This is a genomic window from Virgibacillus necropolis, assembly GCF_044793635.1.
GTDB lineage: Bacteria > Bacillota > Bacilli > Bacillales > Amphibacillaceae > Virgibacillus_F > Virgibacillus_F necropolis_A.
In genome coordinates, this window is the sequence record NZ_CP084992.1 from 3341419 (window position 1) to 3399089 (window position 57671).

The 57671-nt window shown below is 37.1% G+C and carries 48 protein-coding genes and 1 pseudogene (1 of these 49 running past the window's edge); 42 read left to right on the top strand and 7 right to left on the bottom strand.

What is annotated here, in order from left to right:
* From LG329_RS16535 to LG329_RS16565, 7 genes are all read left to right on the top strand, one after another.
* Positions 1–701, top strand: partial view of an amidohydrolase family protein gene (locus tag LG329_RS16535; protein WP_404451930.1) — the 3' portion only. 316 nt of this gene lie to the left of the window's left edge; only the last 701 of its 1017 coding nucleotides appear in the window; its start codon lies beyond the left edge, outside the window; the stop codon is at positions 699–701.
* Between the two features lie 50 nt (positions 702–751).
* A complete protein-coding gene (locus LG329_RS16540; RefSeq protein ID WP_404451931.1) occupies positions 752–985 on the top strand; it encodes an indolepyruvate ferredoxin oxidoreductase subunit alpha in 234 nt (77 codons plus the stop codon).
* Positions 986–1326: 341 nt separating this feature from the next.
* Positions 1327–1755 carry a heme-binding protein gene (locus LG329_RS16545; protein WP_404451932.1) on the top strand — a complete coding sequence of 143 codons (429 nt, stop codon included), beginning with the start codon at positions 1327–1329 and terminating at the stop codon, positions 1753–1755.
* 288 nt (positions 1756–2043) lie between these two features.
* Positions 2044–2709, top strand: coding sequence for a 7-cyano-7-deazaguanine synthase QueC (queC, locus tag LG329_RS16550; protein WP_404456728.1), 666 nt, complete (start codon positions 2044–2046; stop codon positions 2707–2709).
* 82 nt (positions 2710–2791) lie between these two features.
* Complete coding sequence (locus tag LG329_RS16555) at positions 2792–3325, top strand: VUT family protein (RefSeq protein ID WP_404451933.1); 534 nt, start codon at positions 2792–2794, stop codon at positions 3323–3325.
* 414 nt (positions 3326–3739) lie between these two features.
* Positions 3740–4645, top strand: coding sequence for a DUF1186 domain-containing protein (locus LG329_RS16560; protein WP_404451934.1), 906 nt, complete (start codon positions 3740–3742; stop codon positions 4643–4645).
* An 82-nt stretch (positions 4646–4727) separates the two neighbouring features.
* Positions 4728–5837, top strand: a complete 1110-nt coding sequence (locus tag LG329_RS16565) for an AbrB family transcriptional regulator (protein ID WP_404451935.1) — start codon at positions 4728–4730, stop codon at positions 5835–5837.
* 323 nt (positions 5838–6160) lie between these two features.
* Here the strand turns inward: LG329_RS16565 and LG329_RS16570 are convergent, their stop codons facing one another.
* Positions 6161–6403 carry a hypothetical protein gene (locus tag LG329_RS16570; RefSeq protein WP_404451936.1) on the bottom strand — a complete coding sequence of 81 codons (243 nt, stop codon included), beginning with the start codon at positions 6401–6403 and terminating at the stop codon, positions 6161–6163.
* Between the two features lie 178 nt (positions 6404–6581).
* On the opposite strand from LG329_RS16570, the gene LG329_RS16575 reads away from it, so the two are divergent.
* From LG329_RS16575 to LG329_RS16615, 9 genes are all read left to right on the top strand, one after another.
* Complete coding sequence (locus LG329_RS16575; RefSeq protein WP_404451937.1) at positions 6582–7229, top strand: SDR family oxidoreductase; 648 nt, start codon at positions 6582–6584, stop codon at positions 7227–7229.
* Positions 7230–7657: 428 nt separating this feature from the next.
* Entirely contained in the window at positions 7658–9196 is a 1539-nt protein-coding gene (locus tag LG329_RS16580; RefSeq protein WP_404451938.1) for a response regulator, read from the top strand.
* Entirely contained in the window at positions 9193–10956 is a 1764-nt protein-coding gene (locus LG329_RS16585; protein WP_404451939.1) for a sensor histidine kinase, read from the top strand. The genes LG329_RS16580 and LG329_RS16585 overlap by 4 nt, the downstream gene beginning before the upstream one ends.
* A gap of 194 nt (positions 10957–11150) precedes the next feature.
* A complete protein-coding gene (locus tag LG329_RS16590; RefSeq protein WP_404451940.1) occupies positions 11151–12452 on the top strand; it encodes an ABC transporter substrate-binding protein in 1302 nt (433 codons plus the stop codon).
* A 248-nt stretch (positions 12453–12700) separates the two neighbouring features.
* Positions 12701–13570: a carbohydrate ABC transporter permease gene (locus LG329_RS16595; protein WP_404456731.1), complete on the top strand. Its 870-nt coding sequence runs from the start codon at positions 12701–12703 to the stop codon at positions 13568–13570.
* Positions 13567–14394, top strand: coding sequence for a carbohydrate ABC transporter permease (locus LG329_RS16600; RefSeq protein WP_404451941.1), 828 nt, complete (start codon positions 13567–13569; stop codon positions 14392–14394). Before LG329_RS16595 ends, LG329_RS16600 begins: the two co-directional genes overlap by 4 nt.
* Before the next feature lie 51 nt (positions 14395–14445).
* Positions 14446–16662: an alpha-galactosidase gene (locus LG329_RS16605; RefSeq protein WP_404451942.1), complete on the top strand. Its 2217-nt coding sequence runs from the start codon at positions 14446–14448 to the stop codon at positions 16660–16662.
* A gap of 104 nt (positions 16663–16766) precedes the next feature.
* Entirely contained in the window at positions 16767–18497 is a 1731-nt protein-coding gene (locus LG329_RS16610) for a glycoside hydrolase family 35 protein (RefSeq protein ID WP_404451943.1), read from the top strand.
* Between the two features lie 39 nt (positions 18498–18536).
* The gene (locus tag LG329_RS16615; protein WP_404451944.1) at positions 18537–20570 is read left to right on the top strand and encodes a beta-galactosidase; all 2034 of its coding nucleotides are present in this window, start codon (positions 18537–18539) and stop codon (positions 20568–20570) included.
* Between the two features lie 304 nt (positions 20571–20874).
* Here the strand turns inward: LG329_RS16615 and LG329_RS16620 are convergent, their stop codons facing one another.
* Positions 20875–23184: an ATP-dependent DNA helicase gene (locus tag LG329_RS16620; protein WP_404451945.1), complete on the bottom strand. Its 2310-nt coding sequence runs from the start codon at positions 23182–23184 to the stop codon at positions 20875–20877.
* A gap of 515 nt (positions 23185–23699) precedes the next feature.
* Between LG329_RS16620 and LG329_RS16625 the strand changes: the two genes are divergently transcribed.
* The 5 genes from LG329_RS16625 to LG329_RS16645 all read left to right on the top strand — a co-directional run bounded on the left by LG329_RS16625 (position 23700) and on the right by LG329_RS16645 (position 29017).
* Positions 23700–24743 carry an NAD(P)/FAD-dependent oxidoreductase gene (locus tag LG329_RS16625; RefSeq protein ID WP_404451946.1) on the top strand — a complete coding sequence of 348 codons (1044 nt, stop codon included), beginning with the start codon at positions 23700–23702 and terminating at the stop codon, positions 24741–24743.
* A 276-nt stretch (positions 24744–25019) separates the two neighbouring features.
* The gene (locus LG329_RS16630) at positions 25020–26102 is read left to right on the top strand and encodes an iron-siderophore ABC transporter substrate-binding protein (RefSeq protein ID WP_404451947.1); all 1083 of its coding nucleotides are present in this window, start codon (positions 25020–25022) and stop codon (positions 26100–26102) included.
* On the top strand, positions 26095–27135 hold the full coding sequence (locus LG329_RS16635) for a FecCD family ABC transporter permease (protein WP_404451948.1): 1041 nt from the start codon (positions 26095–26097) through the stop codon (positions 27133–27135). The genes LG329_RS16630 and LG329_RS16635 overlap by 8 nt, the downstream gene beginning before the upstream one ends.
* Positions 27132–28163, top strand: coding sequence for a FecCD family ABC transporter permease (locus LG329_RS16640; protein ID WP_404451950.1), 1032 nt, complete (start codon positions 27132–27134; stop codon positions 28161–28163). Before LG329_RS16635 ends, LG329_RS16640 begins: the two co-directional genes overlap by 4 nt.
* A complete protein-coding gene (locus LG329_RS16645; protein WP_404451951.1) occupies positions 28163–29017 on the top strand; it encodes an ABC transporter ATP-binding protein in 855 nt (284 codons plus the stop codon). Before LG329_RS16640 ends, LG329_RS16645 begins: the two co-directional genes overlap by 1 nt.
* Positions 29018–29128: 111 nt before the next feature.
* Here the strand turns inward: LG329_RS16645 and LG329_RS16650 are convergent, their stop codons facing one another.
* Positions 29129–30685, bottom strand: coding sequence for an ABC-F family ATP-binding cassette domain-containing protein (locus LG329_RS16650; protein WP_404451952.1), 1557 nt, complete (start codon positions 30683–30685; stop codon positions 29129–29131).
* Between the two features lie 428 nt (positions 30686–31113).
* On the opposite strand from LG329_RS16650, the gene LG329_RS16655 reads away from it, so the two are divergent.
* From LG329_RS16655 to LG329_RS16665, 3 genes and pseudogenes are all read left to right on the top strand, one after another.
* A complete protein-coding gene (locus LG329_RS16655) occupies positions 31114–32751 on the top strand; it encodes a GIY-YIG nuclease family protein (protein WP_404451953.1) in 1638 nt (545 codons plus the stop codon).
* Positions 32752–32916: 165 nt separating this feature from the next.
* A complete protein-coding gene (locus tag LG329_RS16660) occupies positions 32917–33243 on the top strand; it encodes a phosphoribosyl-ATP pyrophosphohydrolase (protein ID WP_404451954.1) in 327 nt (108 codons plus the stop codon).
* A pseudogene (locus tag LG329_RS16665) lies at positions 33236–35671 on the top strand (DEAD/DEAH box helicase family protein). Before LG329_RS16660 ends, LG329_RS16665 begins: the two are co-directional and overlap by 8 nt.
* 81 nt (positions 35672–35752) lie before the next feature.
* Here the strand turns inward: LG329_RS16665 and LG329_RS16670 are convergent.
* On the bottom strand, positions 35753–36922 hold the full coding sequence (locus LG329_RS16670; protein ID WP_404451955.1) for a hypothetical protein: 1170 nt from the start codon (positions 36920–36922) through the stop codon (positions 35753–35755).
* A gap of 162 nt (positions 36923–37084) precedes the next feature.
* Between LG329_RS16670 and LG329_RS16675 the strand changes: the two genes are divergently transcribed.
* Positions 37085–39028, top strand: coding sequence for a DNA/RNA helicase domain-containing protein (locus tag LG329_RS16675; RefSeq protein WP_404451956.1), 1944 nt, complete (start codon positions 37085–37087; stop codon positions 39026–39028).
* A 146-nt stretch (positions 39029–39174) separates the two neighbouring features.
* Here LG329_RS16675 and LG329_RS16680 read toward each other — a convergent pair whose 3' ends face one another.
* The gene (locus tag LG329_RS16680) at positions 39175–39711 is read right to left on the bottom strand and encodes a sigma-70 family RNA polymerase sigma factor (RefSeq protein ID WP_404451957.1); all 537 of its coding nucleotides are present in this window, start codon (positions 39709–39711) and stop codon (positions 39175–39177) included.
* Between the two features lie 72 nt (positions 39712–39783).
* Entirely contained in the window at positions 39784–40026 is a 243-nt protein-coding gene (locus LG329_RS16685; RefSeq protein ID WP_404451958.1) for a helix-turn-helix domain-containing protein, read from the bottom strand.
* A gap of 443 nt (positions 40027–40469) precedes the next feature.
* Between LG329_RS16685 and LG329_RS16690 the strand changes: the two genes are divergently transcribed.
* The 4 genes from LG329_RS16690 to LG329_RS16705 all read left to right on the top strand — a co-directional run bounded on the left by LG329_RS16690 (position 40470) and on the right by LG329_RS16705 (position 45427).
* Positions 40470–41849 carry a hypothetical protein gene (locus LG329_RS16690; RefSeq protein WP_404451959.1) on the top strand — a complete coding sequence of 460 codons (1380 nt, stop codon included), beginning with the start codon at positions 40470–40472 and terminating at the stop codon, positions 41847–41849.
* A 78-nt stretch (positions 41850–41927) separates the two neighbouring features.
* On the top strand, positions 41928–42725 hold the full coding sequence (locus tag LG329_RS16695; protein WP_404451960.1) for an McrB family protein: 798 nt from the start codon (positions 41928–41930) through the stop codon (positions 42723–42725).
* A gap of 7 nt (positions 42726–42732) precedes the next feature.
* On the top strand, positions 42733–44190 hold the full coding sequence (locus tag LG329_RS16700; RefSeq protein ID WP_404451961.1) for a DUF2357 domain-containing protein: 1458 nt from the start codon (positions 42733–42735) through the stop codon (positions 44188–44190).
* A 244-nt stretch (positions 44191–44434) separates the two neighbouring features.
* Positions 44435–45427: a hypothetical protein gene (locus LG329_RS16705; protein WP_404451962.1), complete on the top strand. Its 993-nt coding sequence runs from the start codon at positions 44435–44437 to the stop codon at positions 45425–45427.
* A gap of 504 nt (positions 45428–45931) precedes the next feature.
* On the opposite strand, the gene LG329_RS16710 is transcribed toward LG329_RS16705, so the two are convergent.
* Positions 45932–46345, bottom strand: coding sequence for a CHRD domain-containing protein (locus LG329_RS16710; protein ID WP_404451963.1), 414 nt, complete (start codon positions 46343–46345; stop codon positions 45932–45934).
* A gap of 262 nt (positions 46346–46607) precedes the next feature.
* Here LG329_RS16710 and LG329_RS16715 point away from each other — a divergent pair, with 262 nt between their 5' ends.
* The 13 genes from LG329_RS16715 (at position 46608) to LG329_RS16775 (ending at position 57297) form a co-directional block, all read left to right on the top strand.
* Positions 46608–46793 (top strand): helix-turn-helix domain-containing protein, encoded by a 186-nt coding sequence (locus tag LG329_RS16715; protein ID WP_404451964.1) that lies wholly within the window; start codon positions 46608–46610, stop codon positions 46791–46793.
* Between the two features lie 61 nt (positions 46794–46854).
* Entirely contained in the window at positions 46855–47568 is a 714-nt protein-coding gene (locus LG329_RS16720; protein WP_404451965.1) for a DnaD domain-containing protein, read from the top strand.
* Positions 47565–47900, top strand: a complete 336-nt coding sequence (locus LG329_RS16725) for a hypothetical protein (RefSeq protein WP_404451967.1) — start codon at positions 47565–47567, stop codon at positions 47898–47900. Before LG329_RS16720 ends, LG329_RS16725 begins: the two co-directional genes overlap by 4 nt.
* Positions 47884–49146, top strand: a complete 1263-nt coding sequence (gene dnaB, locus LG329_RS16730) for a replicative DNA helicase (protein ID WP_404451968.1) — start codon at positions 47884–47886, stop codon at positions 49144–49146. Before LG329_RS16725 ends, dnaB begins: the two co-directional genes overlap by 17 nt.
* A gap of 15 nt (positions 49147–49161) precedes the next feature.
* Entirely contained in the window at positions 49162–49338 is a 177-nt protein-coding gene (locus LG329_RS16735) for a hypothetical protein (protein WP_404451969.1), read from the top strand.
* 351 nt (positions 49339–49689) lie between these two features.
* On the top strand, positions 49690–49851 hold the full coding sequence (locus LG329_RS16740) for a hypothetical protein (protein ID WP_404451970.1): 162 nt from the start codon (positions 49690–49692) through the stop codon (positions 49849–49851).
* An 84-nt stretch (positions 49852–49935) separates the two neighbouring features.
* Entirely contained in the window at positions 49936–51612 is a 1677-nt protein-coding gene (betA, locus tag LG329_RS16745) for a choline dehydrogenase (protein ID WP_404451971.1), read from the top strand.
* A gap of 429 nt (positions 51613–52041) precedes the next feature.
* Positions 52042–53520: a betaine-aldehyde dehydrogenase gene (gene betB / locus LG329_RS16750; RefSeq protein WP_404451972.1), complete on the top strand. Its 1479-nt coding sequence runs from the start codon at positions 52042–52044 to the stop codon at positions 53518–53520.
* Between the two features lie 118 nt (positions 53521–53638).
* Entirely contained in the window at positions 53639–54577 is a 939-nt protein-coding gene (locus tag LG329_RS16755; RefSeq protein ID WP_404451973.1) for a glycine betaine ABC transporter substrate-binding protein, read from the top strand.
* Positions 54578–54856: 279 nt separating this feature from the next.
* The gene (cudC, locus tag LG329_RS16760) at positions 54857–55423 is read left to right on the top strand and encodes a choline uptake/conversion transcriptional regulator CudC (RefSeq protein WP_404451974.1); all 567 of its coding nucleotides are present in this window, start codon (positions 54857–54859) and stop codon (positions 55421–55423) included.
* Between the two features lie 254 nt (positions 55424–55677).
* Positions 55678–56226 (top strand): DUF420 domain-containing protein, encoded by a 549-nt coding sequence (locus tag LG329_RS16765; protein ID WP_404451975.1) that lies wholly within the window; start codon positions 55678–55680, stop codon positions 56224–56226.
* A 225-nt stretch (positions 56227–56451) separates the two neighbouring features.
* On the top strand, positions 56452–56661 hold the full coding sequence (locus LG329_RS16770) for a hypothetical protein (RefSeq protein ID WP_404451976.1): 210 nt from the start codon (positions 56452–56454) through the stop codon (positions 56659–56661).
* A gap of 177 nt (positions 56662–56838) precedes the next feature.
* Positions 56839–57297: a GNAT family N-acetyltransferase gene (locus tag LG329_RS16775; protein ID WP_404451977.1), complete on the top strand. Its 459-nt coding sequence runs from the start codon at positions 56839–56841 to the stop codon at positions 57295–57297.
* Positions 57298–57671: the final 374 nt, after the last annotated feature.

The window sequence follows — 57671 nt, forward strand, 5'->3', positions numbered from 1 at the left end:
CTATCACAAAAGAACATCCGAAAAGGTTTGTAGGTATAGGGACGGTTCCTTTACAAGATGTTGATTTAGCAATAAAAGAAATGGAAAGAGCAGTCAATGAATTAGGATTAAAAGGTATTCAAATCGGAAGCAACATTAATGGTAAGAATTTAGATGATCCAGCATTAGAACGCTTTTTTCAAGCTGCAAACGAACAGGGAGTTTCCTTGTTTGTTCATCCTTGGGAAACATTAGGACGTGAACGTATGCTACGTCATAACTTCATGTACATGGTTGGAATGCCTTCCGAAACAGCTCTAGCAGCCGGAAGTATCATTATGAGCGGGATGCTGGATAGATATTCTAATTTAAAAATATGTTTTGCGCATGGTGGTGGTTCCTTGCCATACCTTTTACCAAGAATGGATAAAGGCTGGAACGTGTGGCCGCAAATAAGAAAGACCGAGAAACCACCAAGTCATTACGCGAAATTACTCTATTATGATTCGCTCGTCTACGATGAAAATAACCTACAGTTTATGATTGACCGGTTCGGCGTTAATCAGATCATAGCTGGTTCAGACTATCCATTTTTATTACGTGAAGCTCCTTCTGGAAAAGTTGTTGATCGATTAACAACATTGAGTGACAAAGAAAAAGAGAAAATCCATGGTCTGAATGCGTTAGACTTTTTAAATTTAAATATAGCAGACTATAAGTAGTTGTTGAATAGATTCATAGAAGTAATAAGAAATAAAAGGAGAGGATAACTTTGGCTTTTGTCATAATGGATCCGTGTAGTAATGAAAAGGCAGGGGAATGTGTTAGTATTTGCCCTGTCGATTGCATTGAAGAGGGCCCAGAACAATTTTTCATTGACCCAAATGTATGTATTGATTGTGGTGCCTGTGTTGCTGCTTGTCCAATCAGTGCAATAGTTGATGAACATGATTTGAAACCTGATGAAGAAGAACAATTGGAAAAAGCAGAGAGCTTTTTTGGATAAGAGGTGGGGTGAGGTTAGTTACCTCCTCCTGTTGAATTGGAATTAACCAAGACTGAGAGTAAGGTGGTGTTTACTGTAAGTGATAATTTAAAAGTGATTAAGCCCAAGACTTTTTATGGTTTGGGTTTATTTATTTTTTCATATTATTTCCTTAGTGTAAGTGAGACATGAAAAAACATACATTGATCTAGGATCTCGTCAGCAGACGCAGTACAGTTCCAGTTTATTTTAAATACAAGTAAACCAATGAGATTTGTGATATTGTATATTTATGGAAGATTAATATTAGAATGGTTTTCTAATATCACAAAATTAATTTTACGGAGAGGGAGGAAAAAATTATGAGTACAATGAATCTAGAAATTGCAAAAAATATAATTGAGGGTGCAGAGTCTGAAGCTTCAAAGGTTGGGGTCCAAATGGTTATTTCCGTTCTGGATGAAGGTGGAAATCTCATTGCTACGCACCGTATGGATGATGCATGGCTGGCAAGTATCGATATCGCACAAAATAAAGCATGGACCTCAGTAGCCTTAAAAATGCCTACCCATAAACTTGCAGATGCAACTGTACCTAATGCGGAGCTCTATGGCCTAAACACAACAAATCAAGGACGTCTTGTCGTTTTTGGAGGCGGATTTCCTCTTGAAGTAGACGGAAAGGTAGTAGGTGCAGTTGGTGTGAGTGGAAGCAGTGTACCTAATGATATGCAAGTAGCAGAAGCAGCTGTTAAAGCATTCAATGAACTTGATTTAGCAAAAATTAAATAATCATGATAAGTTAGTGCCTGTCACTCGAAACAATTCAGAACAGTTTCAGGTGACAGGCACTTGGCTTTACACAATGGCTTAGGTATACAAAAAGGTTTAATTATTTTTGAAATAAGTTGAATTTAAGATATGATCTATTGTATCCTTTTATATGAGCAGTATAATTAGTTAACATTGGTAGGGAAAAGTTAATAAGAGGTTCTAGCACCCCTCTTTAAAAAAACTAAGAAGAAGCAGTACTTCATCTTGGGGTACTGTTTTTTTGTTTTGAAAGGAGTTTATTTCATGTTGAAAGATGAAAAAGCCGTTGTAGTTTTTAGTGGTGGTCAAGATAGTACGACCTGTTTATTTTGGGCTTTAGAAACATTCAAGGAAGTAGAGTGTGTCACGTTTAATTATAATCAAAGGCATAAACAAGAAATCGATTGTGCCAAAGCAATAACGTCTGAGGTTGGCGTAAACCATCATGTTCTAGATATGCAGCTTTTAAATCAATTGGCACCAAATGCACTAACTAGAAATGATATAGAGATTAAAGAAGGAGAAAATGGTGAATTACCATCAACTTTTGTTCCAGGTCGTAATTTACTCTTTTTATCATTTGCTGCCGTTTTAGCAAGCCAAATTAATGCCAAGCATATCATTACAGGGGTTTGCGAGACGGATTTCAGTGGATACCCAGACTGCAAGGATGCTTTCGTTAAATCTCTTAACGTAACTATTAATCTTTCAATGGATCAAGAATTTGTCATCCACACACCATTGATGTGGTTGGATAAGGCTGATACATGGAAACTTGCAGCTGATTTAAATGTTTTGGATTTTGTTAATGAAAAGACATTAACCTGCTATGAAGGAGTAATTGGAACAGGTTGTGGTACATGTCCTGCATGTATATTAAGAAATACCGGATTAGAAAAGTATCGAAATTCAATTAAAAGAGTTGAGCTTTAATGAATGACCCCAACTTCACACACTTGTTTTGGGAAATAAACAAGGGGTTTGATGGAATCTAAATTATATAAGGAGAAATGAAATGAGAATAGCGCTATACTTATGTGCAATTATATTTGCCAATATACTTACTGCTAGATTTGCACCTTTACAAATGGGAGTCTTTATAATTCCCTATGGTTCGTTCTTAATAGGTGTTACATTCGTCTTACGTGATATTGTACAAAATAAATATGGGAAGAAGAAGACATACCTATTTATTGTAACGGCGTTAGTGTTATCCGCTATTTCCAGTTACTTACTAGGTGATACAATGTGGATTGTATTTGCAAGTGCTATAAGCTTTGCAGTATCGGAAACTACTGATACGGAGATCTATTCACGATTAAAGCTATCCATGAATGCAAGGATTTTATATAGTGGTATTGTTGGTGGTATTCTAGATTCTTCTATCTTTGTTGTTATTGGTATATCACCACTTGGAGCAAATCTTGTACCATGGGAGTTTATCTGGATGGCGATATTAGGACAAGTTATTATTAAATTAAGTATGCAATTCCTAGGTGTTATTGTACTTAATTCTTCTAATCTATTAAAGAGGGAACTGGCTAATTGACACGTGGGTAAACAGAATTGTCCATTGGTAGAAAAAGTTTGGTATAAATAAAAGGGTATACAGCAAAAAGATGGCTTACTAAGTCATCTTTTTTTTAATAGTTAGTGCCTGTCACTCGAAACAATTCAGCATAGTTTCAGGTGACAGGTACTTATTTAAATTTCATCCCAAACATAGGGCACTTGCTTCCTTATAGCATTATCCAAATGCTTTTGTATTTTTTCTTTACCCATCAGAGTTCCGAAAAAATCTAAATTTATTCTGTTAAAAGGTGGGGACACCAGTGAAGGACAAGTAAAAAAGACCTTATAAAACCTACAAGAATTATCGGTGGGGTATATGGTAGTATTGAAAGTAATGTAGAAGATTCTTTCCTGGACGTGTGGCTAATTATAGTACAAGGAGGTCAGCCCGATGGAAAATTTAATTAAACAAATTAGTATTAATGATGGGCATTTCAAGCGAAAAGAATTAGAGGAAATAATTAACAGAAAAGATGAAGCAATTCCTGAACTACTTGACATTGTTCAAGACGTTAGCAAAAACTATCAGAAATATATTTCAAATGAAGATTATTTTGGGCATATTTATGCCTATTATTTGCTTTCTCAGTTTAGGGTCAAAGAATTGTATCCGGTATTGATTCGTATGCTTAAACTACCAGAGGAGGATATAGATTACCTACTTGGAAGCGTATTAACCGAGGGTACTAGTAGAATGCTAGCCTCTGTATTTGATGGAGATATACAACCAATTAAAGAAATCATAGAAAATGAAAATCTATATGAGTATGCCCGTGGACAAGCAATAAGAGCGCTAACTGTATTAGTTTTTAACGATAAATTACGTCGTGAAGATGTTTTAGATTATTACCAATCATTATTAAAGCAGAAGACAGGATTTACTTCATACGTAATGGCGGAAATTGTAAACTGTTGTAACGATTTGTATCCTGATGGGGTGTATGACGATATAGTGCAGGTGTACGAAGATGGTTTAGTAGACAGTTTTATGATAAAACTAGAGGATGTTAAGGGAACATTAGCAAAAAGTAAGGAAGAAGCACTGGCTGATTCGCTGAAATACGGAAAATTTGAATTGATTGAAGATACAATTAAGGAACTTCAAAACTGGGCTTGTTTTTACAAAGATCATGAAATCAACAATAGAAAACCTTCAAACAGGGTGAAAAACAATTCGGAAATAAAACAAAAAAATCCTTCTGGAAAACAGCCTATGGTTAATAAAGTGAATATAGGAAGAAATGATCCCTGTTTTTGCGGTAGCGGTAAAAAGTACAAGAAGTGTTGTGGAAACTGATTTTTAAGCCAAATTTAGTTTGAAATAGTGAACTAGGAAGGGTTGGCATGGAGATAGAACAGAACGAAAGGACAGACACAACATGGAACAACGTATTTTGAAAACTGTCAAAAAAATTATCCTAACGCTTCTTACTGCTACCATCGGAGGAGCGTTATTCAAGCTGATTCATATCCCAGTTCCCTGGCTTCTTGGGCCAATGGTTGCGGTGTTAATTGGGACAAATATATGCAAGCATCGTTATGTTTGGCCTAACTCATTTCGGAACTCAGGCATGATCATTGTTGGTTATACAATTGGCTTATCCATGACATCATCCGCTTTGCAAAGTATGGCGTTACAATTGCCTTCTATGCTATTAATGACAGTACTACTTTTACTATTATGCTCTGGCATAGCCTATGTTGTTTCTAAACTTTCTGATAGTGATTATAGTACATCATTGTTGGGTAGTATTCCTGGTGGGCTTACACAGGTTGTTATGTTGGCTGAGGAAACAAAAGGGATTAACCTAGCAGTCGTAACAGTAACGCAGATTATACGTCTGATGATGATAGTGATTGTTATGCCTTTACTTGTTTTAATCCCCATGTTTAGTCAGGGTGGGGTAGAACAAACAGCGGAGGCTACTATCCCTGCTTCCATACAGGTTAGCTTGTTTCCTAATCTATTTATTTTCGCGGTGGTCAGTATTATTTTTGCCCTAATTGGTGCCAAAATAAGATTTCCGACAGCTTTCTTATTAGGACCGCTTATTGGAACCACAATGCTTCAGTTATTTGTCTTGCAAGGACCACAGCTACCATCCGTTTTGATCAGTGCTGCACAGCTAATGATCGGCACACATGTAGGGTTGATGCTCAAAATCGATCAACTGCATAGGAAAAAGAGGACAATCGGTCTTGCGGTGGGCAGCGGCATGATGCTTGTGGTTGGATCCGTGATGTTAAGTATGATCCTCACCAAACTTCATCCCATAACACATGCAACTAGTCTGTTAAGTATGGCACCGGGAGGTATGGATCAGATGGGAATTATCGCACATGAGATTCATGCTAATTTATCCATTGTATCAGGCTATCAGTTGTTTCGCCTCTTCTTTATTTTTTTCGCAGTACCGCCTTTATTAAAATTTATATTTAAAATAATAGATAGAAAGAAAGCGAAACAGCATGGATCATCATATCAATAGTGGTTTTTATAAAAGAATTGTGTTTGCACATGAGAAAGATAGTAAAGGCAGATTGATGTATCGATTAAAGGAGAATATTAGATTGATTTCGAGCAATCAAAAATGAGAATTGTTTAGTAGGGTAAGAATTGCCAAAGTAGTATGGCACGAGCCAAGGTGATGGTCTCCCCGACAGTTTTGCTTTTTATTGGGCGCCTCGCTTCATGGGACGCGGGAACAGGCGCCTTGTTGCGGGATAAGGCTTAAATCCCTTGTCTCTTCTAATTATCTTTCACAAAGGCTTTCAATTATTTTATGTATCTGGTTATCGTCACCCGCGAAAATTATTTTTCATCGTCTTTACTAGCAGTCCGTCGGATAGAACGCCAATCTATTAACTGATCTGGATTACTATTAGATCTTTCCATTCTAAGGTCCGTTAATTGTTGTTCTAAATCTTCCATACGTTCTTCCATTTCTTTAGATAAAAGAAAGGTTTGGTACAACTCTTCATATTTATCATAACTAAGTAATACTGTTTCAACATGACCATTTTCAGTAATAAAGTATGGATTATCTTTTGCCATTTTCCTGATTTCACTAAATCTAATAAGATATCGCCTTCTTTGTCGTACTTCGGTAAATTACCTTATTTGATGAACAAATTAAATTTCCACCAATAAAATAAAATCTATTAAAATATATTTTTTTGACAGACAGAGAGGAAAAACTAAAGAATAATAGTTCTGCAGTTAATGTATATAATTGCATAATACAGAAGCAGTGGCAACAGAGATTACGAATAATGGTGGAATAGCTAAAGCGGTAAAAGTGAATGTAGCTGAGCTAACTGACATTGAAAATATGATCGATACTGCAGTAAGTGAGTATGGTACGTTAGATATTCTTGTAAATAACGCTGGAATCATGGACTCCATGGAACCTGTCGGTGATATCACGGATGAAAAATGGGATTTGATTTTCGATATCAATACCAAGGGCGTCATGCGCGCAACACGTAAAGCATTGCCAATCTTCTTAGAGAAAGGAAAAGGAGTTATCGTTAATACCGCTTCCACTGGTGGTTTAAACGGAGCACATGCGGGTGTTGCATATGGAGCATCTAAACATGCAGTTGTTGGGATAACCAAAAATACTGGTTACATGTATGCAGAAAAAGGTATTCGTTGCAATGCAATCGCACCGGGTGGCGTCGAAACAAATATTGCTTCCACAATAAAAGGTTTTAACGAATTTGGGGCAAGCCGTACACAACGTGCACAAGCTGTGATGCCACGTACAGGACAAGCTGAAGAAATAGCAACAGTTGCTTTATTCTTAGCATCAGATGAATCAAGTTTTGTAAATGGTACAGTTGTCACTGCAGATGGCGGTTGGACGGCTGCTTTTTAGTTTCAACATGTGGATTTTCTTTAAAACGGTCTACTTAAGTGTTACTGACAGATAATAATCAATTAAATTCCAAGAAAATTGGTAACGACGCTTTCCTTTTATGGAAGGCGTTTATTTTATGCCCTGGGACAGGTATTTTTCAGCACTTTTTAATGATATAACAATAGTTTGGAAATTTATGACACCTTCCTATAATACAAAGCCTACATAAACAAATGCTCTAACCGTATACTCTAACTGCAACTATGCCCCGAAAACAGAGAAAAACCCCTATCCACATTTCTTATCACTATTTGAGCGTGTTAAACAACGTATTTATATAGTATACTAAATTTATAATCTTCTTAATCTATTACATAATTATTTTTTAAAACACTTTAGAATATAAGTCAAGAGGAGACTCTTTAGTTGTTGGGAGAGTTAAAATAATGAAAGAATGCTACAAGGTAGTAATTGTTGATGATGAAATGCTAATTAGACAGGGAATAATAAATTACATAAGTTGGGAAAAGGAAGGATTTGAAATTGTTGGAGAAGCTTCGAATGGTGAAGAAGCTCTGTTAACGATAGATAAGTACCGTCCACATATCGTGATAACCGATATCGTCATGCCAATTATGAATGGAATAGATTTTGTCAAAGTAGTTAAAAAGGATTATCCAGACATTGAAATTATCGTATTAAGTAGCTTTGAAAACTTTGATTATGTACGTTCTACTTTTCAAAGCGGTGTGGCTGACTATATTCTTAAACCAAAATTAAATGGGGAAGAATTACTAAAGACATTGCATAAGGTGACAAATAAAGATACTGACTTTCAAGAAATTAAAGAAACAAATGAAGCATCTATCGATAAGATAATAAGAAAATTTTTATCAGGATACGAGCCAGATTATGATGAGAAAGTTGTAAGTGATTACTTCTCGAATAACCAATTTAGTTTGTTAGCAATCTATTGGCAAGAGAAACAAACTGATCCATCACAGTTGGATGTTATTTTTAGGCTATTACGAGAATATTTCAAGGAGATCAATTTTCATCCAATCCTAAAAGACAAAACGGGTATAACTTTTCTTCTAAATTTTAATTTAGATCAGTTGACTACTATTAAAAATACAATTAATGATATTAATAATGATACCGTTGTCATATTAGGTGATGCAACGAAGTGGGTGTTGAGTTCTCAGTTCGTATCCATTAAAGCTATAAAAAAAATATATGATGAAAGCCTGTTATTAAAGAAGCAATACTTTTTTTACCTTCCAGAACTATCCGTATTAATTTATGATGATTTACCTCACGTGGAAGAAAGAAATCAGAGTTTTAACCTAAACCAATTTATAGAAATTCTTAAAAGTAAACAATTCAAAGTGGCTTTTAAGTATGTGGAAGATTATGTAGATTATTTAGCGAATCAATATACAAGCGATGTCTTTGAATTTAAATCATTTTTAGGAAACATAATTTTCAATATAATTGTTCTGTTGGCGAATTTAAACTATGATACAAAAGGCTTGGAAAATGATAAATACGCTTATTTTTCGGGAATAAATGAAGCAAAAGATGCCAAAGAAGCTATAGATCTATTTAATAGTTTTCTGGATGTAGCAAATAAAATTGTTCTATCAAAAGAAGAAAATGTAGAACAGTATAATGTTCAAAGATTGTTAGATTATATTGAAGAACATTATACAGAGCCACTTAGCTTAACAGAAATAGCAGAACACTTTCACTTTAATCCATCATACTTATCCACCTACTTTAGTAGGCATCATAATGAAGGATTCAGTGAGTACATAAACCGGGTAAGAATTAAAAAAGCGAGGGAACTGCTACAAAATAGTACGGTATCGATATCGGACATTAGTAGAATGGTAGGTTATTCCGATCACAGTTATTTTTGTAAAGTATTTAAAAAGGAAACAGGAAATTCTCCTAGTACTTATCGCAAGGAATTTTCAACATGAGGAGATATCGGGAAAAATTGATAAAGACTATACAAAATAACAATTTGTTCATCAAGATGTTCTTTGTCATGGTTGTTAGTATTATCTCTGTTTCGGTTCTAATTACATTTAGTACGATTCGTATGTCAGAAAATCTGTTTATGGAGACATTTGGTATTACAAATACGAAAACCCTTAATCAAATTAAATCGAGGTTTGAATCTTTCAGTTATGCTGTTGTCTCTACTTCGATTAATGTACAAAACAATGGAACGATAAAAAGAGTTTTAACACAAGAGGAACTAAACTCAATTGAAAAGGCAAAGTCAAACTACAATGTTATCAAACAAATGGAACGTATTTATTCGACTGTTGCACCTTATGAAGCAGACATAATTGTCGCTGGGAAAAACAACGATTTATTTAATATGAACTATAGTGATTGGCCTGTTTCATGGAAAGACTTACATCGCCATGTCATTACACAAAATACAGTTGAACAACCCGCAAATTTATTATATCAATTTGTGCCTTCAAGTTCTTTGAACAATGAACCATTAATTGTGGCGACGAAAGCTCTTACAGAAAGGTCAACAAACAACATCTATGGAATATTATATATATCTATAAGTGAAAGGAATTTTAAGAAATTTTATCAAAACTATACGAGCCAAGGTAATAATATGGCAGTGTTAAATGGAAATGGAAAGATTATTTCAAGCAATCAAGAAACATGGATCGGTAAAGAATCGATGAAGCTGTTGGCAACCAGTAAAGAAATGGAGGATAGTTCACTCGACTATAAAGACGTGGAAGTGTTCGGGAAAAACTATATGTTATTATCGGCATACCTTCCAACATTTGATATGTATCTTGTTAATCTAATTGACAAGGATTCTGTACTTGATAATCTAGTTAATACAAAAGAAATCGTTATGATTAGTATAGGTATTGTCTTATTAGCTGTTTTGGTTGTATTCATTATTTCGAGACGAATGACGAACTCGTTAAGTAAACTTATTCAACAAATTTCGAATATGGTGAAATATGATTTTAGTAAACCTGTGATAGAAACAGGGAGCTATGAAGCAAGGAAAATAGCCACTGCATTTAATTTTATGCTCAATGAATTACAAGAATATGTTGGGATTGTCGTACAAACACAAGAAAGACAAAGAAATGCTGAACTAAAAGCACTTCAACATCAGATTAATCCACACTTTTTGTACAATACACTGACTTCTGTGAAGTTTATGGTTCAGCAAGGCAAGAAAGAAAAAGCAACGGACACGATCCATTCGTTAATTTCTTTACTACAAAACGCACTTGGCGATATTAATCAAACGATAACGGTAGAGAAAGAGTTAAGTAATATGAAAGATTATGTATTGATTAACCAATCGAGATATGGTGAGAGGATAAAAGTAAACTATTTCATTTCCCCTAATTGTTTGCAATTCCATATGCCAAAACTTGTTATTCAGCCTTTCATCGAAAACGCATTTTTTCATGCTTTTAATCAAAAGAAAGAAGGTTATATTCAAATACTTATTGCTCAAATAGAAGAAAATCTTGTTTGTGAGATAATAGATAATGGCGATGGAATAGAAAGCTCTACTACTGACTTCAATGGAAAACGTCATCTTTTTAGTGGGATTGGAGTGCGCAATGTCCATGAACGTATTCAATTATTATATGGAGATGAATATGGGATTGAGATATCTAGTGAAATATCTGAGGGAACGAAAGTAAAGATAAAATTGCCTTTAATCGAAGAATAGGATATGGAGTTCAGCGCGAAATTATAAAAAAATTACAATTATCTAAAAAAAGTACAAATCAAAATCATTCATAAGAAAATGTTCCAAATAAATTCAAATGTTTTTCTAAAGATCGTTCTAACGGTCTTTATTTTTTTTTGATAGTATTTTAACAAGGCGTCGAAAGCGCTTACAAAAAGTAGGGGGTAATTTGTATGAAGAAGATTTTATTTATGGTGGTAATGTTTGTTAGTATTTTTGCTTTAGCTGCATGTTCATCCGATGATGAAGCAGCTTCTGGGGGGAATGGTGGCAGTTCCGAACCAGCGGATGTAGATAAGATTATTGCTTGGGCTTGGGATCCGAATTTTAATATTGCAGCACTTGAACTTGCCGGAGAAGCATATAACGGTGAGGAAGACTTTGAATTTGAAGTTATTGAAAATGCACAGGATGATATTGTTGCGAAATTAAATACAGGTCTTAGTTCCGGTACTATGAAAGGCATGCCAAATATCGTTCTAATTGAAGATTATCGCGCGCAAAGTTTCTTGCAGGCGTATCCGGATGCATTTTATCCGTTAGATGATTATATAAATCCAGATGATTTTGCTGATTATAAAATTGCTACTACTAGTTTTGATGGTAAACAATATGGCTTACCATTTGATTCTGGCGTAACTGGATTATACGTACGTACAGACTATCTTGAAGAGGCTGGATACTCAGTAGATGATCTAACGAACATTACTTGGGAAAAATACATCGAAATTGGGAAAGACGTTAAAGAAAAAACAGGGAAAGATATGATTACTCTCGATCCAAATGATTTAGGGCAAATTCGCATGATGATTCAGACAGCAGGTTCTTGGTATGTAAAAGAAGATGGCTCAACCCCTAACATTGCTGAAAATGAAGCACTAAAACTCGCTTTTCAAAAATATAAAGAGTTAATGGAAGCAGATATTGTAAAAATAAACTCTGACTGGAGTCAGTTCATAGCTGCCTTTAATAGTGGGGATGTAGCTACAGTTCCATCAGGAAACTGGATTACACCAAGTATTAAAGCAGAGGCTTCCCAATCTGGAAAATGGGCAGTAGTGCCAATTCCAAGATTGGCAATGGAAGGTGCAGTTAATGCCTCGAACTTAGGTGGAAGTTCCTTATATGTTTTAAATATTGATGGTAAAGAAGAAGCGGCTGATTTTCTGGCAAATACATTCGGTTCAAATAAAGATTTCTATCAAAAGCTTGTTACAGACGTTGGTGCTATAGGAACTTATAAGCCAGCTTCAGATGGTGAGGCCTATACTTCTGAAGATAAGTACTTCAGTGGGCAAACAATCATTTCTGATTTTTCAAAATGGACTGCTGAAATTCCAGGTGTTAATTACGGAATGCATACCTATGCTATCGAGGATATACTGGCTGCAGGAATGCAGGATTATCTGAATGGGAAAGACCTAAGTGAAGTTCTCAGTAGTGCTCAGGAACAAGCAGAAGCACAACTGAAATAATTAGCTAATAATGAATGATCCAGGGCTCGGCTTAGGAAAAAGCGATTGCGTGCCAATCAAAGGGTCGATTCCCTGGACTTTATTTATACTAATTTTAAGTTCGATCAGATGATGAATAATATTAGAAAAACTATGATACTCATTTATTAAAGATTACGGTCCTGGTTTTTTTAAGTTTGAGGGGTGAGAACATTAGTAAACTAGCAAAGAAAACGAATGAGACCCATTTATCTAATAACAATAACGTGATGCGTTTTTTGAAAAGAAAAAGTGTGGGCTGGTTTTTTATAATCATAGCTGTTGGGGCGATTTGTTTATTCTATTTTTATCCAATGATCCAAGCACTGCTACTGTCTTTCCAATCTGGAATGGGAACAAATTTAAAGTATGTTGGACTTGATAACTATGCTCGATTAATTAACGATCCAACCTTTATTGCTGCATTAACAAATACTGTTATTTATTTATTAGTTCAGGTTCCTATCATGATAATCCTGGCATTATTATTCTCAGTACTACTAAATGATGCAACATTGAAATTCAAAGGTTTCTTTCGAACAGCAATTTTTCTGCCGTGTGTAACCTCACTTGTTGCTTACTCTGTAATATTCAAATATTTATTTGGAACAGACGGTCTAATTAATATGTTCCTTCTGAAGTTTTCAATCATTCCAGAAGCTATCAATTGGCTAGCTGATCCATTTTGGGCTAAGGTAACAATTATTATTGCGATTACCTGGAGATGGACAGGGTACAATATGATTTTCTATCTATCTGCTCTACAAAACGTAGATCGCTCGATTTATGAAGCAGCCAAAATAGATGGAGCATCAGCTTTTCAACAGTTTTTTCAGATTACCATACCAATGTTAAAACCTATTATTTTGTTCACTTCTATCACTTCGACAATAGGAACACTACAAATTTTTGATGAAATTATGAATATTACAAAAGGCGGACCTGGAAATGCAACAGTATCCATTTCACAGTATATCTATAACCTTTCGTTTAAATATACACCAGATTTTGGATACGCAGCAACTGTATCCTACGTCATTGTAATATTAATTGTACTGCTTTCTATTATGCAGTTTAAATTGGCAGGTGATAAAAAATGAAACAGATTAAAAGAATAGCTACTTATACATTTTTAAGTATTGCATCTCTTGTTTCTATCTTTCCATTTTTATGGATGATTGTAAGTATGACAAATAAGTCGGTCGATGTTACAAAAGGAAGATTACTTCCTGGTACACATTTAGTTGAAAATATAAAAGTTTTATTTGAAACGGTAGATATTGTTACCGCATTAATAAACTCAGGTATTATTGCCATAATAACAACATTTTTGACACTATTGATTGCATCCTTGGCAGGTTATGGCTTTGAAATGTATCGTAGTCGAGGGAAAGATATTGTATTTAATATTCTCCTATTATCGATGATGATCCCATTCGCAGCAATTATGATCCCGTTGTATCAGTTATTTGGAAACATTACGCACACATTCCCGGGAATTGGAATTGACACATTAGCGGCTGCGATATTACCAACGATAACAACTGCATTTTTTATATTTTTTTTCCGTCAAAACACAAAGATGTTTTCGAAAGAATTGGTTGAAGCAGGAAGAATTGACGGACTAAGTGAGCTAGGAATCTTTTTTCGAATCTATGTACCAACTATGAAAACTACTTATGCTGCAGCGGCTATTATTGCATTTATGAATAGTTGGAATAATTACTTATGGCCATTAGTTATCTTGCAATCTCCGGAAAAGAGAACAATTCCATTGCTTATTTCTAATCTTGGATCTGGATACTCCCCAGACTTTGGCGTTATCATGACAGCTATCGTAATTGCAACATTACCAACAGCAATTGTTTTTTTTATCATGCAAAGGCATTTTGTAGCAGGGATGATGGGATCAGTAAAAGGGTAATTAAGGAAACATTTTGGAGGAGAATTAAGAGATTATTATGGGGGGATAGTTATGCCGATTATATTTAATGACACGACGAAAGAATTTCACCTGCAAACAAATAAGGTAAGCTATATTTTTACTGTTTTACAAAACAATCAGTTAGGTCATCTTTATTACGGAAAAAAACTACGTCATCGTGAATCTTTTGCTCATTTGTTCCAAGGGGGACATAGAGCAAATACGAACTATGTATATGAAGGGAATAATGCGTTTTCTCTAGATTTAATAAAACAGGAGTATCCAGCCTATGGAACTACTGATTACAGAGAACCCGCATATCAGATTTTACAAGAGAATGGAAGTAGAACTACCAATTTTGAATATAAAGAACATGAGATATATCAAGGGAAAAAGTTGTTGGATGGTTTGCCAGCAACCTATGTGGAGGATGAAAATGAAGCAACTACACTAGAAATTACGCTATATGATAACCAAATCGGTGTAGAAATTCGACTATCCTATACCGTATTTGAGGATTTTAATACGATTACTAGATCAACAGAGTTTATTAATTACGGTAAAGAAAAAGTGAATCTAACAAGGGCGCTAAGTGCAAGTGTAGATTTTTTTGATTCTGATTTTGAAATGATTCAACTCTCAGGCTCTTGGGCAAGAGAAAGACATATTAAAACCAGGAAATTAGTGCCAGGGGTTCAGAGTATTACTAGTACGAGAGGTACTAGTAGCGCACAGCAAAATCCCTTTATTGCTCTGAAAAGACCTGACACGAATGAGCAACAGGGGGAAGTATTTGGAGTGAGTTTAGTTTATAGTGGTAACTTTTTGGCTCAAGTGGAGGTTGATCATTATGATGTCTCTCGACTAATGATAGGCATAAATCCTTTCGATTTTAATTGGCTGCTTGAAACAGGAGAAAGCTTCCAAACACCCGAAGTTGTCATGGTGTACTCTGATGAAGGATTAAATGGTATGAGTCAGACATTTCATAGACTATTTCAAAATAGGTTGGCTCGTGGTAAATGGCGGGATCAAGAAAGACCTGTATTAATAAATAATTGGGAAGCAACTTATTTTGATTTTAATGAAGAAAAGGTAGTAGAAATTGCAAAGGAATCAAAAGACTTGGGTGTGGAGTTATTTGTACTGGATGATGGTTGGTTTGGCAAAAGGGATGATGATACAACATCCTTAGGTGATTGGTTTGTCGATAAAGATAAACTACCAAATGGAATTACAGGATTAGCTAAAAAGATAAACGCTTTAGGTTTAGAATTTGGGCTTTGGTTTGAACCAGAAATGGTTTCTAAACTTAGTAAATTATATCAATCCCATCCAGATTGGATTATCCATGTACCAAATCGAAACATTTCACATGGAAGAAATCAATATGTCCTAGATTTTTCCAGAGTAGAAGTAGTTGATTATATCTATGAGTTAATGGCTGAAATATTGAACGCAGCACCTATTCATTATGTTAAATGGGATATGAATAGATATATGACCGAAATTGGATCGCTCGATTTACCTGCGAATAGACAAAGAGAGGTAGCGCACAGGTATATTCTAGGTGTCTACCATTTATATGAAAGACTGACAACTATGTTTCCAAATGTTTTGTTCGAATCATGTGCGAGTGGCGGCTGTCGTTTTGATCCAGGATTACTATACTATGCCCCCCAAACATGGACTAGTGACGATACAGATGCGGTGGAACGATTAAAAATTCAGTATGGAACGTCTATGGTATATCCTATTAGCTCAATGGGAGCCCATGTTTCTGCGGTGCCAAATCACCAAGTAGGGCGTGTTACTAGTTTAGATACGAGGGCTAATGTTGCGTACTTTGGTGTATTTGGATATGAATTAGATGTGACGAAAATGGATCAACAGGAAAAAGATGAAGTGAAGAAACAGATTGCATTTTATAAGGAAAATCGCAGTCTAATTCAAAAGGGGAAGTTTTACCGAATTGATAGCCCTTTTGCTAAAGATGGTAATGTTACGAGTTGGATGGTAGTTTCGGATGATCAACGAGAGGCGTTAGTCGGATATTATCAGCTACTTTCATTGCCAAATACCGGATTTGGTCGGATTCGATTAGAAGGTCTTCATCCAGACTATGAATACTCTATGGAAGGAGTAGATGGAACATTTTTTGGAGATGAGTTATTAAGTGCTGGATTACTAATTGATCAGCATCATTTAAATAAGCTAACAGATGATTTTTCATCACTAATAATTAAATTGACTAGTTTAACTTTGTAAAATAAAAAATTAATGTGAACTATCTTATATTTAATTCTGACTTACTATGTCAGTTCCTTTGGTTCTTTACATTAGGAATAATTTGATGTCAGGGAGGTAAATGAATGTTAACAGCTAAAGGCGGAGAATTTCATTTAGAAGAAAAGCCTTTTCAATTGTTGTCTGGAGCAATACACTATTTTCGAATTGTACCTGAATATTGGAGAGATAGACTTGAGAAGTTAAAAGCATTGGGACTGAATACAGTTGAGACATACATACCTTGGAATTTTCATGAACCTAAAAAAGGGGAATTTAACTTCTCAGGGATGGCGGATGTGGAGAAGTTTATTAAACTAGCTCATGAACTGGGACTGTACGTCATTTTGCGACCTTCCCCATACATTTGCGCAGAGTGGGAGATGGGGGGATTACCCGCATGGTTGCTTAAGGAAGAAGAAATGGTATTACGGAGTAGTCATCCAGCCTATTTAAATCATGTCGAGGATTATTATGATGTTTTATTACCTAAATTCAAACAGTACTTGTACCAGTACGGTGGGCCAGTTATCGCTATGCAAATTGAAAATGAGTATGGCGCGTATGGAAATGACAAGAGTTATTTGGAGTTCTTGAAGCATCTTTACGGAAAACACGATTTGGATACATTTTTATTTACATCGGATGGTCCCGAGTTTATTGAACAAGGTTCGCTGCAAGATGTGACGACAACACTCAATTTTGGGTCGAAAGTTGAGCGTGCATTTGAAGAACTTGAAAAGCTGAAACCAAATTCGCCGAAATTAGTTGCAGAATTTTGGATTGGATGGTTTGACTATTGGACAGGCGAACACCACACGCGAAGTGCTAAAAATGTTGCTGAGGTCTTTAGAGAGTTAATAGAAAAGAAGGGCTCCGTTAACTTTTATATGTTTCAGGGAGGAACAAATTTTGGATTTATGAATGGTGCAAATCACTATGACATTTATTATCCTACTATCACTAGCTATGATTATGACAGCTTGTTAACAGAACGTGGTGAAACAACAAAGAAGTACGATGCAATAAAGAAAGTGTTACGTGATTATATTGAGGTTCCGGAAGACTATAAAAGTACACTAACTCTAGCTAAAGAGTACGGTAGTATTGCCGTAACAGAATCTGTCAGTATATTTGATACCTTAAGTGAAATTAGTAATAAAGTTAAGCATGTCAGTCCATTATCTATGGAAGAAATTGATCAACCTTATGGATACACACTATATCGTACAAATATTAATAGAAAAGGTGAATTGAAATTTAATTCTGATGCAATCCATGATCGTGCCTATCTATATATAAATGGTAGTTACGTTGCAACCACCTATAAGAATGATGAGAAAAAGGAACTTACGCTAAATTTCCCTGAAAAGAACAACTTGCTAGAGATATTTGTTGAGAATATGGGAAGAGCAAATTATGGTGAGCATCTTACTGATAAGAAGGGACTAGTCAAAAACATCTGGTTAGGGGAACAATACTTTTTTAATTGGGAAATGTACGCAATCGAATTAGAAAGATTGCCCGAAAATTATCATCATAATAATGATGAAACCAGATTTCCAAAATTCTACCGCGGAAGTTTTGATGTCGATCAAATAGGTGATACGTACGTTGATACATACGGTTTTACAAAAGGAAATGTCTTCATTAATGGTTTTAACTTAGGGAGATATTGGAATTCTGCCGGACCACAGCAGAGGCTTTACCTTCCTGGCCCACTTTTGAAGCAAAAAGGCAATCAGATAGTTGTATTGGAATTAGAATATACCAATACAGATAACGTTCAATTACTAAGTGAGCCAAAGCTAAACTAAAAAAAGATAATAGAAAACAAATGAATGGAGCTGCTTCGTATGATAAATGAAAAGTTATCTAAAATATGGCACGGGGGGGATTACAACCCTGAACAATGGAATTCTACTGAAATCTGGGATGAAGATATCCGAATGTTTAAACTTGCTGGGATTGATGTTGCTACATTGAATGTATTCTCATGGGTGTTGAGTCAACCTGATGAAAATACATTTAATTTTGAATGGCTAGATGAGAAAATTGATCGGCTTTATGAAAATGGTATCTATACTTGTTTAGCAACTAGCACAGCGGCACATCCCGCATGGATGGCAAAAAAATATCCCGATGTACGACGTGTTGATTTTTATGGAAGGAAAAGAAAGTTTGGTGGTAGACATAATTCATGTCCAAACAGCCCTACCTATCGAAAGCACGCAGAAAGAATAGCAGGCAAGCTTGCCGAAAGATATAAGGACCATCCAGCGGTGTTGATTTGGCATGTTTCGAATGAATACGGAGGCTATTGTTATTGCAATCAATGTGAGCAGGCATTTCATAAATGGTTAAATGACAAGTATAAGTCACTAGATAACCTAAATAAGGCGTGGAATACAGCGTTTTGGGGCCATACATTTTATGAATGGGATGAGATTGTACTACCAAACATACTTAGCGAGGAAAATGAAGGAGATGTTTCCAATTTTCAAGGAATCTCCTTAGACTACAGACGTTTTATGTCCGATAGTTTACTAGAATGTTATAAATTAGAATACCAAGCGATTAGAAAACAGAATAACAACACACCTATCACAACAAACCTTATGGGTACTTATCCGATGCTAGACTACTTTAAATGGGCGAAGGAAATGGATGTTGTGTCATGGGATAACTATCCTGCAATCGATACACCGGCAAGTTACACGGCAATGACACATGATTTGATGCGAGGTTTAAAAAGCGGGCAACCTTTTATGGTAATGGAACAAACGCCGAGTCAGCAAAATTGGCAGCCGTATAACTCGCTGAAGAGACCAGGCGTGATGCGATTATGGAGTTACCAAGCAATTGGACGTGGAGCAGATACGATTCTTTATTTTCAATTAAGACGATCGATTGGTGCATGTGAAAAGTATCATGGAGCAGTCATCGAACACGTAGGTAACGAACATACAAGGGTTTTCAAAGAAGTAGCACAATTAGGTGGAGAATTGGATCAGCTCGGTGACAAGTTACTAGATGCACGTGTGAATGCAAAAGTGGCAATTGTATTTGATTGGGAAAATCGTTGGGCCGTTGATTTGACAAGTGGACCTTCCGTTGCTTTAGACTATGTTGCAGAAGTTCATAAGTACTATGACGCCTTGTATAAGCAAAATATTCAAGTCGATATGATTGGGATAGAGGAAGATTTAGGTCAGTATGATTTAGTCATTGCCCCTGTGCTTTATATGGTTAAAGAAGGGTACGCCAAAAATGTTGAGTCATTTGTTGAAAATGGAGGAACATTCATGACTACCTTTTTCAGTGGTATTGTAAATGAAAATGATATTGTCACACTAGGTGGTTATCCAGGTGAACTGCGAAATGTCCTTGGAATTTGGTCAGAGGAAATTGATGCCCTGCATCCAGATGAAAAGAATGAAATTGTAATGAAAGAAACATGGGGAAACTTAAGTGGAAGCTATACATGTAACTTACTATTTGATCTAATTCATTCAGAAGGAGCGGAAGTAATCGCTGAGTATGGTTCTGACTTTTATCAAGGTATGCCTGTAGTTACTGCAAATCAATTTGGAAAAGGGAAAGCATGGTATGTCGCATCAAGCCCAGATAGCGAATTCCTAACAGGACTATTAAGTTCTATCTGTGAGGAAGCTGGAATAGAGTCCCTTCTAGATGTTCCAGAAGGTGTAGAAACAACAGAACGAATCAAGGACGGACATTCTTATTTATTTGTACTGAATCATAACAGCGAGGAAGTCACTATAAATATTAACGAACATAAATATTATGACTTACTCCTTAATAAGGATATCGCCGGAAAAGTGACTTTGGATGGTAAAGGTGTACTTATTCTAACTAAGGTGAAGTAATTAAATTAGGGTTGCCCAAACCTGTTTATATAATAGTGCTGATATCCTGTTTTACAGGGTGTCAGCACTATTTATTTAATTGGTTTCGAATGAATGATTTGTGCTTGAATTGACTTAACTTGTCATAGCGCTAGTCCTAACTCAGTCAACGGAATCCTAATATCATCCCCAACTTCAAGAATGGTATCTTTTCTATCCTTAATCGGTGCAAAAATTATGATGTACTCGTCAGGAACGCCCTCTATTTCACCTTTACTAAAAATCGGAACAACTTTTTCACCATTCACCGGCTGATTAGTAAGGGTTAGCGGAGGGTCTGATTCCAGTGTTGCCATTCGTAAGGTAGCATTGTTTGATACTTCGGCTGAAGGAAGCGGTCGTCGATAAGTGCGATAGTGCCGCGGTCTGTGTCGGTGCGGATGAGTCTGCCGCCAGCCTGCAGCACTTTGTTCATGCCAGGGTAGACGTATGCATAATCATAGCCATGATGTCCGTTTGCTTGGAAGTAATCTTTGATAATATCACGTTCCAAGCCGATTTGGGGCAGCCCCACGCCGATGATAATCACGCCTTGCAGCCGGTTTCCTTTCAAATCAACACCTTCAGAAAAAATACCTCCAAGCACAGCGAACCCAACGAGACGCTCCTGTTGATCATCTTTTTCCTCAAATGCTTCCAGAAAGACTTCTTTATCAATCTCCGTCATCTGTCCATTCTGTACAATGGTCTGCACTTCTGGCGCAGCTACGGCAAATCGCTCATACACCATCTGCATGTATTTATAAGATGAAAAGAATACTAGGAAATTTCCCTGCCGTTTTGTCAGTAAATCCGTGATAAAAGCAACCATCTTGTCTAGCGTGCGTTCTCTGTCACGAAACCTTGTCGATAGTGGCTGGATGATCACTTCAGCATTCTCCCGCTCAAAAGGTGAAGGGATGGATAGAACATAATCCTCTACCAGGCCTCCAAGCAAATCCATATAATAACCAGCGGGGGTCAGCGTTGCTGAAAAAAATATTTTCGATCGGAAGCCTTTTCCCATACGTTTGAGCTGATGGGATGGATCGAGGCAAAACAGTTTCAACACAATATCATCGCCATCGACTGTCAAGTAGCTGGTAAATCGTTTATCATACAAATCCGCGATTTTTACAAATGATTGTGCCGCAAAATATGTATTCAATAACAACTCATCAGCATCACCCCCGCGCACCAGTTCTTCTTCAGCATCGTAAGCGAATGCGTCAACCGCACGCACAAGTTTTCTATCCAGTTCTGTATCAATCATCTGGTTCTGTTTCTTTTTGGCAAGCAGATGATCATTTACAGCCTTAGCCGATTTGGCAATAAACTCCTTACTTCCTTTATATTCCTTATATACGGCAAGAAAGTCCGCTTTGTTTACCGTTGCAGAATACATCTCCCTCGCACGGTCCACAAGGTTATGCGCCTCATCTATTAGCAGTGCTGTCTTTTTCTTCTGTTCTTCAAATAGCCGCTGCAAGGAAACCCTTGGATCGAAAATATAATTATAATCACAGATAACTACATCCGCCGCATACGCTAGATCCAGTGAAAATTCAAACGGACAAACCGTGTGCTTGCGGGCATACGCTTCAATCACGGGCCTTGTTAGTAGGGATTCGTGCTGCAAGATATCTAAAACAGCCCCGTTGATGCGGTCATAATAGCCGTTAGCAAATGGACATTCCGCTTTATCACAGTTCACTTCATCCTGAAAACAGATTTTATGCTTAGCTGTAATCGTCACAACCGTTAATTGGAGTCCTTTTTCCTGCAGAATCCGGAAAGTTTCTTCAGCTGCAGTACGGGTGATTGTCTTGGCGGTCAAATAAAAAATCCGCTCCAGGTGCCCTTCGCTAATCGCCTTTACAGCCGGGAAAATAGTTGAAATCGTTTTGCCAATACCAGTCGACGCCTTGGCAAACAGTGTTTTTTTCTCCTGAATCGTTTTATATACGGCGCCAGCAAGTTTACGCTGACCCTCGCGGTAATTGTCAAAGGGGAACATCAATTCTTTTGTGCTTACATTCCTTTTTTCCAGCAGTTTCATTCGCAATCTGGCGTAAGGCACATATTGGGAAATCATATCCATCATGAAGTCAGCCAATTCCTGGCGTGTCATTTTTCGCTGAAACTTTTTTTGTTGTTCTGACTGGACTTGTACATATGTCAACTGGATTGTGATGTTTTCTAGCTCGTTATCAGTAGTATAGATATAACCGTACACACAAGCCTGGGCCCAGTGCACGGGATACGTTTCCTCTGTGATCAGATCCAATGGTCCGGATGTGGATTTGATTTCATCAATAACAATGGAGGAACCGTCGTCATTTTTCAGTAGCCCATCACAGCGCCCGTCTATTTGAAATGTGATATCGTCAGAAGCAACTTCCGTTTGCAAATAGACTTCTTTCTGATCATTCTTCCCATAGGTTTTCTGGATTTTCTGATGTGCTTTGGTACCATCAAGCAGTGGTGCCGTCGAACGAAAGCCGGTTTCGATACTGCCACTTTGAAATGCATATTCCACAAGTCTCCTGGCAGACAGATGGAAGTGTTTCGGGCTTTCTGTTTTTTGTTTATTCATATCGAATTTTCATTCCCCATTTTTTAAAAGCTAGATATATTTTGTGCCGGAAATTCATTTGTTTCCATAATACAAGTATAATATGTTTAGAGATATTTTTCACGTGAACGGGAACGTTTGTTTTGAAATTACAGTTAAGATGGCTTACTCTTTTTTTTAATAGTTAGTGTCTTTTACTGCAGGGTCAGGTTTCTAGCGTTTGTTGAACATCAAAAGCCTAATTTCTCACGAAAAATTCGGAGGAATTAGGCTTTTGATCTTTCAAAATCCATAAAAGTGTAAATTCGCACGTAGATGCCATTAATTTTAAAATAATTCACTTTTCTTAATTGTTATCATCTCCTATCTGTGATAAGATACTTTTGATATTGAAAATCATTATCAATTACTGCGGACAGATTAAAATCTAAACGTAATTACTTATTATGTGTTTGGTACCCTGTTTTAGAAAAAAGATTAATTGCATTAGTGAAGTTTCAGAAAGAATAAATATCTAAAAGGAAAGGGGTATATAAATGGATACACAGGAATTGTATGACCTCACCATTATAGGAAGTGGTCCCGCGGGATTATACTCTACGTTTTATAGCGGGCTAAGATCTATGAAAACGAAACTCATTGAATTTCAGCCAAAATTAGGAGGGAAAATACATGTTTACCCACAAAAAATGATTTGGGATATCGGCGGACTAACTCCTATTACAGGTGAAAAACTCATTGAGCAATTAGTCACTCAAGGATCAACATTCGATCCGACCGTAATATTGAATGAAAAAGTAGTGAAAATCGAGCAAAATGAAGATAAAATCTTTATGCTGCATTGTGAATCTGGGCAGATACATTTCTCAAAAACAGTTATCGTAGCCATCGGCGCGGGGATTTTGAAGCCACAGAAGCTTGATATTGATGGTGCGGATCGATTTGAGGCTTCCAATTTACATTACATAGTCAAATCCTTGAAAAAGTTCAAAGATAAAACTGTCATTATTTCAGGTGGTGGTAATTCAGCAGTTGATTGGGCTATTGAATTATTACCCTTTGCCAAACAAGTGTATCTTACCCATAGAAAGGATTCTTTGAATGGTCATGAAGCCCAGGTTGCACTACTTAATAGTAGTTCGGCCAAGTGCTTTTATAATACTTCCATAACCGAATTGAATGGTTGTGATAACCAGGACTCTATCCAAAGTGTAGAATTAACGAACCACCATACTGGTGAAGTGACTAATCTGAACATCGATGAGGTAATAATCAACCATGGTTATGAACGTGATGCTGAATTATTAAATGATTGTAGCTTAGATATTAAAAGAGTAAATGATTACTATATTGAAGGTGATTCAAAAAGTCAATCCTCTGTGGATGGCTTGTATGCAGCAGGTGATATCCTTATGTACGATGGTAAAGTCCACCTAATAGCTGGAGCATTTCAAGATGCTGTTAACGCTGTAAACAAAGCAAAACAATTTGTTCAACCAGATGCTAATCAGATAGGTATGGTGTCCTCCCATAATGAAATTTTTAAGCAGAGGAACAAAGAATTGCAGTTAGAAAATTAATGGTATAAAACCATCAGTCCACTGAAATACCTGAGAATTATTTGTACAGGTAAAATAATAAAAAACCGTACATCGCAATTAACTCCATTAAATTTCATTGACAATGTGGCAATGTGAATCTATCATTGATAATGATAATCGTTATCATTTGAAAAAGGAGATGGTAATAGATCCTGTGAAACAACTCTCAACATATTCACAGGGAAGCTGAATATCATCAAAGGCAGTTAGTCAGCAATACAAAAATTATAATTTATAAAAAGGATGGAAATGCAAATGAATGCAAAACGAAGAATTTCATTAACAGCTTTATTTATTTTGTCTATGACCATAATATTATTTGGTTGCTCAGCTCAGGAATCCAATTCAACTGCGGATGAGAATGCATCGTCAAGTACGGAAAAGACTGATACAGAATCATCTTCTTCCAAAGAAAAGAGCTCTAAATATCCGATTGTAATCGAGCATGCTTTTGGCGAATCAGTAATTGAAAGCAAACCTGAACGAGTTGCCACCATTCAATGGGCAAATCACGATGTTGCTCTCGCTCTCGGAGTTGTGCCTGTGGGCTTCTCGGCAGCGAATTACGGCGTTCAGGATGACAGCGGAATGTTGCCTTGGACAGCTGAAAAGCTCAAGGAACTTGGCGTAGATGATCCAAATATTTTTCAAGATACAGACGGCCTTGATTTTGAGGCGATTTCAGATACAAACCCAGATGTAATTCTTGCAGCTTACTCCGGTATCACACAAGAAGACTATGATATTCTTAGTCAAATCGCTCCTGTTGTGGCCTATCAGACCAGTCCTTGGGTAACCACATGGCGTGAGCAAGTTATTTTAAATGCAACAGGTATGGGCATGAAGGCTGAGGGAGAACAACTAATTAAGGATACCGAGAATCTGATTAAGGAAAAAGCAAGCGAATATCCTGAGATGCAGGGAAAAAAGGTTGTCTGGGCCAACTTCTCAGCTAAAGATATGTCTGAAATACATGTTTATACTCCTGCAGACCCTCGCGGCGCATTTCTGATGGAGCTAGGAATGGAGTATCCTGAAAGTGTTACGAACGAGATTACGGATTCCACTAGCTATTCAATGACATTAAGTGCTGAGAATGCTGACATACTTAACGATGCTGATATACTAATTGGGTATGGTGATGAAAGTTTATATGAGGCAGTTAAAGCAGATCCCCTGCTTGGCAAAATTCCAGCAATCCAACGAGGCTCTGTTGTGTTTATTGGTAACGGTACACCTTTGGCGGCAGCTGGAAACCCTAATCCGCTCTCTATAGCTTATACCATTGATGAGTACCTGGAGTTAATTGGAGGAGCTATTGAAAAGTTAGATGAATAGTTCACTAGATTCAAAAAACAACCAGTTAAACATACATAAACCGAGAAATATAACGGCGGTACTGGTCGTTTGTTTGGTCTTGCTGGTCATATGTGTTTTCGTATCCTTGGTCTTTGGCTCTCGACCGGTGAGACTTAATGAACTGATAGATGGCTTATTTCACCCAGGTGTAGATTCCTTCGGGGCAAACGTGGTTCGCAAGAGAATTTCCCGAACCATATTCGGTTTATTTTGCGGTGCTGCACTTGGCGTTTCCGGAGCACTTATGCAAGCGGTCACTCGCAACCCGATTGCAGATCCAAGTATACTGGGAGTGAACACAGGCGCATCCTTGTTTGTTGTATGTGGAATTGCGTTCTTGAACATAAGTACTGCAAATCAATATATATGGCTAGCTTTAGCTGGGGCTGCGATTACTGCAGTTTTCGTATTCGGAATCGGATCTATGGGGCGTGGTGGCGCCACGCCCCTTAAACTTGTTCTGGCGGGAGCCGCCACAAGCGCTGCCCTTTCTTCTCTGATTACTGCCATAATGATTTCTCGCACTTATGTCATGGATCAATTTAGGTTTTGGCAAGTGGGAAGCGTTGGCTCAGCAACCTGGAGCTCTATTGCTACTTTCGCCCCATTTCTGATAATTGGAATACTGATAGCTATTATTTCTGCTCCTGCGCTAAATGCGCTGGCACTGGGAGACGAAATGGCGAGCGGACTGGGCGTTCGAACAGGAGTACTGAGACTTGTTGCGGCTGTTGCGGCGGTTCTTTTGTGCGGCGCAGCTACTGCCCTGGCTGGACCTATTGGTTTTATCGGGCTTTTATCAGCTCATACAATACGACTTATGCTTGGCCCCGACCTGCGTTTCGTTATACCCTTGTCAGCAATTTCAGGAGCAATTATTTTAACTGTGTCAGATGTAATTGGAAGGCTCATTGGCAACCCTGGTGAACTTGAAGTCGGTGTAGTCACAGCATTTATAGGAGCTCCGTTACTAATAATACTGGCTATGAGAATGAAAGTGCGTTCATTATGAAAAATAAATCTGTTGAATTTATTATGGCAGGCAGACGTCAAAGACACCGCCGATGGATACTTGTAACCAGCTTACTTGTGACACTTTCAATCATTTTGTGCTGCGCAATGCTCTTAATAGGGAACACCATTTATTCTGTTGAAGATGTAATTCGAGTGCTTTTGGGAGAGCAGGTCAAAGGTGTGTCTTTTGCGGTTAATACCATTAGACTACCAAGAATGCTGGCAGGTCTTTTTGCGGGATTTGCTTTTGGTCTTGCTGGAAACACCTTCCAGACGATGTTGCGTAACCCCCTTGCGAGCCCTGATATAATCGGTATTACCTCCGGGTCGAGCGTAGCGGCTGTTTTTTGCATAATCGTCCTACATACAAGCAATGCAGTTATTTCCATTGCTTCGGTGATTGCTGGCCTTGCTACAGTCACGTTAATTTATATATTATCCAGAGGAAAGTCATTTTCAGTCGGTCGTATAATCCTTATTGGAATAGGCATACAGGCCATGCTTAACGCCGTGGTATCGTACCTTCTATTGGTTGGTGCACAACAAGATCTCCCAGCAGCAATCAGATGGCTCAGTGGCAGTCTCAATGGCTCTCAAATGCACGAGCTTCCGCCTCTTGTTATAACGGTTTTGATCTTTGCTCCTATCATTATAGTGCTAAGAAAACATCTAGGTATATTGGAACTTGGAGAACATTCGGCCACTTCTCTCGGAATCAACACGAACAAGACAAGAATTGCACTTATTTTAAGTTCCGTCTGCATGATTGCTCTGGCTACAGCTACTACGGGTCCAATCGCCTTTGTTGCTTTTCTTTCAGGACCAATCGCGAAAAGACTAGTCGGAGTTGGCCTTTCAAGCGTAATTCCAGCGGGTCTTGTTGGCGTGAATTTGGTTTTGATGTCAGATCTAATCGGTCAATTTGCTTTTGAGGTTAGATATCCTGTTGGCATCGTAACTGGCATACTTGGAGCACCATATCTGATCTACTTGCTAATTCGAATGAATCGAAAGGGAGATTTATAATGAAACCGACACATGTTTTTCAAGCCGAACAAACGGTAGCAGGCTATGATAATAAAGCGGTTATCCAAGGAATAAGCCTTAGTATCCCCAGTAATAAAATAAGCGTTATTATTGGGGCAAACGCCTGCGGAAAGTCTACGCTCCTTAAAACACTGGCAAGGCTTATCAAACCAATATCTGGAAAAATCACCCTTGATGATAAGCCGCTTAGCAAAATTCCGTCAAAACAATTGGCTCGCACTTTAGGACTCCTTCCACAATCACCTATTGTCCCGGAAGGAATATCTGTCGCTGACTTAGTTGGACGAGGAAGATTTCCACACCAATCGCTGTTTAGCGGATGGACAAAAAAGGATTATGAAGCTGTTGCCGAAGCTATGGAAATTATGAATATTACTGAGCTTGCCAATCATCACATTGACGAGCTTTCAGGTGGTCAGAGGCAGCGTGTTTGGATTGCTATGGCTCTGGCTCAACAAACCGATATTTTATTTCTCGACGAACCAACAACCTTTTTGGATATCACCTATCAAGTCGAAATTCTGGACCTACTCACAGACCTTAACCGAAAATACGGAACAACGATTGTAATGGTGCTTCATGATATCAATTTGTCCGCGAGATATGCAGACAATATTTTTGCTCTTCATCAAGGAAAGCTTGTGGCAGAGGGCGATCCATCATCGGTTATTACAAGTACATTGATTAAAGGTATTTTTGGACTTCAATCCACTGTGATAAAAGATCCCATTTCGGGCTCTCCTTTTGTGGTACCAATAGGAAGACATCATGTTAATGGTGGCGTGGAATCCTTAAATCGTGACAATCTTCCAGTATCTGCTTTTACTCGATAATGCTTTTTTCCAGATTCCTGTTATCCTAGAAAGCTTGGATAGTAAGGCTACTTTTAATCATACAAAAAGAGAAGGACTTTCCCAAGTTAACGGGCAGTCCTTCTCTTTTTGTTAAAACACTCTGGTCGTCCAATCTTCACAATTCCAAACGTCTGTCACGATGTCTTGATAAAATTCTGGCTCGTGTGAGATTAGTAGTACACTGCCATTATAACCTTTCAACGCAAGTTTAAGTTCTGCTTTTGCGTCAACGTCCAGGTGGTTGGTTGGCTCATCAAGTATGAGCAGATTGGTCTCTTTGTTTAATAATTTACAAAGGCGGACTTTTGCTTTTTCGCCTCCGCTCAATACGCGAACTTTACTTTCAATATGCTTCTTGGTGAGGCCACATTGGGCTAAGGAACGACGCACCTCTTGTTGAGTGAGGTGAGGGAATTCATCCCACATTTCTTCAATACATGTTCCGTTGGTTGTTTCTTTTAGTTCTTGTTCAAAATAACCGATATGAAGGTGCTCACCCAGCATAACAGAGCCAGAAACCGGCTTAATTTCTCCGAGAATACTTCGTAATAGGGTGGTTTTCCCGATTCCGTTTGCCCCTGATAATGCTAGCTTTTGGCCACGTTCCATGACCAGATTAAGTTTTCTTGATAGTGGCTCCTCATATCCAATGACGAGTTCGTTTGTCTCGAACAAATACCTTCCAGCTGTCCGTGCTTCGTTGAAACGAAATTTAGGTTTTGGTTTTTCCGAATCTAATTCGATGACATCCATCTTATCGAGCTTCTTTTGACGTGACGTCGCCATTTTACTCGTTGCCGCATTTGCCTTATTTTTTGCAACAAAAGTTTTTAAACTGGCGATTTCCTTTTGTTGCTTCTTAAATGCGGATTCAAGTTGTTGTTTTTTCATATCATAAACACGAAGAAATTCATTATGATCCCCTGGGTAACGGGTCAGCTCCTGGTTCTCCATATGATAGATCAAATTTACAACGCTATTTAAAAACGGTATGTCATGTGAGATAAGAATGAATGCATTTTCGTATTCTAGTAAATATTTCTTTAACCATTCGATATGCTCTACATCAAGGTAGTTGGTCGGTTCATCGAGTAGCAAAATATCAGGTTTCTCTAAAAGGAGTTTGGCAAGCAGGACTTTCGTGCGTTGGCCACCACTCAAATCGTGAACACCACGCTCTAAACCAATTTCGTCCAGACCAAGTCCATTGGCAACTTCGTCAACTTTAGCATCGATGGTGTAAAAATCATTGTTTGTTAAGGCATCTTGAAGCCGACCAGTTTCTTCAAGTAATTCTTCAAGTTCCTCAGGCCCGACTTCCCCCATTTTTGCAAAAAGTTCGTTCATTTCTGTTTCCATATCAAATAGATATTTGAAAGCCGTCCGGAGTACGTCGCGCATTGTCATGCCCTGGCTAAGATCGGCGTGCTGGTCTAAGTAACCGATGCGTACGCGTTTGGACCACATGATTGTCCCCGCATCAGGCTCTAATTTACCCGTAATGATATTCATAAAAGAGGACTTACCTTCACCGTTGGCACCAATAAGCCCAATATGTTCACCCTTTAATAAACGAAAAGAAACGTCTTCGAAAATAGCTCGATCTCCGAAGCCGTGGGTTAAATCTTTAACTGTTAGTAAACTCATGTAAAACACCTTTTCTTTCGATAGTTTTCGCATACCTATTATAAAGGTCTTTGGTGAAAAGTGATAGGGTAAGTGACGATAAATAAAAATTGAAGTAGCTTTTTTATCAAAACGTGTGACACCGGGTTCCAAGAAAAGATTACCAGTTCATACCATTAAAGTACGAGCTGAGGGAATCGTGACCGATTATCCAACCAAAACGAAATTGATTTGTTTGCATAAAGAGGTTTTATTAAAACTCACTTATTTACTTACAGAAAGATGTATAGCCTTATTGTTAGAGTGAAGGTAGACATAAGAAAGGAAGACGGGGTGAAGAGAATGCCTAGAAAGGGGGGGTTCTAGTATGAAGCATCTTAAATAAACAATGTTAATTCATTATTACTTTGGTAAACTAGGTAATATAAACTATATGAGGGGGAATTTGAATGGAAACTTATAAAGATAAGTGGTGGTATTCTACTATTACAATTTTTGTGATTTCAATTTTTAGTTTTTTGATTATACCAGCGATATTAGCAATTGTTTTATTGATTATACAAATGAGGAACAGAAAGAAATTTTATGAAACGTTCAAGAGTGATGAATTGCTAAATATGCCGATTAGGGATAAAGAGGAGAAACTTGCAAAGCTCCAAACCGACATCGGGAACAATAATAAATTAATAGAAGAAAATGAAACTGTAATTAACAATCAAGATAAATTTATTAATAATTTAAAAGCTGATTTTGAAACAAAAATGGAAGTGGAACGAAATACTATACTGGAAAGTGCAAATATAGAAGCGGAAGAAATAACTAAAGAAGCAAATGAGAGTATAACTAGCATAGTATCAAAAGTGTCGGAATACAAAAGCGAAATAGAACAACTTTCTGAGGAACATGCACAATTAATAAAAGAAGTAAACAGATACAAAACACAGGCAAGAAAGTTTAAATCAGATATTGTTGGTTTAAAAAACTTTGAAGAAAGATTCCCCCACACAATTGATTTTGAGGCTGTTGGTCACAAAATGGAGCAACTAAACAATGAGCTTAATGAGGAAACACTTCTTGGCACCATAATAAAATTGCATCTGCATTCCGATAATTCTAAGGAATTAAGAAAGCTGTCCAATGCCACTAATAAAGAAATTAAAAACGTATTAAGCAAATATGAAAATAGATATACTACAAAAGGTAATAAAGCTATTTATAATTTGATGGTCATTGGATTGCAAGCAGAGGTGCAAATTCTATTATTGCAATTAAAATACAACAAGATAGATGAGTCTGTTCAATCTGTCAAAGATATAATAACTAAATATTTAGCAATCTGTGCAAATGGTAATAAATCAATCCTACCTACAATTACAAAGTTCCTGACTGAAATCGAACCTTTATATATTGAATTAATTAATATTGAGTATAAATATTATACTTACCGTGAACGTGAAAAAGAGGAGCAGAAATTGATTAAAGAACAAATGAGGCAAGAGGCAGAAGAAAGAAAACAGCTTGCAGAGGAAAGGAAGAGGCTTGAGAAAGAAGAGCAGAAATTTGAAGTTGAAATTGCAAGAAACATAAAGCTTTTGGAAGAAGAAAAAGATGAAGAAAAGGTTCGTCAGTTAGAAGGAAGACTAAAAGAACTGGAGTTGCAAGTAAAGGGAATTGATGTAAAGAAAGATGAGATTGCTAGTTTGACGCTAGGTAAAGCAGGTTATGTCTACATCATTTCAAATTTAGGTTCTTTTGGAGAGAAAATGTTCAAAATCGGTATGACAAGACGAATGATTCCTCAAGATAGAATAGATGAATTAGGAGATGCTTCTGTACCATTTAAATTTGACGTACATGCAATGGTATTCAGTGACGACGCGGTTGGACTGGAAAACAAGTTGCATAAAAGATTAAACCAACAAAGGGTAAATAAAGTCAACTACCGAAAAGAATTCTTTAAGACGGATGTTAATAGCTTAAGAGATATGGTTGAAGAAATAAGCCCTACGGTGGAATTTGTTACGACCATGTTGGCAGAGGAATTTCATCAGACTCGTGCAATAGAAGAATCTGAATTAGTATCATGATCTAGAAGATTTTTAATTAGGATGGGTGCAGCCTGTCCTATATTGTTTTTTTGTTATGCCATTAACCTTAAAAAAATCCGCAAGTTGAATTGCTGCGAATATTTATAAAAACGACTATATGCCTTGTATATATAACACTTCAAGTAGAAGAAAGGAAGAACCAACATGCCAACATACAACAAACTAGTACGCGACCTCATTCCGCAAATAATTGGAAACAAAGGCTTAGAATACTCAACCAGAATTCTAGAAGACAATGAATACATAAAAGCTCTACAAACAAAACTCGATGAGGAACTACAGGAATACTTAGAAGCGGATAACGATCCAGATAGTTTAGAAGAATTAGCGGATATAATGGAGCTAATTCATGCTCTTTCTAAAACGCATGGTGCTACGATTGAACAGTTAGAAGAAATTCGTCAGCAAAAAGCAGATAAACGTGGCGGGTTCAATGATAAAGTTTTCCTAATAGAGGTTGAAGATGACTAACATTAAGCTTGTTACGGAAAATGTTCAAAAGCAGATCATTGAAGGAATTAGTACTGCATCCACGATCTACATTTTAACGTCTTTTGTTATGAAATCTGGCGTGGAGCTGCTTAGGCCATATTTAATTGATGCTGCCAAGCGGGGGGGCTGATATTAAAATCTGCACCGGTGATTATCTATTCGTCACGCAACCAGAGCCATTAAGCCGATTGTCATTCACAGAACTTGAAAATGTTGAAGTTCGTTTGTGGCGGAGTAATGGTACATCCTTTCATCCAAAAGCATACCTGTTCAATGAGGCTAACGATGGTACATTAATCGTCGGATCTTCTAATCTATCAAGGTCTGCACTCACCACAGGAGTAGAGTGGAATCTGGTAATGGAAAAGGATGCTGAAGTCGAAACATTTGATGATGCAGTGGATCGTTTTCTTAAGGTGTTTTACGATGAACAAACTGTACCGGTAAACGAGCAAACTATAAAAAAGTATGCCGATCAATACGAAGAATATCATAAAAAAAATCCCAATCTAGCAACAACCTGGGCAAAGCAGGAAGAGATAGAGTTAATGTTTCCTACTGAAGAAAAGGATCATATTGCTGATGTGGTCATTGATCCAAGTACGTCATACGATGTGAAGATTGACCCACGCCCAGCACAACAAGCGGCTTTAGAAGCGTTACAAGCTACGATAAAGAGGACTATGATAAAGCGATGATCGTAATGGCTACTGGTCTTGGGAAAACGTATTTGGCTGCATTTTTGGCGAGAAAGTTTAACCGAGTGCTATTTATTGCCCATCGTGAAGAAATTCTTTATCAAGCCAAAAAGTCATTTCAGCATGTTATGCCTGAACGTGATTATGGCATATACAATGGAAAGATAAAAGATGCACGAGCAGACAATGTTTTCGCATCTATTTATACATTAAGCATGAAAGAACACCTTCAGACTTTTCCTCCAGATTACTTTGACTTAATTGTTGTGGATGAATTCCACCATGCAGCTGCAAATTCTTACAAACGTGTATTAGATTATTTTAAGCCAAAATTTTTACTTGGAATTACTGCAACACCTGACCGAATGGATGGTAAAGATGTATATGCTATTTGTGATGGGAATGTGGCCTTCCAAATGCATTTCATTGAAGCGATTCAACATGGGTGGCTTGCACCATTTCATTACTATGGAGTCTATGATGAGACCGATTACTCCCAGATTACATGGCTTGGTACAAAATATGACCAAACTGAATTACTAGCAGCACAACTACGAGAAGACACCGCTGAAAATATGCTAAACGCATGGAAAAAGCATAAACAAACACGTACAATCGGTTTCTGTTCTTCCATTAAACAAGCTCAATTTCTATCGAATTATTTTAATCAGCAAGGCTACCATACCATTAGCCTTCACTCACAAACAGTGGATATTAGCCGTAATGCAGCTATTCAAAGGTTAGAAAGAGGAGAATTAGACGTTATTTTTACCGTAGATCTGTTCAATGAGGGTGTAGATATACCACCTGTAGATACGTTGTTATTCGCTCGGCCTACGGAATCGCTAACAGTGTTTACGCAGCAAATAGGCCGTGGACTCCGTCTTCATGAAGGAAAGGATCAGTGTACCATTATCGATTTAATCGGTAATTACCGCAATGCTGATATCAAATTAAGCTTATTTGATACGGAGAGAGATAATGAAAAAGGGAAAAAGAAGAAAGAAATATTCCCAATTGTACCAAGTCAATGTGTCATTGATCTTGATGTACAGGTAATTGATTTGTTAATAGAATTATCAAGAAAGAAACAGCCAAGAAAAGATAAACTTCTTTATGCCTACCATGCATTAAAAGAAGAACTAGGCCATCGTCCAACATATTTAGATATGCACTTATACGGAAAGACAAATGCCAGGGATTATAAACAAGAATTTAAATCTTATGCAGGGTTCTTATACTGGGCAGATGAATTAGCTGAAGATGAACAAAAGGTGTTCACTGGATATAAGGAATGGTTGGAGGAAGTAGAGAAAACTGGCATGAATAAAAGCTACAAGATGGTTTTATTGTCCTACATGTTAAGTCGTGGAGAAAAGGACTGGTATAGGTCAGTAACACCTGAAGAAGTGGCACCGTATTTCCATACCTATTTAACAGAGAAAGAGTATCGAAAGAAGGTAGATTTCTCGGACAAGACGACTAAGAGAATGTGGGAATATGACGAGCAGAAGGTTACTAGGTTAATCGCTAGAATGCCTATGACAAAATGGAGTGGTAGTTCTAAAGGGGTGACAAGGTTTGAAAATGGATTATTTGGCTTAGGATTTGATGTAAACGGTTGGGATCGTGATACCTTGTTTCGTATAACAAAGGAGATTTGTGAGTATCGGTTGCATGCTTATTTTGAGAGGAAAGAAAATAAATAATTAACGAGCGATTAAGACAAATTCAAATGAGAAATGGGGAGGCAAAAATCTCTCCATCTCTCATTCTTAATAAACAAGCGTTTAGTTCAACTCTTTTAAAATTTCATTATACAATCTTTCAAGATGTATTCTTTCATCTATGTTTGTACTTATATCTTTTAACTTGTCAAAAGCTTCAACTATTGTCATTGTGTTATCAATTCTTTCTTTTATTTCTCTAGCCTTTGATCTGGTTTCTGAACCAAGCTTTTGAGTAGAATTTAAAACCTTCTGAAAAATAAAATAGATAGAATCATCGGTTAGCGAGGTAGAGAGTTTTACATTTTTTATTAAGTTCATAGTGATTTCGCGAATTTCCCTTATTTTTGTAGTGTTGCTTAATTTTCTACTAATATTTTCAATACCATTGCTATGATTGATTTGAAAAACACTATCACTTAAACCACTGAATGACTTACCATTTTTATCTTCTAATGTATACCTAAGTTCTAATGAAAAAGTACCTTCTCTAATTTCATTGTTTGAGGTATACATACCAAAGTGTAAGTTACCAACATTAGCAATACGAATGGGATCGTTCTGTTTAAAGAAAATACTTATTTCTGAATCAGTTAAATGTGCTTCCTGCAAGCATATCGAAGTGTTATATTCTTTAGCATAATGATGCAAGGAGTATAATGTAAGGTAAAGTGCAAGGTTATTATCATAGTTATTGTATCTGGTTGACGTTAGACCACGGAGTAACATTTTATTTTCTTTTTTTAGAAATCTATACTGTCTTTTAGTTTCAGGTAATTCGTCTATTAACTTACTAATGTTATCATTAAGAAGGTCTGTATAAGAGTTTTTAATGCAAAATTTAGAAAACCTCCCCATTTCAAAGAGACTATCTAAAAAATCATATGTGAAATCATATATTCCTGTACCATTGAACGGCTCACCGTATTCTTCATTTTTAAATCTTAAAATTATTTCCTTTTCATCTGTGAGCCCAACATATTCTATATCTTTTAGGGCTTCAGTGAAATCCATTTTAACGTCGCTTATTTTCTCAAAGGCTTTTAACAAGTCGTCCGATCCGTCTACCAACACTTCGTCTGTAGATTCACCAAATGTATTCAATGGGAAAGAGTCTAAAATTTCAAGGTCTATTTTACGGTCCTTTCTTATTAAAGAATTTAGTTTTTCAACCTTTACTCTTTCGTTTGTTATGTTGCCAAATACCTTTAATTGAGAAATATGATTATTCAATAACATCCGCTCCTTGGTAGTATAATATAACTAGATATAGTATGATATATTCTAATAACTTTGTCAATTAGCACTATTTAGGTTAAATTTAGTTAACTAAATTTCATTTACAAATTTGTAAAGATAAATAATAATAGAAGAAGAAATTCTGGGGGTATTATATTGATTATATACGAGGCCACAAAAGTAGAATTCCTACAAGATGTTTTTCGAGATGAGTTAACTAATAATATTATCAACAACTATAAAGCTAGAATTGGAAATGTAAACAAAGCTGAAGTTAGGTCTTGGGATAACTCTATGCAATATATGTATAGGGTTCTTATGGATAGTGAAATACCAGAAGATGCTGGTGTGGCAATAGAATTTAAGATTCCATATACTTCACGTAGAGTTGATTTTCTGATTTCAGGGAAACAGTCTGATCAGGATTCTGTTGTGATCATTGAATTAAAACAGTGGGACATGGTAGAGAAGATTGTTGGTAAAGAAGCCATTGTGAAAACACCGATGCGAAATGGTCTAATTGAAACCACACACCCATCCTACCAAGCATGGTCTTATGCATCTCTGATTAAAGATTATAATGAAACTGTGCAAAATGAAAATATTAATTTATATCCTTGTGCATATTTACATAACTACATTTTAAATGATAAGGAAGATGCACTAACAGATAGTGTATATACCTACTACATAGACCAAGCACCGGTTTTTGCTAAAGGAAATGCGGGAAAGCTGAGAGAATTTATTAGACGACATATCAAATACGGTGATAACAAGGAAAACATATATAAAATAGAAAAAGGAAAAATAAGGCCATCCAAATCGCTGCAAGATACTTTAAATGCAATGTTAAAAGGTAATCAGGAATTCATTATGATTGATGATCAGAAAGTCGTTTATGAAAATGCATTACAACTAGCAAGTGATGCTGTACGTACGAATACAAATCAAGTTCTTGTAGTTGAAGGTGGCCCAGGTACAGGTAAATCAGTATTACCAGTTAATCTATTAGTAGAACTTACATCCAGAAGTTTAGTAACACAATATGTAACAAAAAACTCTGCCCCACGAAATGTTTACGCAAATAAATTAAAACAGGATTACAAGAAAACCCAGATTGATAACTTGTTTAAAGGTTCAGGTAGCTATGTGGATGCTCCCAAAGATGAGTTTGATGTACTAGTAGTTGATGAGGCGCACCGTTTAAATGAGAAATCGGGATTATTTCAAAACCTGGGTGAAAATCAAATTAAAGAACTTATTCATGCATCTAAAACTACCATTTTCTTTATTGATGAACATCAAAAAGTAACAATGAAGGATATAGGGAATATGGATTTGATTGAACAATTTACAAAAGAAACTGGTGGGACCCTCCATAAGATGAAACTAGAATCGCAGTTCAGGTGCAATGGTTCCGACGGCTATCTAGCATGGCTTGATGATGTTCTTAAGATAAGAGAAACAGCAAATGTTGATTCAATGGGAAAAGATTATGATTTTAGGGTTTATGAAGATCCAAATGAACTTCGGGCTGAAATTGAGCGATTAAATGGAGAGAATAATAAATCGAGATTAGTTGCCGGTTATTGCTGGGAGTGGAAGAAAGCTGACAGACCAAATTCAGAAGCTCATGACATTGTCATTCCGGAATATGATTTTAGTATAAGTTGGAATCTCGATAACACAAATACGTGGGCAATTGACGACTCTTCGGTGGAAGAGGCCGGATGTATACATACGTGCCAAGGGCTGGAATTTGATTATGTCGGAGTTATAATTGGTGATGATTTAATTTATAGGAACGAGTCTGTTAATACTGATCACACTAAACGAGCCAAAAGTGACCAATCCTTAAAAGGAATAAAAAAGATGTTTAAAGAAGATCCCGACCGCGCAGGAAAGCTTGCAGATGATATTATACGTAACACCTATCGTACCCTTATGACTCGAGGGCAAAAAGGTTGTTTCATCTATTGTACTGATAAAGAACTAGAGAAGTATTTTAAACAAAGGCTAGAGAATATAAGTAGCCAATACGTTTCTTCTGAATTCTTTACTAGGGATTTGAGAGTTGCGGAGGATGAGGTTGAATATTAATTTGTTGCAATAAACTTAGCACTACTTAACCATTGTGTGCATGCCAACATGTTTGGGGCGTCTCCTATATTAGTAAAAGCCATAGTGTACAGGAAGTTGATTGAAACTTGTACATTATGGCTATTTCTATTTTTCGTAGTTACTTTTTATTCCTGCAAGGCCTCCAGGATCTGCTCCCGAACTTCACTATTCCTCAACTTTTTCCGAACCTGCTTTGACCAGCCCTTCACAGTATCGACGGTGGTATTTTCTTGAATGGCAAGATCCTTTAATGGCATACCTTCAATCACGGCATAATAAAGCCATTTCCATTGATTTGCTGTTAACTGGGATTTAACTTGTTTACAAAATAAAGGGTTGTCCAATAAAGTAGGATTGTCCAGACTTGAGGATGGAGTTGCAGCTATTTCTGTAGTATTTTTTTGAAGATATGTTTGAATTTTTTCTGTGAAACGGCTTTGTTTGCGGAGTAGATCAATAAGGCGGTTGCGGATTGTGTAGTTAAAATAGGTAGATAGCGGTCCTTTGTCAGGATTGTAGGTTTCATAAGCATTCCACATGGCACAGAGACCTTCCTGAAAGTATTCCTGGTGTGGGTCATGAAGGTTCAGTTTATGAATCTGGTAATGAATACGTCGCTCGTTTTGCTGGAAAATTTCTTCGAATGTGTATGGTGTTGTCATGGTATGACTCCTTTTAGGGTGTGATAAAGGAGGAAGTGTTGGAAGGTGCAGTATAGAAGGTTGGGGACGGGATTAGGCTTGGTTTTCTTTGTAGAGTTGTTTAATTTCCTCAATAAAATCATTGGGAATATCTAAGATTGCAGCCATTTTTATAAATATAGTAAGTGTTGTATCATTTTCGCCACGTTCAATGCGACCAAGGTGATTCGTACTTATATTCATTCTCTCTGCTAGTGTTTCGATAGTGAGTGACTTGTCTTTTCGATATTTTCTTAGATGCTGTCCTATCAGTTGTTGAAACTGCTTATCCTCCACACGAATCCCCCTTTTCAGAATTATTATCCTTTCAAGGGGGACAAAGGTACACAACATATATGTTGTGTTTTGTAAAAGTAGAAAATTAATTTTTATTTAAATTAAAAACCGGGCACTTGGACAGTTGAGTATTGTCTATAGTGTCAGGTAATTATGGTTATTGGTGTATTTGTATGACTTACCATATTTCTACAATTTCCCCTACTTTTCTACTATATATCTGATAGAATATAATTAGGTCTTAATTATTAGAAGATTATATATACAATATAGATGGTTTAAGATTTTGAGCATTAAATTTCATATGGAACCTAATGGACTAGGGAATGGAAAACACCTGAAATGCAGATAGAAAACAGTAGAAACTTTGAATAAACGGGAATTATAGATTTAAACTAACAGAAGTTAAAGCTGTTGTAATATAGAGTGGAGGAGGTCAACTAATGATACAAACAAATAACTTAATTGAGATCAGTAACATAGAAGATTTGACAGTTAGAAGTCAGCGGGTTTTGGATGAAGTCCAGCCTGTGGTTCGCCGGTTGATGGATGCTTTTATTACTAAATTTGGGGAGTTAGATTCGTCTTTAAAACAGCTGCGTGTTCATACATATGAAAGTTCGTTGAAAACAACTATTTCTGATTCGAAAAACCCTAAATATGCACATGGAAAACAAAGTTATGGAAAAAAAGCTTTTGTAGAATTGATAAATGAGCATTATTATGAGACACCAATTGTTATTTTAAGAATAGAAATTAATTTGCACTTCAAAGAAATTAGACTTTGTATGACGTCAGATTTCTACCCTTTTATGATCTATTCAAGAAGCTCACAAGTGCACGTGCTTAAGCAAATGATTCAAGGGATGGATTCTAGTTTAGAGATTTTTACCAACGAGGATAACCGGACAGTTATAGCCCAAGATGAGTTTATTCAAACTGTTAAGGATTATATAAAGAATAAACGTAGGCCAAGTATATCTTTTGGAAAAGTTCAACCCATTGACGAGGCGACTGTTTCTGTAGATGAAATAGTAGAAGATCTTTGGGCTGTTTATCAGAAGCTTGAGCCTGTTCGACTTCTCATGGAAAAAGAAGCAATGATTCATAGCGAAGCAACACAATTTTTAAATGTGTTCAAACGGCATACGGGCCCGTTTAGTATAACTATGTATTCAAAAAGTTATCAGGTGGTCACTGATGAAGCGTTAAAAAAAGTGAAAACGAATGAATATAAACAGTCCTTTTCTATTTATGACAATGATCAGTTAATCTCAACTGGACATTTCCTATATATTTACCGGGAACCGAAAGAAGTAATTGGAGTAATCATGAATAAGAGAGGCCAGATCTACTCGAATATACGTGACATTGCAAATAGTGATGATATATATGAATGGTACAATAAGAAGTCATTTTTTCACCGAGATAAGTATAATGAACAAAATGAGAATCGGCAGTACCAGGAAAAGTCGCTTGAGGAATTGAGAAATCATGGGTTTAGATTGAATGACTCTGATGCTTTTTATGTGGGAACGTATGAAAAAGAGAACCATGCTTTTACAGAACCAGTTGAAATGATTAAGGAAAGATTAATAACTGCAAGTGCCATTTTTGCAGATATTCGAAACTTCATAACGTTTCCTAAAGAGATACAGGAAGTACCTGATAAAAATGATCCCGGTGAAGATGATGAAGTAGAATCGTTTAGCAGTTCGTTTGACTTTGCTAATATTATGGAATTTGTTGAACAAAGTGGCTTTACGTTTTCATTAGATATTATACGTGACTTTTACTTAAATTTAACAAGTCTTGATGATTAGCATTTTGTTATTTTAAATGGAATATCCGGAACTGGAAAAACACAGCTTTGTCGAGTCTTTGCTAATGCGGTTTATGGTTTGGACTACAATGAGGATCATCCTTATCTGAAAATCATACCAGTACGTCCGGATTGGACAGATGGAACCTCCTTATTTGGTTATTATAGTTCCTTTGAAAAGCAATATATGAAAACAGAATTTCTTGACATGCTATTACAGGCCACGAGTGAGAGAGATAAGCCACACTTTGTTGTTCTTGATGAGATGAATCTTGCTAGGGTGGAGTACTATTTAAGTGATTATTTAAGTGGGGTTGAATCTACTAAGCCGATTCAGCTTCATAATGTTGAAGGTGTTTCAGACGTTCCAAAGACAATCGAAATTCCACATAATTTTTATTTAGTTGGCACAATTAATACAGACGAGACAACGCATAGTATTTCTGATAAGGTACTCGACCGTTCCTTTGTGATGACGTTATCTGATGTAGACTTTGATTCATTTTGGGAAACTCTCGATACAAAAATGAAAGATGAGGTAGAAACGGAATGGCATTTCTTGCTTAAGCTTCATGAAGTACTATCTGAGTATGGACTTCACTTTGGTTATCGAACCATGAATGAGATTTTACACAAGCTTTATAAGAATAGTCAGCTCCCTGAGGAAGTCAGGATGGGTAAATGGATTGGCTTGGATCGTGTAATAAGTGAAAAAATCCTTCCGAAAATACGTGGTGATGAACGGATAGACAAATTGCTGTCTCAACTAGATTCTACGTTTTTGGCTCGATTTGGAGAAGATTCAGAATCTCTAAAGCATATTACTCGAATGAGAAAGGAACTGGACCGATATGGTGCTGCACAATTCTGGAGTTAATTTTTTTGTGTGGGATCAAGCTATCCAAAGTTGGGTGCCCTTAGAGGAAATGTTTTTAGAAGAGGCAAAATCTTATCGTTGGTACTGCAAGTCCGATGAGCCCATTCAGCTAACAATGCAAAGTGTTCCGCTTTCTATGACGAAAATACCTGATGGATGGGAAGGTGTAATTGAGATACCCTTTCAAAGTGGTATTATTCAATTTGAAATTTGTAAGGGTGAGCAACATAGTAAAGTTGAATGCTATGTTTATCCTGATGGTCGAAAAGTAACTCTACAGCAATATGAGAGACTACTACAGGAAGTAATCGAAGAGGCGATGATTTGTTTTCAACAAGGTGGGCTAGAAGTTGATGTGAGTGCAACGGGATTTGCAAGGAATTGTTCCCTGTTGCAATGGAACTATATTGAGAACAATATTACTCAGTTGCGGAGTATTTTTAGAAAAGTAGAATCTCATCCGTTACGAGTTTTGCAAAGGAAAGAGGAAATAGTAAGGCGAGAGAGGATCAAACTAATTACTCCTAGTACACTATCTTGGATGGAAAGGTATGGGGAGAGCTACGGCGGTTCCCCGTCCAGACTGCCAAGTCATCTGAAGTCCACAAGAGTGGAAGAGACCTTTAATGTGTATGAAAATCAAGTAGTATTGGCCCAACTGAATGAGCTACATAAACTATTACAGGACTACAGCAAGTCAAATCATTCGGTGATCAAGCAAAAAGCAATTCAATATTCAAATTGGGTTAGCAGATGGAAAAAATCCGACTTTTTAAATAAGGTAAAACCTCATTTTGGGTCAATCAAGACAACACAAGTTTTCCGTAAGCATCCAGTGTATCGACTATGGTTTCAATGGTTCCAAGATTTGTATAACTTTAAGGATATTATCTTTGATATAAAAGACCGATTGCCCTTAAAAGACACCTATGAATTATATGAAATATGGTGTTACATGCAGATCGTAAAGTCGCTGCGTGAATTGGATTTATTGCAAGATACAGCAGAAATTTTCACCTATCAAGACGACCATTATTTATTAAGTTTGAGTGAAAATAAACAGAGTGTTATTCATCTGATAAATGGGGCAACACTCACGTATCAAAAGATAATTCAAAATAACACCAAGCCGTATTACAGTTACACGCAGCGAATGATTCCAGATATTGTGATTGAATATAGGGAATCTTTGTACGTCCTTGATCCCAAATACCGTGTTTCCACAAACCTTTCAACGGCACTTGGAGAAATGCATAAATACAGGGATGGAATCTTACACAGAGAATCCGATCAAAAAGCGGTCAAAGAGGTGTATATCCTTACCCCACAAAGAGCTATCATGCCGGAAGAAAAAGACTATTATAATAGGGAGTTCCAGCAGAAGTATAAAATGGGTACTTTTTGTTTCACGCCTGGTGGGGATATTGGGGAATTTAATAGGTGGGTAGAAGGGTTGTTTATTTAAATATAGGAGGGAAATTATTTTGACAGGTATGAAAATTCATAAATGAATATGGTAAACGAGAGTTTGGCCATTTAATAGGAGATGAAGTTTTTCTATTTAGCAAACTGGTCAGATTGTTGGATAAGGATATAACTGTCTTTAGAATTAATTTCCCTAAACAAGACCTATATTTTGAATCTAATATGGATATTTCACGCATTATTTAATTGTTGATAACTTTTTTTGTTAAAGGAGGAGAATCTATTTGTTATTAAATAATAATATAAAATTCTCATCATATTTCGAAAGTGGAGAAGCCTATGGTATATCCTTAAATCAATATATTTCTTTGTTGGATATAATTACTTTTTTTATAAAAAGAAATTATATAGCAAAAGGATTAATTACTAGAAAAGAATGTGAGTTTAATAAATATATGAATGTAATTACTGGAAAAGATGAAGAAGATAACATATGTTTAGGAATCACCACTGATAAGGCTTTTATAAGTTCTAATACTATTATTTCAACTAATAGTACACTTCAAAAGGAGACTATTGAACAGGACTTAAAAGAAATCGCAGAAGAGGAATTGGATGTTAAAATCACTGCATATTTACACTTTAACTGTCAGTTAATAAAGGAAAGCGGTCCATTTTTGGAAGAATATCATGCTTCAACATCTTCTAGTATAGAGGTGCCTCAGCCCCTATTAGGGGAAATAGACAAACAAATCAATTATTACAATGCACAAGTGTTAAGGAGGAGAAATTCATTGGTAATAGAACCAATTTTTAAATCAAGAAATATAAGCATTGATAAAAACCTCTGTTTTGCATTGTTACCTTTTGATCAGGACAGAATAGATATTTTTGAACAAATAATTTCACCAACTCTGAATGAAAGGTTTTCGATTCAGGTCTTAAAAGCAAACGATTTGTTTACAGTTAATGAAATTATGGAAGACATTTGGACTTACATGTGTAAATCTAAATTTTTGATTGCTGATATAACTAACAAGAATCCAAATGTTTTCTATGAATTAGGTATTTGTCATACTTTGGGTAAGGAAGTAATTACTATCTGCGAAGAAGGTTCCTTTGCAAATGATTATAATGGAAAGTTTCCATTTGATATAGCACATAGAAGAGTGATTTTATATAAAAATACAGGAACAGGCATGATGAAGTTTAAGGATGATTTAATTAATACAGTTGAATCGCTTTTGTCGGATAATATAAGCGGAATAAAAGAGTAATTTGACTATTTAATATAAATTAGAAGTTATTAGATGAGCTCGTGAACAGAACATATGTTAGAAATACATCAAACTAAAAAAGCACTCAAACGCTATACTAAATACGAAAAGAGCAGGCATCCCACTAGTGAAATTTATAGGTGGAATACCTGTTTTTAACTACTAGAAGAGAGATGGTTTTATTCTACTTACACCATGTATGAACTAGCGAAATCGTTTGAGATGTCTCCTTGCTACTATGCTGAAACATATCAAACCTTTGAAATGATCAAATTTTGAGGATAGGAGTGTAAGTTGAGAACAAAGACATGTCGGTTAAATACTGGATCATTAGTTATCATCACAGAGTCGTTGAATGTTATCAGGAATTTTGGAGCAACTACTTGCCTTAATAAATTAATTATGCCTACTATTAAAAATTTCACCACCCACAAAAAAATGCAACCAGAACCTGATTGCATATTGACTTATTACTGATAGAATTTTTTATCCTCGTATTTCTTTTCAATAAGGCATTATCTGCCCGCGGATTTCACCGTCAGGGTTTTGCGCGGTATGTGCGTTGACATATGTTTCTCCATCTTTCATAAGGTCTAATAAGGTGGAGAGCGATCTTCCCTTTAAGGGGCCGACAAGATCTTTTTCGGTAATGATACCTTCTACGACTCCATTTTTAACACTGATATCAGGGTCAGCTGGGCCGAATAGAAAGACAACAACAGGACCGTTCACTCCTCTTCGGCCAATATGAATATGCGCCTGAATAAAATTAGCGAGATTATTTACGGTTAATTGATATCTAATTTCTTTTTCATCCCTCCTTACTTTAAACTTCACGAAGCCGTCAGCATTCGTGCGAACAGGCGGGACTTCTTCAGATCCTCTTAACTTAGCAACAAATAGTTGGTTATTATACATTTTTATCCTCCATTCTTATTCTGTCATATAGTGTATTTTATTTTTTAGAAAATGGTTCGCTTGTACTGATGTCACGTGGTTAACACTGAATTAAAAATACTTAAAAAACAGATTCCTAAACAGTAATCAAAAATTTTTTTAAAAAAGTTTCATCATTTATGACACCAAATCACTACTTCCTTCGATTATAGATTTAGAAAGTGTTTTTATCCGATAAAATCCGGTAGATTTCACTTTCATCTTGTAGAAGGGGGTTTTTTTCATGGAACGGCAGACAATGACAGTGAAAGAGGTTGCGGATTATCTTGGGGTTCATACCGATACCATTTATGCGATGGCGAAATCCAAGCAGATTCCGCACCTGAAAATTGGAACGCGTATTTTGTTTACAAAAGAATCTATTAGCCTATGGATCCAGGATCAAGAGTACACAAACCTACGTATCTAGATGATACGTAGGTTTGTTGTGCTCTTCTTTTTTTACTTACATACCGGAAAGGGAAATGATAATGAATTATATTAAAGAACTGAATGCATTTAAGGATTGGGTACAGGTTAATGAACTTTCGGCTAACGCGACACTCTTATGGCACACGTTGATGATGATTAATAATACTACGGGATGGAAAAAACAATTTAATGCGCCGAATGCCCTGGTGGGTAATTTGTCAGGCTTATCGGTACAAAAAATAAATGAGGCTCGAAAACAGCTTATGGAACATCAGTTAATAACATGTGAAAACGGCAAAAAGGGAAAGGCACCAGTATATGGAATTATTTCATTTTTTAATACAACGGAACAATTCTCGGAACAATCTTCGGAGCAATCCCGGAACATACTTAAACATAAACAAAAAGAAAGTAAAGTAAGAGGAAGGGAAGAAACGCGGGAAGAACAACTTGTAACTATTTATGAAGAAAATATCGGAAAGCTAAGTCCGCTTGCAAGGGATGAGTTTCATAGTTGGTTTGAAATAATTGGGGAAGGTCTGTTGCTAGAAGCAATCAAGCTGACATCCAAACATGACGGTCGAACATTCAGCTATTTGGAGAAAATTTTACAAGAGTGGCAAGCGGCTAATATTAAAACGGTGGAGGCTTTACGTGATTGTGAAAGGCAGAAGCGGATTTCTAAAGTGAGTGCTATTCCATTCAGAAAACAACAGGCAGTTGGTAAGTTATCGGTGTTTGATGAGTTGCGGGCGGAGGCGGGATTATTATGAATTACGAGGAAGCGATTACTGTATTAGAAACAATTGGGGAGCTTTATCCGAAATACGAGGTGTCGATAAGGAAAGGTCAGATGCTGGCCCCGCAGCTCATGAAAATGGATTACGCACGGGTATTGGAAAATCTATCAGACTATGTGGCGACGCATCCCTATGCACCAACGCTTGCTGAAATTGCTGCCTTTCCAGTTGAAAGCAATGAACACCTGGATAAAATAAGCGTTTGGCGTGCAGAAGCTGCAAAGGTTCCAGACGAAGTTAAGCAAAATTTCCACAAGCAAATGATTAAGCTATTAAAGGACAAAACTCATGTCACAGATCGCTAATATGGAAGCGGAAGTATCGGTACTTGGGTCGGTGCTTCTGGATGGTACACTTTTCAGCGAATTAGACGTACAGGAAGAGCATTTTTACCATGCGGGACATCAGCAAATTTTTAGATCGATGAAACAAGTGGCGGAGCTTGGCCAAATGATTGATTTGGTCACAGTGACGACTAATTTAGGGGACGCTATTACACAGGTCGGTGGAACGGTTTATTTGCTTGAAATGGCAAGTTCGGTAGCTAGTACCGCAAGTATGAAACATCATGAACAGTTGATTTTCGATGCGTACCGAAATCGAATGGCGCAAATGAGTGCCATTCAGTTTGCTGATAATCCAACAGAGGAAGGATTAGACACGTTGATCGGTCACCTTGAGACTTACCGAGATGTGGGTATAGTCACACAAGACAAAACGACGTATGACCATTTAATCGAGATTACCGAAGAGATGTGTTTTCCAACAACCGAACAATCCGGATTCTGCACCTCTTTTCATGAATTAGACGATATGACTGGTGGATTGCAGCGTGGTGAATTGATTATTGTTGCAGCTAGACCATCTGTTGGGAAAACAGCATTTGCCCTAAATCTAGCAGCAGGTCATGCTAGAAATGGTGGATCCGCATTGATCTTTAGCTTGGAAATGGGAACGAAGCAACTTCTGCAGCGAATGGTTTCAGCAGAAGGTTACATAGACAGTCAAAAATGGCGTAACATGGCTTTTTCGGAAACAGATTATGCACATGCGATTCGAGCAATTGGTACCATTTCCGAATGGAGCTTACACCTTTATGATCAAGTGCGAACGGTCGCGGCTATTCGTTCAACCATCCGAAAAATGATGCGTGACAATCCGGGGGAAAATCATATGATTATCATTGATTACCTACAACTGATGACACCACCCAATAAGAACGTGCGACGTGATCTAGAAATCGGCGAAATAACGCGTGAGTTGAAGATTCTCGCAGTAGAGTTACATATTCCAATTGTCTTACTTTCCCAGTTATCAAGGGGAGTGGAGTCACGTCAGGATAAACGTCCAATCATGTCAGACCTCAGAGAATCAGGAAATATCGAGCAAGATGCAGATGTCATTTCATTTCTCTATCGGGATGATTATTATAGCCGGGAGAGTAGAGAGAATACTAGTATGGAAGTCATTATATCGAAGCAGCGAAATGGCCCTACTGGAACGGTAAATCTGGCATTTCATAAGGAGCACGGACGGTTTGGGAACATGTAGAAGGAGATGGGCTAGATGGAGAATAAGGTGTTTGTGATGTTGAGAGATTGGTATGAAATAAGTGGAGTGATTCTATCGATGGGTGAGTTGCAGGAGAAGTTGGCTTGGAAGTGCTCAGTGGATGATGTGTTGGAAGGAGTTTATACGTTTGATGGGTATCTGAATGCGCAGCGGGAGTGCGCGGAGGTTTAGTAAAGACACTTTTTATAAATGTTCTTATCAAAAAAACGGATGATTTTAGTTGCGTATTCTCTCCATAACAGGGCGCATTTCTTCAATACATAGTTTCATATCTTATTTTGACATTTTTTATAAGACATGCTAACGTTAATGTATTCAAAACGTTAAATATTTTCTTAACGAAATTAACAACGTGATAAAGGGGTTCATTTGAACATCATTTATAAAAATACTAATCCTGAAGTTGCGGTTGAAAATGTTTAGTTGAAAATTAATCTTTTTTAAATAGAACATTGTTCAATAATTTTTAGAATGTACAGCGTTTCATAATGAAAGATATGTCAGAAATAAAGGAGAATTTTTATGAAGAAAAACATAGTAACATTGGGAATCGTGACGATTATATCTATTTTGTTGTTTTCTCCTCGTTCTAGAAAAGCAATCTGCGAGTCAGTGGATGGAGAGGCATTAAACAAAGCATATGAGCTGAAAAATGTTTTGTCAGATTGGAGAAAAAATCAATAGGCACAAATTACGAGTAAACAAATCAAAGAAGGTACGTCATACAAGTTATTTATTTGTATGACGTTGATATGGAGGTTTAATAATATGAAAAAACACTATGATTATATTGTTGTTGGTGGAGGCAGTGCAGGATCCATACTAGGAAGTCGCTTAAGTGAGGATGGATCAAAAAATGTTTTGATTTTAGAAGCAGGAAGAAGTGATTATCCGTGGGATCCATTTATAAACATGCCAGCAGCTTTAATGTTCCCATCTGGAAATCCTTTATATGATTGGGGTTATAAATCTGATCCTGAGCCTTATATGAACGGAAGACGTATTGCTCATGCACGCGGTAAGGTTCTAGGTGGATCAAGTTCTATTAATGGCATGATTTATCAACGTGGAAACCCAATGGATTATGAGCGCTGGGGAGCAGATTCAGGTATGGAATCTTGGGATTACGCACATTGCCTTCCTTACTTTAAACGCTTGGAGAATGCGATAGATTCCCCAAATGATGAATTAAGAGGTCATGATGGGCCGGTAAAATTAACGAGAGGACCAGCTGTAAATCCATTATTTAATGCATTTTTTGAAGCAGGTGTTGAAGCTGGCTATTCACGTACACCTGATGTCAATAGCTATAAACAAGAAGGATTCGGTCCATTCGATCGACATATTTATAAAGGAAAACGACTATCTGCATCTAATGCCTATTTAGATCCAGCTAAAAAACGAGATAACCTGGATATCGAGACGCTTGCTTTTGTTACGAAAATCAACATTAATGGTTCAAAAGCTACTGGGGTGACGTATCGAAGAGGGAAGCATTTAAAACAAGTATATGGGGAAGAAATTGTCCTTGCAGGAGGGGCTATTAATACTCCTCAATTACTACAACTATCTGGCGTTGGGAATGAGGAGCATCTACGCGAAGTTGGTATTGATCCTATCATTAACCTGCCAGGGGTGGGCGAAAATCTACAAGATCATCTGGAAGCGTATATACAACATTCTTGTCCATTACCAGTTTCCGTACAACCTAGCTTGAATAAATTAAAAATGCCTTGGATTGGCTTGCAATGGTACATGAAAAGAAAGGGTCCTGCAGCTAGTAGTCATTTTGAAGGTGGAGGATTTATTCGTTCTAACGAAGATGTTGACTATCCAAACATTATGTATCATTTCCTTCCACTTGCCGTTCGATATGATGGTAAAAAATCAGACACAGCACATGGTTTCCAAGTACATGTCGGACCAATGTACTCGGATGCACGTGGATCTTTAAAGATTAAATCAAAAGACCCTTCTGAGCATCCAAGCATGGTTTATAATTATCTTTCTACTGAACAAGATAGATCGGAATGGATAGAAGCAGTAAAAATCACACGAGAAATCATTTCTCAACCATCTTTAGCTCCATATAATTCTGGTGAGATCTCTCCAGGCCCATCTGTACAAACGGATGAGGAAATTTTAGAATGGGTAGCTAACGATGCAGAGACAGCACTTCACCCATGTGGAACAGCAAAAATGGGAGATGCCTCTGATCCAATGTCTGTTGTAGACCCTAACACAATGAAAGTTCATGGTCTAGACAACGTTAGCGTTGTGGATGCTTCTGCTATGCCGTATGTGACAAACGGTAATATCCATGCACCTGTTCTCATGTTAGCAGAAAGGGCAGCAGATTTAATCCGTGGCCGCAAACCACTAGATCCTATGTACGTAGATTATTATAAGCACGATCGTTCTAACAAAGAAAAAGTTACTAATTAACAAATGTAAATTTAAACCTAATATTGCGACATAACTGCTGGTTGATTTCCGCTGCTGACCGTTGCTTTCCGCGGGCACGGCTTCAGCCTCCTCGCGGAAGATCACCGCTGCGGGGTCTTCAGACTCGTGCTGTTCCCGCAGGAGTCAACGGTCCTCCGCTCCAATCAACTGCCATAATAGTGAAAGGGGCTATATAGTACTGCTTCCAGACACCATGTTAGCGAAGGAAAAACACGGAGACTCCTGCGGGAAAGCGAAGTGATGAGACCCCGCAGTGAGCGGTTTTTGCTCGCGAGGAGGCTCAGCGCAAGCCCGCGGAAAGCGTAGTGATTTTTCCGTAGCGGTCGCAGGGCAATTTATTATTTTTGTTATATCGCAGTCTAAGGATAAATGTTAATAATATATTTTTTTACAAAGGAAGAGTGGAAAATGAATATTCAAAAACAATTGATAGGTGGGAAATGGGTCCTTTCTAGTTCCAATGAGACTAGGGAAATCATAAACCCCTTTAATCAAGAAATTATTGCCGAAGTAGCAGAGGGAAACGCGGAGGATGCCAAACAGGCAATCCAAGCTGCGCGAGAGGCTTTTGACAAAGGAGAATGGTCTAGAACTCTTGCTACTGAGCGAGGGAAGTTAGTTCGTAAAATTGCCTCATTGATTGAAAGAGATAAAGAAGAATTAGCTCGTCTTGAATCGCTTGATACGGGAAAAACAGTAGATGAAAGTCGCGATGATATGGATGGCATTGCAGATGTCTTTCATTATTATGCTGATTTAGCAGGGAAGAATAAAGGAGAAATGATCGACTCCCCAATCCCAAATACCATTAGCAAAATCGTTCGGGAGCCTGTTGGAGTATGTGCGCAAATTACTCCATGGAATTATCCACTTTTACAGGCATCCTGGAAACTTGCACCAGCGCTTGCAGCTGGAAATACCCTTGTAATGAAACCTAGCGAGATCACTCCGCTGACTACAATCAAAGTATTTGAGCTGATGGAAGAAGCAGGGATTCCTGCGGGAGTAACCAATTTGGTGCTTGGTGCAGGAAGTTCTGTTGGAGATGAATTATCCAAAAATACTGCGGTAGATCTTATTTCATTTACCGGAGGAATTGAAACTGGTAAAAAAGTTATGCAAGCCGCAAGTAGCAACGTTAAGAAACTAGCCCTCGAGCTAGGCGGTAAAAATCCAAACATCATTTTTGCGGATGCGGACTTTGAAACTGCTGTAGACCAAGCCATGAACGGAGTTTTCTTTCATGCAGGACAGATTTGTTCTGCTGGAGCTCGATTGATTGTAGAAGAAAGCATCCATGATAAGTTTGTAGATGCGCTCGTCAAGAGAGTTCGCAATATTAAACTCGGTAGCGGATTTGATCAAAATACCGAAATGGGCCCTCTTATTTCAGCTGAACATCTCGAGAAAGTAGCAAACTACGTAGAAACAGGTTTGAAAGAAGGTGCCAAGCTTGCTGTTGGCGGTGGGAAACCGGAAGATGCAGCCCTTAAAGACGGGTTCTTCTATCTACCAACGGTGCTGGTAGATTGTACGACAGATATGGATGTTGTCCAGCATGAGGGATTTGGACCGGTCATTACTGTAGAGAAATTCTCCACGGAAGAAAAAGCAATCCACCTGGCCAATGATTCGGTCTATGGATTATCTGGAGGCGTATGGACCGAAGATATAGCAAAAGCAGAACGTTGTGCGGCCCAGATGCGTATGGGAACGGTATGGATTAACGATTTCAACGTCTTCTTCGCACAGGCGCCTTGGGGTGGTTACAAACAATCCGGTATTGGGCATGAACTGGGTACCAAAGGGTTGGAAGAATACACAGAAACCAAACATATCTACCATAACATCGACCCGCAGCCAATGAACTGGTTCGGAAAGAATTAAAGTAATCAAAATGTGGTGGTCTTGTCACTGAAGGCAACGAGTATACGGTCCGGGGAAATTTTTGACTTTTTATCGAACGATCCATCTAATTAATATATATTGAAAAGGGGATATAACAATGAATTTCAAAAATAGTAAGCTATTAATACTTGGGATAATCCTGGTAATGTTATTGACGGCCTGTGGTGGCGGTAATAGCAATAATAATGAGAACTCCGAATCATCATCTGGGAATAAATCATCGAAAGAAAAAACGATAGATATGGCACAAATTAATTGGGCCGAAAACATTGCGGCAACAAACATGTGGAAAGTGATTTTGGAAAACAGAGGGTATGATGTGAAATTCCACAGCCTGAATATGGGCGTCATTATGAAAGCTTTAGAAAAAAATGATGGAAAGGAACTGGATGTGACGCTTGAAGTATGGTTGCCTGTTCAGGATAAACAGTATTATGAAAAGTATAAAGATGATGTGTTTTTCGCTGAAACAACATGGTATGACAAAGCAAAAGTAGGGCTGGTTGTACCGTCATATATGAAAAAGGTTGACAGTATCACGGATTTGAAAAAGTATCGTGAAAAATTTGAAGGTAAGATAAACGGGTTTGAATCAGGGGCAGGCACAATGCTTGTTACGGAAGATATGATCAAGGAATACGGTTTGAATTACGAACTGGTTCCAAGTTCAACACCGGCAATGTTAGGTGCTTTAAAAGAGGCAATCGACAACAAGGAGCCAATCGTCGTTCCACTTTGGAAGCCACACAGAGCATTTGCCAATATGGACCTGAAATTCCTGAAAGACCCGAAAAAAACGTATGGTGAAGTGGAGAAAATTCACTTTGCTGCACGGGAAGGGTTTAACAAAGAATTTCCGGAAGTCGCTAAATGGATGAAAAATTGGCAAATGGACGATCAGTCGATTGGTACATTAATGTCATATGTAAATAAAGCAGAAGAACCTATTGAAGGTGCAAGAAAATGGGTCAAAGAGAACCAGGACCTTATAAATAAATGGGTAGGAAGTAAAAAAGAATCAGACAGCTCTAAATAAATTATACAACTAGAAGCCTGCAGTCCGCGGGCTTCTTAGTTTTTCCTTCTAGAACGGGCCGGACCTAAGAAATGGTATTATCCTTTTTTAAGAAGTTATAATACAATTGTTTCATACAAAGTAAAATAGAAGGTGTAATGATATACTGAAAGTAAAAGGTGAATTACAACATTGTATGAAGTTAAGTGGGAAACATTAGAATTACAAATGTTTTTTTAGGTTCCTATGATTCTGACAAGAAATCTACACTACATGAAGAGAAATGAAAGGGTGAGGGCTATGGACGAAAAAGAACAATCGCCCGCTGAGTCAAAAATTAACAATGCCGAGAAAGAAGTCATTAACGCGATTGCCGAAACGATGGATTTGTATGGTATAACCCCGTCAATTGGTCGACTTTATGCCTCAATGTACTTTAAACAGCATCCGATGACCCTTGATGAAATGAAGGACGAGCTCGGAATGACTAAACCCAGTATGAGCACATCAGTCCGCAGTTTACAGGATATCAATATTGTCCGGAAAGTTTGGCAAAAAGGTTCAAGGAAGGATCACTACGTGGCAGAGAAAAACTTTTTCAATTACTTTGGTAAATTTTTCGGAAGTAAATGGAATAGAGAAGCTGGGTTAAATCTTGTCGCTATTGAACAGGCAGAATCTCAACTTCAAGAGGTCTTAGAAGATGAGGGAGCCGAAGAATATTTAAAAGAAAAAGCCAGACAAGACCTTGAACAGTTAAAAGATTACAAGGAATATTGTTATTGGCTTCAACGACTTGTGGATTCAATCGAATCTGGTGAAATTTTTGATTTTTTACCGGTGAACAATCCAAATTCAAAGGAATGATTTGAACAAAAGCGCAAGCGCCCGTATAGCGACGTATGGATTGTGCCCACGCAACGTGGCGGTTTTAATCGAACTTCCTTACTGCTACTTTATTTTAGCGTTATACCTATATACTATTAAGATATTTTGACTATTTTTTGCCGAAAGCATGACATTTTCCGTTTTTAGAGAAAACGCACATCTTTTGGATTGCTCTTTCCGACTAATTTTCTTATGCTAACAGAAAGGCATTCAATCTAGGAGTGAAAAAACGAATGAGTAAAGACTTCCACAACCCCAAACAGCGCAATTACAATCCGCTAATTTGGGTTCTATCTATATTTATTGTAGGGGTTATTTTAGGTACATATATGTTGCCAAAAAGTTCGGATGGCATGGTATGGGGCATTGAATTAACGGTATTGCCGATGCTGAATGCTATCTTTAACAGCTTCACCTTTCTCTTTTTGTTAACCGCATTAATCATGATTAAAAAGAAAAACATTAAACTGCACCGCAGATTTATAGTTGCAGCATTTGTAACAACCTTTTTGTTTTTCATCTCTTATTTGACGTACCATTCTATGGCTGAGTCAACAAGCTACGGCGGAGATGGCACCCTGATGTACATTTATTATTTTATACTCATTACCCACATTGTTCTGGCAGCATTGATTGTGCCGCTTGCACTGATCACACTTGGACGAGGCCTGAATATGAAAGTCGAAAAGCATCGGAAAATCGCACGTTGGACGATGCCACTCTGGCTGTATGTTAGCCTTACGGGTGTACTGGTGTATTTAATGATTTCACCATACTATTAGTGTGTCGTATTATTTACTGAATTTGTACCAGCCCATGTTATAATAGAACACTTAGGGTAATTACGGCTTTTTCCCATAATTGAACGGATGCTTAGAAAACTTGGCTTATCGTCAAGCTTTAATGGCGAAATCCTTAGTTGCACTTATGCAGTAAGAAAGGATGCATGTTTTCTTAACTGCCAAGAAAAGCCCCCGCCTAGCGATTAAATATGGAGGTGTAAGAGAATGAATAAACGATGGACAATCGGTAAAATCAAAGAATTTGTTGAGAAGAATTCGGAGAGCAAGTTGCTAACGACGGAGTATCAAGGTTTTTCTCAAAAGTTATTATTTAAATGTGCATGTGGTAGTGAATTTGAGAAAACATTTAAGAAATTTAAAGATAATAATCAACGTAAATGTGATGCGTGCCAACCACCAAAGACGTCACGTTAACCGTAAAGCGAATAAACAATATAGGAAAAAGTGATAGCACAGTTCAACATTGGACTGTGCTATTTTTAAAAAGGTAAGATGTATAAAAGAATCATTTGATTACAGCCAATGAAATTTGTTTCTGCAATCGGGGCATTTAATGGAATAGCTGATAACAGTCAGAACGGGGGAAGAACGATGACAGTAATATTAAAAACAATGAATTCAGATGAATTTCGACAATATCTAGATTATGCAATTGAGAACTTTGCAAACGAACAAATTAAATCTGGAAATTGGAAGCAAGAGGGAGCAAATAGTAAGGCAGCGGAGGAACACAAACGTTTACTTCCAGACGGGCCGAATACCGATAACAATTATTTATTTACAATTCTTGATGGAGACCTAAAAGTTGGAATGGTATGGCTAGCAAAAAAAGATGATAATAAGGGTTTCATTTATGACATTAACATTTGGAAAGGCAATCAAGGCAAAGGTTATGGAAAACAAGCAATGAAGCAAGTTGAAATCATAGCCAAGGAGATTGGATTGAAAATGATAGGACTTCATGTCTTTGGTTATAACAAAGTGGCAAGGGGTTTATATGAACAACTAGGATATGTTGAAACAAATATAAAAATGGAAAAGTCATTATAGGTTATTCCAGAATTGGGCGCATTTAATGAATAAGATTTGTGCTTGAAACGGGCCATATTAAGGCATAAGTGATTTAATAATGCAGGATCAAGAGCATTAGAAATAGCAAGACAAGATTTGTGAAAATCAAAAAGATGTAGGTAATTCGAATGGACAACAGAGTCATTCAAAATGTTGTTGAATCTTTAAAGAATGCATGGAATGCCAAAGTTTTGCAGAAATGTTTTTTTATTGCAAAAAAATTATAGTGAGCTATTAGAATTAACGGGGTTTAGTAGAAATAAATGTTCTTCCGTTAACGGGCGCCATTCTTGAATAAGGATTGGCGTCAGTTTCGTATATAAGGGTCAGATTGTGGATTAAGAACGTGCCCA

What these genes read in the sequence shown, in the direction of transcription:
- LG329_RS16545 (WP_404451932.1), top strand. Translation starts at nt 1,327, where the DNA reads ATGAGTACAATGAATCTAGAAATTGCAAAAAATATAATTGAGGGTGCA.
- LG329_RS16555 (WP_404451933.1), top strand. Translation starts at nt 2,792, where the DNA reads ATGAGAATAGCGCTATACTTATGTGCAATTATATTTGCCAATATACTT.
- LG329_RS16560 (WP_404451934.1), top strand. Translation starts at nt 3,740, where the DNA reads ATGGAAAATTTAATTAAACAAATTAGTATTAATGATGGGCATTTCAAG.
- LG329_RS16565 (WP_404451935.1), top strand. Translation starts at nt 4,728, where the DNA reads ATGGAACAACGTATTTTGAAAACTGTCAAAAAAATTATCCTAACGCTT.
- LG329_RS16570 (WP_404451936.1), bottom strand. Translation starts at nt 6,403, where the DNA reads ATGGCAAAAGATAATCCATACTTTATTACTGAAAATGGTCATGTTGAA.
- LG329_RS16580 (WP_404451938.1), top strand. Translation starts at nt 7,658, where the DNA reads ATGAAAGAATGCTACAAGGTAGTAATTGTTGATGATGAAATGCTAATT.
- LG329_RS16585 (WP_404451939.1), top strand. Translation starts at nt 9,193, where the DNA reads ATGAGGAGATATCGGGAAAAATTGATAAAGACTATACAAAATAACAAT.
- LG329_RS16590 (WP_404451940.1), top strand. Translation starts at nt 11,151, where the DNA reads ATGAAGAAGATTTTATTTATGGTGGTAATGTTTGTTAGTATTTTTGCT.
- LG329_RS16595 (WP_404456731.1), top strand. Translation starts at nt 12,701, where the DNA reads ATGCGTTTTTTGAAAAGAAAAAGTGTGGGCTGGTTTTTTATAATCATA.
- LG329_RS16600 (WP_404451941.1), top strand. Translation starts at nt 13,567, where the DNA reads ATGAAACAGATTAAAAGAATAGCTACTTATACATTTTTAAGTATTGCA.
- LG329_RS16605 (WP_404451942.1), top strand. Translation starts at nt 14,446, where the DNA reads ATGCCGATTATATTTAATGACACGACGAAAGAATTTCACCTGCAAACA.
- LG329_RS16610 (WP_404451943.1), top strand. Translation starts at nt 16,767, where the DNA reads ATGTTAACAGCTAAAGGCGGAGAATTTCATTTAGAAGAAAAGCCTTTT.
- LG329_RS16615 (WP_404451944.1), top strand. Translation starts at nt 18,537, where the DNA reads ATGATAAATGAAAAGTTATCTAAAATATGGCACGGGGGGGATTACAAC.
- LG329_RS16620 (WP_404451945.1), bottom strand. Translation starts at nt 23,184, where the DNA reads ATGAATAAACAAAAAACAGAAAGCCCGAAACACTTCCATCTGTCTGCC.
- LG329_RS16625 (WP_404451946.1), top strand. Translation starts at nt 23,700, where the DNA reads ATGGATACACAGGAATTGTATGACCTCACCATTATAGGAAGTGGTCCC.
- LG329_RS16630 (WP_404451947.1), top strand. Translation starts at nt 25,020, where the DNA reads ATGAATGCAAAACGAAGAATTTCATTAACAGCTTTATTTATTTTGTCT.
- LG329_RS16635 (WP_404451948.1), top strand. Translation starts at nt 26,095, where the DNA reads ATGAATAGTTCACTAGATTCAAAAAACAACCAGTTAAACATACATAAA.
- LG329_RS16640 (WP_404451950.1), top strand. Translation starts at nt 27,132, where the DNA reads ATGAAAAATAAATCTGTTGAATTTATTATGGCAGGCAGACGTCAAAGA.
- LG329_RS16645 (WP_404451951.1), top strand. Translation starts at nt 28,163, where the DNA reads ATGAAACCGACACATGTTTTTCAAGCCGAACAAACGGTAGCAGGCTAT.
- LG329_RS16650 (WP_404451952.1), bottom strand. Translation starts at nt 30,685, where the DNA reads ATGAGTTTACTAACAGTTAAAGATTTAACCCACGGCTTCGGAGATCGA.
- LG329_RS16655 (WP_404451953.1), top strand. Translation starts at nt 31,114, where the DNA reads ATGGAAACTTATAAAGATAAGTGGTGGTATTCTACTATTACAATTTTT.
- LG329_RS16660 (WP_404451954.1), top strand. Translation starts at nt 32,917, where the DNA reads ATGCCAACATACAACAAACTAGTACGCGACCTCATTCCGCAAATAATT.
- LG329_RS16680 (WP_404451957.1), bottom strand. Translation starts at nt 39,711, where the DNA reads ATGACAACACCATACACATTCGAAGAAATTTTCCAGCAAAACGAGCGA.
- LG329_RS16690 (WP_404451959.1), top strand. Translation starts at nt 40,470, where the DNA reads ATGATACAAACAAATAACTTAATTGAGATCAGTAACATAGAAGATTTG.
- LG329_RS16710 (WP_404451963.1), bottom strand. Translation starts at nt 46,345, where the DNA reads ATGTATAATAACCAACTATTTGTTGCTAAGTTAAGAGGATCTGAAGAA.
- LG329_RS16715 (WP_404451964.1), top strand. Translation starts at nt 46,608, where the DNA reads ATGGAACGGCAGACAATGACAGTGAAAGAGGTTGCGGATTATCTTGGG.
- LG329_RS16720 (WP_404451965.1), top strand. Translation starts at nt 46,855, where the DNA reads ATGAATTATATTAAAGAACTGAATGCATTTAAGGATTGGGTACAGGTT.
- LG329_RS16725 (WP_404451967.1), top strand. Translation starts at nt 47,565, where the DNA reads ATGAATTACGAGGAAGCGATTACTGTATTAGAAACAATTGGGGAGCTT.
- dnaB (WP_404451968.1), top strand. Translation starts at nt 47,884, where the DNA reads ATGTCACAGATCGCTAATATGGAAGCGGAAGTATCGGTACTTGGGTCG.
- LG329_RS16735 (WP_404451969.1), top strand. Translation starts at nt 49,162, where the DNA reads ATGGAGAATAAGGTGTTTGTGATGTTGAGAGATTGGTATGAAATAAGT.
- LG329_RS16740 (WP_404451970.1), top strand. Translation starts at nt 49,690, where the DNA reads ATGAAGAAAAACATAGTAACATTGGGAATCGTGACGATTATATCTATT.
- betA (WP_404451971.1), top strand. Translation starts at nt 49,936, where the DNA reads ATGAAAAAACACTATGATTATATTGTTGTTGGTGGAGGCAGTGCAGGA.
- betB (WP_404451972.1), top strand. Translation starts at nt 52,042, where the DNA reads ATGAATATTCAAAAACAATTGATAGGTGGGAAATGGGTCCTTTCTAGT.
- LG329_RS16755 (WP_404451973.1), top strand. Translation starts at nt 53,639, where the DNA reads ATGAATTTCAAAAATAGTAAGCTATTAATACTTGGGATAATCCTGGTA.
- cudC (WP_404451974.1), top strand. Translation starts at nt 54,857, where the DNA reads ATGGACGAAAAAGAACAATCGCCCGCTGAGTCAAAAATTAACAATGCC.
- LG329_RS16765 (WP_404451975.1), top strand. Translation starts at nt 55,678, where the DNA reads ATGAGTAAAGACTTCCACAACCCCAAACAGCGCAATTACAATCCGCTA.
- LG329_RS16770 (WP_404451976.1), top strand. Translation starts at nt 56,452, where the DNA reads ATGAATAAACGATGGACAATCGGTAAAATCAAAGAATTTGTTGAGAAG.
- LG329_RS16775 (WP_404451977.1), top strand. Translation starts at nt 56,839, where the DNA reads ATGACAGTAATATTAAAAACAATGAATTCAGATGAATTTCGACAATAT.